The 57,671-nt window shown below is 47.8% G+C and carries 56 protein-coding genes and 1 tRNA gene (1 of these 57 running past the window's edge); 25 read left to right on the plus strand and 32 right to left on the minus strand.

Annotated elements, in window-relative coordinates; genetic code table 11:
* From QNJ26_13945 to QNJ26_13965, 5 genes are all read left to right on the plus strand, one after another.
* Positions 1 to 695: hypothetical protein (locus tag QNJ26_13945; GenBank protein MDJ0986639.1), on the plus strand; the 695-nt coding region annotated here is incomplete at its 5' end.
* Between the two features lie 119 nt (positions 696 to 814).
* Complete coding sequence (locus QNJ26_13950; protein MDJ0986640.1) at positions 815 to 1,618, plus strand: 4Fe-4S dicluster domain-containing protein; 804 nt, start codon at positions 815 to 817, stop codon at positions 1,616 to 1,618.
* 23 nt (positions 1,619 to 1,641) lie between these two features.
* Positions 1,642 to 1,845, plus strand: a complete 204-nt coding sequence (locus QNJ26_13955) for a cation transporter (protein ID MDJ0986641.1) — start codon at positions 1,642 to 1,644, stop codon at positions 1,843 to 1,845.
* Positions 1,846 to 1,888: 43 nt separating this feature from the next.
* Entirely contained in the window at positions 1,889 to 2,737 is an 849-nt protein-coding gene (locus QNJ26_13960) for a 3'(2'),5'-bisphosphate nucleotidase CysQ (protein MDJ0986642.1), read from the plus strand.
* Position 2,738: 1 nt separating this feature from the next.
* Positions 2,739 to 5,186 (plus strand): heavy metal translocating P-type ATPase, encoded by a 2,448-nt coding sequence (locus tag QNJ26_13965; protein MDJ0986643.1) that lies wholly within the window; start codon positions 2,739 to 2,741, stop codon positions 5,184 to 5,186.
* 644 nt (positions 5,187 to 5,830) lie between these two features.
* On the opposite strand, the gene QNJ26_13970 is transcribed toward QNJ26_13965, so the two are convergent.
* Positions 5,831 to 6,118, minus strand: a complete 288-nt coding sequence (locus QNJ26_13970; protein MDJ0986644.1) for a hypothetical protein — start codon at positions 6,116 to 6,118, stop codon at positions 5,831 to 5,833.
* A 636-nt stretch (positions 6,119 to 6,754) separates the two neighbouring features.
* Between QNJ26_13970 and QNJ26_13975 the strand changes: the two genes are divergently transcribed.
* Positions 6,755 to 7,048, plus strand: coding sequence for an antibiotic biosynthesis monooxygenase family protein (locus QNJ26_13975; protein ID MDJ0986645.1), 294 nt, complete (start codon positions 6,755 to 6,757; stop codon positions 7,046 to 7,048).
* Positions 7,049 to 7,093: 45 nt separating this feature from the next.
* Here the strand turns inward: QNJ26_13975 and QNJ26_13980 are convergent, their stop codons facing one another.
* Complete coding sequence (locus tag QNJ26_13980; protein MDJ0986646.1) at positions 7,094 to 9,172, minus strand: sigma 54-interacting transcriptional regulator; 2,079 nt, start codon at positions 9,170 to 9,172, stop codon at positions 7,094 to 7,096.
* A gap of 278 nt (positions 9,173 to 9,450) precedes the next feature.
* Between QNJ26_13980 and QNJ26_13985 the strand changes: the two genes are divergently transcribed.
* From QNJ26_13985 to QNJ26_14000, 4 genes are all read left to right on the plus strand, one after another.
* Positions 9,451 to 10,038 carry a hypothetical protein gene (locus QNJ26_13985; GenBank protein MDJ0986647.1) on the plus strand — a complete coding sequence of 196 codons (588 nt, stop codon included), beginning with the start codon at positions 9,451 to 9,453 and terminating at the stop codon, positions 10,036 to 10,038.
* Positions 10,039 to 10,160: 122 nt separating this feature from the next.
* A complete protein-coding gene (locus QNJ26_13990) occupies positions 10,161 to 11,093 on the plus strand; it encodes a universal stress protein (GenBank protein ID MDJ0986648.1) in 933 nt (310 codons plus the stop codon).
* 332 nt (positions 11,094 to 11,425) lie between these two features.
* On the plus strand, positions 11,426 to 11,785 hold the full coding sequence (locus QNJ26_13995) for a hypothetical protein (protein ID MDJ0986649.1): 360 nt from the start codon (positions 11,426 to 11,428) through the stop codon (positions 11,783 to 11,785).
* A gap of 27 nt (positions 11,786 to 11,812) precedes the next feature.
* Positions 11,813 to 13,111, plus strand: coding sequence for a CBS domain-containing protein (locus tag QNJ26_14000; protein MDJ0986650.1), 1,299 nt, complete (start codon positions 11,813 to 11,815; stop codon positions 13,109 to 13,111).
* A gap of 15 nt (positions 13,112 to 13,126) precedes the next feature.
* Here the strand turns inward: QNJ26_14000 and QNJ26_14005 are convergent, their stop codons facing one another.
* Complete coding sequence (locus QNJ26_14005) at positions 13,127 to 14,500, minus strand: integrin alpha (protein ID MDJ0986651.1); 1,374 nt, start codon at positions 14,498 to 14,500, stop codon at positions 13,127 to 13,129.
* A 265-nt stretch (positions 14,501 to 14,765) separates the two neighbouring features.
* Between QNJ26_14005 and QNJ26_14010 the strand changes: the two genes are divergently transcribed.
* The 9 genes from QNJ26_14010 to QNJ26_14050 all read left to right on the plus strand — a co-directional run bounded on the left by QNJ26_14010 (position 14,766) and on the right by QNJ26_14050 (position 22,012).
* The gene (locus QNJ26_14010) at positions 14,766 to 15,281 is read left to right on the plus strand and encodes a Na+/H+ antiporter subunit E (GenBank protein MDJ0986652.1); all 516 of its coding nucleotides are present in this window, start codon (positions 14,766 to 14,768) and stop codon (positions 15,279 to 15,281) included.
* Positions 15,282 to 15,306: 25 nt separating this feature from the next.
* Positions 15,307 to 15,567, plus strand: a complete 261-nt coding sequence (locus QNJ26_14015) for a monovalent cation/H+ antiporter complex subunit F (protein MDJ0986653.1) — start codon at positions 15,307 to 15,309, stop codon at positions 15,565 to 15,567.
* Positions 15,568 to 15,582: 15 nt separating this feature from the next.
* Positions 15,583 to 15,885 carry a monovalent cation/H(+) antiporter subunit G gene (gene mnhG / locus QNJ26_14020; protein MDJ0986654.1) on the plus strand — a complete coding sequence of 101 codons (303 nt, stop codon included), beginning with the start codon at positions 15,583 to 15,585 and terminating at the stop codon, positions 15,883 to 15,885.
* Positions 15,870 to 16,148, plus strand: a complete 279-nt coding sequence (locus tag QNJ26_14025) for a DUF4040 domain-containing protein (GenBank protein MDJ0986655.1) — start codon at positions 15,870 to 15,872, stop codon at positions 16,146 to 16,148. Before mnhG ends, QNJ26_14025 begins: the two co-directional genes overlap by 16 nt.
* Before the next feature lie 59 nt (positions 16,149 to 16,207).
* Complete coding sequence (locus tag QNJ26_14030) at positions 16,208 to 16,894, plus strand: MnhB domain-containing protein (GenBank protein MDJ0986656.1); 687 nt, start codon at positions 16,208 to 16,210, stop codon at positions 16,892 to 16,894.
* Positions 16,895 to 16,946: 52 nt separating this feature from the next.
* Positions 16,947 to 17,255 (plus strand): cation:proton antiporter subunit C, encoded by a 309-nt coding sequence (locus tag QNJ26_14035; GenBank protein ID MDJ0986657.1) that lies wholly within the window; start codon positions 16,947 to 16,949, stop codon positions 17,253 to 17,255.
* A 1-nt stretch (position 17,256) separates the two neighbouring features.
* Entirely contained in the window at positions 17,257 to 18,759 is a 1,503-nt protein-coding gene (locus QNJ26_14040) for a proton-conducting transporter membrane subunit (GenBank protein MDJ0986658.1), read from the plus strand.
* The gene (locus tag QNJ26_14045) at positions 18,756 to 20,255 is read left to right on the plus strand and encodes a proton-conducting transporter membrane subunit (protein MDJ0986659.1); all 1,500 of its coding nucleotides are present in this window, start codon (positions 18,756 to 18,758) and stop codon (positions 20,253 to 20,255) included. Before QNJ26_14040 ends, QNJ26_14045 begins: the two co-directional genes overlap by 4 nt.
* 119 nt (positions 20,256 to 20,374) lie before the next feature.
* On the plus strand, positions 20,375 to 22,012 hold the full coding sequence (locus QNJ26_14050) for a complex I subunit 5 family protein (GenBank protein MDJ0986660.1): 1,638 nt from the start codon (positions 20,375 to 20,377) through the stop codon (positions 22,010 to 22,012).
* Positions 22,013 to 22,130: 118 nt separating this feature from the next.
* Here the strand turns inward: QNJ26_14050 and QNJ26_14055 are convergent, their stop codons facing one another.
* Positions 22,131 to 22,796, minus strand: a complete 666-nt coding sequence (locus QNJ26_14055) for a tellurite resistance TerB family protein (GenBank protein ID MDJ0986661.1) — start codon at positions 22,794 to 22,796, stop codon at positions 22,131 to 22,133.
* Positions 22,797 to 23,084: 288 nt separating this feature from the next.
* Here QNJ26_14055 and QNJ26_14060 point away from each other — a divergent pair, with 288 nt between their 5' ends.
* Positions 23,085 to 25,808, plus strand: coding sequence for a cation-transporting P-type ATPase (locus QNJ26_14060; GenBank protein MDJ0986662.1), 2,724 nt, complete (start codon positions 23,085 to 23,087; stop codon positions 25,806 to 25,808).
* Between the two features lie 11 nt (positions 25,809 to 25,819).
* Positions 25,820 to 27,010: a PQQ-dependent sugar dehydrogenase gene (locus tag QNJ26_14065; GenBank protein ID MDJ0986663.1), complete on the plus strand. Its 1,191-nt coding sequence runs from the start codon at positions 25,820 to 25,822 to the stop codon at positions 27,008 to 27,010.
* Between the two features lie 134 nt (positions 27,011 to 27,144).
* Here the strand turns inward: QNJ26_14065 and QNJ26_14070 are convergent, their stop codons facing one another.
* The 17 genes from QNJ26_14070 to QNJ26_14150 form a co-directional block, all read right to left on the minus strand.
* The gene (locus QNJ26_14070) at positions 27,145 to 28,626 is read right to left on the minus strand and encodes a YdiU family protein (GenBank protein ID MDJ0986664.1); all 1,482 of its coding nucleotides are present in this window, start codon (positions 28,624 to 28,626) and stop codon (positions 27,145 to 27,147) included.
* A 384-nt stretch (positions 28,627 to 29,010) separates the two neighbouring features.
* On the minus strand, positions 29,011 to 30,000 hold the full coding sequence (locus QNJ26_14075; GenBank protein MDJ0986665.1) for a Brp/Blh family beta-carotene 15,15'-dioxygenase: 990 nt from the start codon (positions 29,998 to 30,000) through the stop codon (positions 29,011 to 29,013).
* Between the two features lie 8 nt (positions 30,001 to 30,008).
* The gene (locus QNJ26_14080) at positions 30,009 to 31,166 is read right to left on the minus strand and encodes a lycopene cyclase family protein (GenBank protein MDJ0986666.1); all 1,158 of its coding nucleotides are present in this window, start codon (positions 31,164 to 31,166) and stop codon (positions 30,009 to 30,011) included.
* A complete protein-coding gene (locus QNJ26_14085; protein MDJ0986667.1) occupies positions 31,166 to 32,119 on the minus strand; it encodes a phytoene/squalene synthase family protein in 954 nt (317 codons plus the stop codon). Before QNJ26_14085 ends, QNJ26_14080 begins: the two co-directional genes overlap by 1 nt.
* Before the next feature lie 17 nt (positions 32,120 to 32,136).
* Positions 32,137 to 33,663, minus strand: a complete 1,527-nt coding sequence (gene crtI / locus QNJ26_14090; GenBank protein MDJ0986668.1) for a phytoene desaturase family protein — start codon at positions 33,661 to 33,663, stop codon at positions 32,137 to 32,139.
* 119 nt (positions 33,664 to 33,782) lie between these two features.
* Positions 33,783 to 34,583 (minus strand): bacteriorhodopsin, encoded by an 801-nt coding sequence (locus QNJ26_14095; GenBank protein ID MDJ0986669.1) that lies wholly within the window; start codon positions 34,581 to 34,583, stop codon positions 33,783 to 33,785.
* 216 nt (positions 34,584 to 34,799) lie between these two features.
* On the minus strand, positions 34,800 to 35,618 hold the full coding sequence (locus QNJ26_14100) for a family 1 encapsulin nanocompartment shell protein (GenBank protein MDJ0986670.1): 819 nt from the start codon (positions 35,616 to 35,618) through the stop codon (positions 34,800 to 34,802).
* A 48-nt stretch (positions 35,619 to 35,666) separates the two neighbouring features.
* Positions 35,667 to 36,212: a hemerythrin domain-containing protein gene (locus tag QNJ26_14105; protein ID MDJ0986671.1), complete on the minus strand. Its 546-nt coding sequence runs from the start codon at positions 36,210 to 36,212 to the stop codon at positions 35,667 to 35,669.
* Positions 36,213 to 36,320: 108 nt separating this feature from the next.
* A complete protein-coding gene (locus tag QNJ26_14110; protein ID MDJ0986672.1) occupies positions 36,321 to 37,322 on the minus strand; it encodes an RNA polymerase factor sigma-32 in 1,002 nt (333 codons plus the stop codon).
* Positions 37,323 to 37,359: 37 nt separating this feature from the next.
* Positions 37,360 to 37,746 carry a response regulator transcription factor gene (locus tag QNJ26_14115; protein ID MDJ0986673.1) on the minus strand — a complete coding sequence of 129 codons (387 nt, stop codon included), beginning with the start codon at positions 37,744 to 37,746 and terminating at the stop codon, positions 37,360 to 37,362.
* A 224-nt stretch (positions 37,747 to 37,970) separates the two neighbouring features.
* The gene (locus QNJ26_14120) at positions 37,971 to 38,591 is read right to left on the minus strand and encodes a response regulator transcription factor (protein ID MDJ0986674.1); all 621 of its coding nucleotides are present in this window, start codon (positions 38,589 to 38,591) and stop codon (positions 37,971 to 37,973) included.
* Positions 38,592 to 38,615: 24 nt separating this feature from the next.
* Positions 38,616 to 40,982, minus strand: coding sequence for a PAS domain-containing protein (locus QNJ26_14125; GenBank protein ID MDJ0986675.1), 2,367 nt, complete (start codon positions 40,980 to 40,982; stop codon positions 38,616 to 38,618).
* 15 nt (positions 40,983 to 40,997) lie between these two features.
* Positions 40,998 to 42,131 (minus strand): HAMP domain-containing sensor histidine kinase, encoded by a 1,134-nt coding sequence (locus QNJ26_14130; protein ID MDJ0986676.1) that lies wholly within the window; start codon positions 42,129 to 42,131, stop codon positions 40,998 to 41,000.
* Position 42,132: 1 nt separating this feature from the next.
* Positions 42,133 to 42,768, minus strand: coding sequence for a cobalamin-dependent protein (locus tag QNJ26_14135; protein MDJ0986677.1), 636 nt, complete (start codon positions 42,766 to 42,768; stop codon positions 42,133 to 42,135).
* Positions 42,769 to 42,774: 6 nt separating this feature from the next.
* On the minus strand, positions 42,775 to 44,112 hold the full coding sequence (locus tag QNJ26_14140) for a biliverdin-producing heme oxygenase (GenBank protein ID MDJ0986678.1): 1,338 nt from the start codon (positions 44,110 to 44,112) through the stop codon (positions 42,775 to 42,777).
* Positions 44,113 to 44,454: 342 nt separating this feature from the next.
* Positions 44,455 to 44,526 (minus strand) — tRNA-Cys (locus tag QNJ26_14145).
* A 223-nt stretch (positions 44,527 to 44,749) separates the two neighbouring features.
* Entirely contained in the window at positions 44,750 to 45,373 is a 624-nt protein-coding gene (locus QNJ26_14150) for a YkvA family protein (protein ID MDJ0986679.1), read from the minus strand.
* A gap of 730 nt (positions 45,374 to 46,103) precedes the next feature.
* Between QNJ26_14150 and QNJ26_14155 the strand changes: the two genes are divergently transcribed.
* The 4 genes from QNJ26_14155 to QNJ26_14170 all read left to right on the plus strand — a co-directional run bounded on the left by QNJ26_14155 (position 46,104) and on the right by QNJ26_14170 (position 48,547).
* Positions 46,104 to 47,036, plus strand: a complete 933-nt coding sequence (locus QNJ26_14155; protein ID MDJ0986680.1) for a 4Fe-4S dicluster domain-containing protein — start codon at positions 46,104 to 46,106, stop codon at positions 47,034 to 47,036.
* Positions 47,036 to 47,518: a FeS-binding protein gene (locus tag QNJ26_14160; GenBank protein ID MDJ0986681.1), complete on the plus strand. Its 483-nt coding sequence runs from the start codon at positions 47,036 to 47,038 to the stop codon at positions 47,516 to 47,518. The genes QNJ26_14155 and QNJ26_14160 overlap by 1 nt, the downstream gene beginning before the upstream one ends.
* 149 nt (positions 47,519 to 47,667) lie before the next feature.
* Positions 47,668 to 48,285, plus strand: coding sequence for a sigma-70 family RNA polymerase sigma factor (locus QNJ26_14165; protein ID MDJ0986682.1), 618 nt, complete (start codon positions 47,668 to 47,670; stop codon positions 48,283 to 48,285).
* Positions 48,278 to 48,547: an anti-sigma factor gene (locus QNJ26_14170; protein ID MDJ0986683.1), complete on the plus strand. Its 270-nt coding sequence runs from the start codon at positions 48,278 to 48,280 to the stop codon at positions 48,545 to 48,547. Before QNJ26_14165 ends, QNJ26_14170 begins: the two co-directional genes overlap by 8 nt.
* A gap of 39 nt (positions 48,548 to 48,586) precedes the next feature.
* Here QNJ26_14170 and QNJ26_14175 read toward each other — a convergent pair whose 3' ends face one another.
* The 11 genes from QNJ26_14175 to QNJ26_14225 all read right to left on the minus strand — a co-directional run.
* On the minus strand, positions 48,587 to 49,126 hold the full coding sequence (locus QNJ26_14175) for a metal-dependent transcriptional regulator (protein ID MDJ0986684.1): 540 nt from the start codon (positions 49,124 to 49,126) through the stop codon (positions 48,587 to 48,589).
* 357 nt (positions 49,127 to 49,483) lie between these two features.
* Positions 49,484 to 51,706 (minus strand): ferrous iron transport protein B, encoded by a 2,223-nt coding sequence (gene feoB, locus QNJ26_14180; protein ID MDJ0986685.1) that lies wholly within the window; start codon positions 51,704 to 51,706, stop codon positions 49,484 to 49,486.
* Between the two features lie 3 nt (positions 51,707 to 51,709).
* On the minus strand, positions 51,710 to 51,940 hold the full coding sequence (locus QNJ26_14185; GenBank protein MDJ0986686.1) for a FeoA family protein: 231 nt from the start codon (positions 51,938 to 51,940) through the stop codon (positions 51,710 to 51,712).
* Between the two features lie 308 nt (positions 51,941 to 52,248).
* Entirely contained in the window at positions 52,249 to 52,656 is a 408-nt protein-coding gene (locus QNJ26_14190; protein MDJ0986687.1) for a hypothetical protein, read from the minus strand.
* A 339-nt stretch (positions 52,657 to 52,995) separates the two neighbouring features.
* Entirely contained in the window at positions 52,996 to 54,051 is a 1,056-nt protein-coding gene (locus QNJ26_14195) for an MBL fold metallo-hydrolase (protein MDJ0986688.1), read from the minus strand.
* Positions 54,052 to 54,190: 139 nt separating this feature from the next.
* On the minus strand, positions 54,191 to 55,009 hold the full coding sequence (locus QNJ26_14200) for an ion transporter (protein MDJ0986689.1): 819 nt from the start codon (positions 55,007 to 55,009) through the stop codon (positions 54,191 to 54,193).
* The gene (locus QNJ26_14205; GenBank protein MDJ0986690.1) at positions 55,006 to 55,932 is read right to left on the minus strand and encodes a TraB/GumN family protein; all 927 of its coding nucleotides are present in this window, start codon (positions 55,930 to 55,932) and stop codon (positions 55,006 to 55,008) included. Before QNJ26_14205 ends, QNJ26_14200 begins: the two co-directional genes overlap by 4 nt.
* Before the next feature lie 26 nt (positions 55,933 to 55,958).
* On the minus strand, positions 55,959 to 56,519 hold the full coding sequence (locus QNJ26_14210) for a DUF309 domain-containing protein (GenBank protein ID MDJ0986691.1): 561 nt from the start codon (positions 56,517 to 56,519) through the stop codon (positions 55,959 to 55,961).
* Entirely contained in the window at positions 56,510 to 57,004 is a 495-nt protein-coding gene (locus tag QNJ26_14215) for a GatB/YqeY domain-containing protein (protein ID MDJ0986692.1), read from the minus strand. Before QNJ26_14215 ends, QNJ26_14210 begins: the two co-directional genes overlap by 10 nt.
* A gap of 28 nt (positions 57,005 to 57,032) precedes the next feature.
* Positions 57,033 to 57,506 (minus strand): PaaI family thioesterase, encoded by a 474-nt coding sequence (locus tag QNJ26_14220; protein MDJ0986693.1) that lies wholly within the window; start codon positions 57,504 to 57,506, stop codon positions 57,033 to 57,035.
* A 142-nt stretch (positions 57,507 to 57,648) separates the two neighbouring features.
* A protein-coding gene (locus QNJ26_14225) for a dihydrofolate reductase (GenBank protein ID MDJ0986694.1) crosses the window boundary here: on the minus strand, positions 57,649 to 57,671 show its 3' end. 493 nt of this gene lie beyond the right edge of the window; 23 of the gene's 516 nt are visible here — the last part of the coding sequence; the start codon falls outside the window, past its right edge — the gene reads right to left on this strand; it ends in the stop codon at positions 57,649 to 57,651.

The raw sequence follows: 57,671 nt of genomic DNA on the forward strand, positions 1-57,671 counted from the left end.
TGAAACAACACAAACTGACCGGTCGTCAGCTTAAAAAAAAGATCAAAAAACTGCTGATGCAGGAAGACTTTGAAAGAGGATTGGCAGGGGTGGTCGCTATACCGGGCCGAAAAGCCGTCAACCCTCTTTTCTCTTTTTTGTGCAGCACAGATGATATCTTAAAGTGGCGGTCGGTAAGCGCCATGGGTGAGGTGGTCCACCGGCTGGCTGGATCCGACATCAAGTCTGCGCGGGTGATCATGCGGCGTTTAATGTGGCACCTCAACGATGAATCCGGCGGTATTGGCTGGGGGTGTCCGGAGGCCATGGGAGAGATCATGGCCCTCAATGAAAAATTGGCTGATGAATTCTGGTGTATACTCATATCCTATGCTCAACCCGAAGGAAACTTTCTTGAGCATCCAACCCTGCAACGAGGGCTTTTGTGGGGAATCGGCCGATTGGCGTATGCACGACCGCAGCTTTTAAGGGGCTCAGCAGATTATCTGCAACTATTTCTGCAAGCCGACGATCCCCATTTGCGGGGCCTGGCCGCCTGGGCAGCGGGTGCGTTGCGTCAAAAAGAATATACGGATCTGCTTGAAACGTTAGCAAGCGATAAGCAAAATTTAAGCATCTTTCTTGACCGACAACTCAGATCGTGCTCGGTGGCCGAACTGGCAAGGGCTGCGCTTCAAAATACACCTGCATCATAGCCCACCGTCTACTGCAAGCGCTCAGACCTGCTTGTAAACCCAAAAATCGATCATTATAATAGGAATTACGGTTAACTATTGTAGCGATTCATCGGCACATGACTTACGAGGAAACTTAGATGAAATGGACATCGGAGGCTGAAGAGGCCATAAAAAATGTTCCGTTCTTTGTTCGCAAACGGGTGCGGGCCCGTGTAGAGAAAGAGGCCGGAGCAGCCGGCAACCCAGTGGTCTCACTGGCTGATGTCAAGGCCACCCAGGCACGTTTCCTGGCCAACATGGGTTCGGAAATCAAAGGTTATCAGGTTGAGACCTGTTTTGGACCCGGTGGATGCCCCAACCGCGCGATTATTAGCGATCAGCTGGTTGCCCAAATTGAAGCTGATGTTCAGAAAGAAGATTTACTCGGTTTTTTAAAGCAACACGTCAAAGGCGATCTTAAATTTCATCATGAATTTCGCATCACACTGGCGGATTGCCCGAACGCATGCTCCCAGCCGCAAATAAAAGACATTGGTATCATTGGCGCCTGTGCACCCGTCGTCACAGACGAACCCTGCACAATGTGTGAAGCTTGCGTTGAAGCCTGCAAAGAAGATGCAATCCATCTTGATAGCGCTCAAGAAGGCCCGGTCATCGATAATGATGGATGCCTCAAGTGCGGCAAATGTATTCCGGCATGTCCAACCGGCACCCTCGCCGAAGGTCAAACAGGATTCCGGGTCCAGCTGGGCGGAAAGCTCGGACGGCATCCCCAGCTTGCCAAAGAGCTTCCCGGTGTTTACACTGAAGCTCAGGTGTTGCAGATTGTTAAAGATTGCATCCAGTTTTACAAAAAACACAGCAAAGGTGGGAAACGCTTTGCTCAAATTCTGCAGCCCGAAGATTTTGAGGCGCTTGTAAGACGTTATAGCGAGATCTAAGCATACAAGGGAGGTTTTTCGATATGGAGAAAAAAACGTTTTCAATTCCCAGTATTTCATGCGGGCATTGTGTCAATGCCATTAAAACTGAATTAAGCGAGCTGGAGGGTGTCACCAAAGTGGCAGGCGACATCGAGGGCAAAAGTGTGGCGGTTGAATGGGATGCCCCAACCACCGAAGAATCCATAAAAAATAAATTGTCTGAAATCAATTATCCGGCTGCTTAGCGGCCGCGTAGATTAAATCAGCTTAATTTTTCAGCGGAGGCATATGGAACTAGAATCGTATGTGGTAAAATCTATTCAGGCGGCCCTTGCAGCCGGCGATGCAATCAACAAAGTATACCATTCTGAGGATTTCAGGGTGGAATATAAATCCGACAGCTCTCCTTTGACCATTGCCGATCAAAAATCCCATGAGCACATCATGAATGTGCTAAAAGAATTTGATGATCCGATTCTCAGTGAGGAAGGCAAAGACATACCCTATGCGCAGCGCAAAGACTGGCAGCGTTTCTGGGTGGTGGATCCTTTGGATGGCACCAAAGAATTTATCAAGCGCAACGGGGAGTTTACGGTCAATATTGCCCTGGTTGAAAACAGCCGCCCTGTTCTGGGCACTATTTTTGTGCCGGATCGAGATACACTATATTTCGCAGCCCAGGGATTTGGCGCCTACAAGCTGACAGAAGGCCCTTTTAATGACCTGCAGCATGCCCCGGTAGAGTCAAATGCGCAGGCCCGCACTTTGTTTGAACAAATCGTTGCGCAGGCCACCTCACTGCCGATTGAACACGCCCGGCAAGCCGCACTGACCATCGTGGGCAGCCGCTCCCATAAAACGGCCGAACTGGAAGCCTATGTCGAGGAAAAACGCAAAGCCGTGGGTAAGGTAGAATTCATCTCTGCGGGCAGTTCGTTGAAAATCTGTCTGGTGGCAGAGGGTAAGGCGGATATATATCCGCGCTTGGGGCCCACCATGGAATGGGATACGGCCGCCGGACAGGCCATAGCTGAAGTGGCCGGTGCCAGCGTGTATGCATACGACAGCACAAAACCGCTGATTTATAATAAGGAAGATCTGCACAATCCCTGGTTTATCGTCCAAAGGGAAGCCTAATATGCCTGATAATACAGTAACGCTGCCGGTGGCGGGCATGACGTGCGCCAATTGCGCCATGAATATTGAGCGTGCGGTTAAAAAACTCGACGGCATCAACGATGCCCGGGTTAATTTTGCTGCCGAGCAAGCATCCGTCTCTTTTGATCCCACCCGGATACAGGTAAAAGATGTCATCGCCAAAATACAGGGCTCTGGATTCTCGGTTCCGACAAATACGGTCGAGATGGCAATTACCGGTATGACCTGTGCCAACTGCGCCGCCAACATTGAAAGAGCCTTAAACAAAAAGGTTTCAGGGGTGGTAAAGGCCAGCGCAAATTTTGCCAGCGAGCGCGCCACCATTGAATATGTCCCGGGTGTTGTCGATCTTCAACAAATGATCCGTGCCATCGAAGCGGCCGGTTTTGGTGTGATTACACCCGAAGACACCGCAGACGAAGAGGATGCCGAACAAATTGCGCGCCAGGCCGAAATCCGGGATCAGACGCGCAAATTTATCGTCGGTGTGGTCTTTGCCATGCCCCTGTTTGTTTTGAGCATGGCCCGGGATTTTGGCCTTATCGGGGCCTGGAGCCATGCAGCCTGGGTCAACTGGTTTTTCTGGGCCCTGGCCACGCCGGTTCAATTTTATACCGGCTGGGATTACTATATCAACGGAATTAAAAGTCTTAAAAATAAAAGCGCCAATATGGATGTGCTGGTCGCCATGGGCTCTTCGGTGGCCTATTTTTATTCGCTGGCGCTGCTCTTTTTTCCGGTCCTGGGTCAACACGTCTATTTTGAAACCTCGGCTGTCATCATTACCCTGATCAAACTCGGCAAGATGCTGGAGTCCAGAACCAAGGGACGCACCGGCGGAGCCATTCGCAAACTGATCGGCCTGAGGCCGAAAACCGCCACGATTCTTGAAAATGATGCTGAAAAAGAAATTCCCATCGCCCGGGTGCAACTGGAGGATACAGTGCTGGTGCGGCCAGGCGAGCGCATTCCGGTGGATGGTATCGTTATCGATGGGGCCTCATCGGTGGACGAATCCATGCTGAGCGGCGAGCCGCTGCCGGTGGACAAGCGTCAAGGCGACAAAATCGTCGGCGGCACCATTAATGGTGAGGGCCTGTTAAAATTCAGGGCAGCGGCTGTGGGCAAAGATACGGTTTTGGCCCAGATCATCCGACTGGTTCAAGAAGCCCAGGGGAGCAAAGCACCCATTCAGGCTTTGGCAGACAAGGTGGCCGCCATCTTTGTCCCGGCCATCATCGGACTGGCGCTGGTTGTGTTCATCGTCTGGTGGGCTATTTCCGGAGAATTTGTACCTGCCATGATCCGCCTGGTGGCCGTGCTGGTCATCGCCTGCCCGTGTGCATTGGGGCTGGCCACCCCGACCGCTATCATGGCCGGCACCGGCAAAGCCGCCGAAAGGGGAATTCTGTTTAAAAACAGCGAAGCGCTTGAGACGGCCACCAAGCTCGATGGCGTTGTGCTGGATAAAACCGGCACCATCACCATCGGCAAACCTGCCGTAATCGACATCATTCCAATCGAGCCAGAATGTCAGACGGCTGAAGCGCTATTGAAAATAGGGGCGTCGGTTGAAAAGGGCTCGGAACACCCGCTTGGCAAAGCAATTGTCCAGCATGCGGAATCGCAAGGGCTGACGCTTGCTGCACCTCAGGAGTTTAAAGCTCACGGTGGACGGGGGGTTGAGGCCAACATAAATGGCTATGCTGTGGTGGTTGGAAAGCCCGAGTGGTTTAATGAATTGAAAATTTCCATTGGACCGGTCTCTGAACAAATCCAGCAGCTGCAATTCCAGGGCAAAACCGTGATGGTGGTGGCAAAAAAAGATCGGCTTTGCGGCCTGATTACCGTATCCGACGAACTCAAGAGCGATTCTAAAGAGGCGATTCGCGAAATGCAGGATCAAGGCCTCAAGGTGGTTATGCTCACCGGAGATAATCTTGCCACAGCTCAAACCATTGGCAACCAGGTCCACATTGATGATATCATTGCCGAAGTAAAGCCAGATGAAAAATCATCCAAAGTCAAACACTTGCAGGAAAATGGCAAACGGATCGGTATGGTGGGCGACGGCATCAACGACGCCCCGGCGCTGGCCCAGGCCGATGTCGGCCTGGCCATCGGCACCGGCACCGATGTGGCCATTGAAACCGCTGATGTCATTCTTTCCAGCGGCAGTCTAAAAGGGGTATCCAGGGCCATTCGCTTAAGCCGCGCCACCATGAAAACCATCAAACAAAATCTCTTCTGGGCCTTCGGCTACAATGTCATTTTAATTCCGGTGGCCGCCGGAATCCTCTATCCTTTTGAATCCCTACCGAACATGCTTCGCCAGCTGCACCCCATTCTGGCCGCGCTGGCCATGGCCTTCAGCAGTGTTTCGGTGGTGACCAATAGTCTCCGCCTGTATAAAACCCAAATCAAATAGTTAGTGCTATCCATAAATGGTTATTTTTCCCAATCTATGTGTCATAATCAGATGATAATCCTCGACATACTTCAAGTATGCCTCCGGTATATAATCTGATTCTTCCTTGACCTTGGAAAAAATCCTTCATTCCTAAATAGCACTAAATATTTTTAAAAGAATATCTTTGGTTAAATTATTCAGCTTTTAATTCGAAATTTTTTAGGCCTTAACTTTCTTATCGGATAAAACGTGTACGCTCCGCTTTTGAATTGAATTGCGCCTTTTGAACACCTTAATTTTCATAAAAATAGGCGTGAAATCCCGCACATTGTTGCGGGAGCCCTCAAACAAAATCTGAGGTTTCAAACAATTTAAATATTGAATAAAACACGGCGGATAAGTCTTACCTCCGCGTCCCCTCAGAGACAATTGCGAAGGGCGCCGAAGATACCGATCGCCGATTAAAAGGCACTCATCGGCTCCCCAAAAAAAATATGCCCGATGCTTTCCGAGATCAAAGCTGCATACTCATAACTCGAAAAGATCGGGCATAGGTTTTTTAGGCCGTTTGATGGCAGAGTCATACAAAATTGAAGATAATCGCTCGCACTTCAATAGTGAATCTTATTTTATCTAAATTAAGCTGACGTTTCAAACGATGTTTAATTAGAATCATATGTCGAGAAGATCGTATCCCAATCTTTGTCCTGACTTAACTCTTTTAGGATTTTGCTTGCTTCCTGATCATTACCATCCATACAGAGCTGATGAACCTCTTTGAGTTTTGAAGTCCACTTTTCTTTGGATTCACCTGTCATGTTGTATAGTGAATTTACCTTTTTTATACCTCTGTAATATTTGTAATCACATTTATAATCTCCATGACCTCCTGCGTAAGCAGAGACTGCTAAGAACGACATTGCTACAGCTAAAAGTATGTATTTTTTCATGATGTACCTCCTTTTTGGTATATCGTTTGTCAGTCGTTACTTTATTGCGCCAGTAAAGCGACTAGATGCCATATATCATTACAATTTATAATTTTGAATTCACATACACCGAACAGCTGTTTTATTTTTGATACCTTAATCATGAAACACATGTTGTAAAGCAAACTTTAGAATTTCTAATACAATTTTAAGACAGTAAGTAGCATATAACGCTTTCAATTCTGCCGAATAAGATTCAAAGAGTTCGTTTGGTGAACTTGGCTTGGACATCAGGCAACGACAAATCGATGCATTTCGGATACTTACATTTCTTAGAGTACGTGATGATTAATTGAATTTAGCTAAAAATCTATTATTATACTAAATTGTTAACGCCAAAAAACAGATAGTCAAAATCAAAGTTTTTAAAGCATATTGGCGATCTGGGCAGTGTTACAAAAGTTATAGAACAATGTGACACCACTCTTTGTGTAATTCCCGGGTTTGACAAAATGTTATGATTATCATTATATTGAACCCGAATCTTTTGCCATGTTAATGGGGAACAAAAATGGGTATTTGATTCGATGCTTATTGTTTCGCGTCGTAAATCGTATCTCCTACAAATACGAATCTATTCAGCAAAGGAGGTCTTCAATGGGTGTATTGATAATTATTAAACGTGTCTTTCGAATGGATCAAACCAGGCAGCTTGTGCCACTTCTTCAAGAACTGCGAGCCAAGGCAGAAAAGCAGCCAGGCTTCATTTCACGGATAACCTATTCAAAATTGAATGATCCCGGAGAATTAATCGTGATTATGGAATGGGAAACAGTTGATGCCTGGTCAAAATGGATGGATAGTGAAGATGCCAAAGAACTACAGTGGAAAATAGATTCAATTGTAGGAGAGAAAACCTTTTTCGAGGTGTATAAGCCGGAGGATTACTAAGAAATCTATACTCACCCATTTTATCCTATTTTACCGCCGGTGTCGTTAACTGCCTGAAAGGATATATTCTTTTTTTATTCCTAATTTTTTCATCCGTGATTCCAAAGTCGTCGGCTTTATATCCAGAATAGCGGCAGCACCATCTTCTCCTCTAACTTTGCCGTTACAATGTTTTAAGACCTGCAGGATATGTCGGCTTTCGAGTTCTTTCAAAGTTTTAATGTGGGATGGCTTAAACGCTTCTGTATCAATCGATTGTGAACTCTTATCACCAATCGGAACGCTAAGGATTTGCCCTTCAGATAAAATGACAGCCCTTTCGATGACATGCTCAAGCTCGCGCACATTGCCTGGCCACTGGTACGTCAACATTTCATTAAGGCTCTCATCCGTGAGCGTCTCGATATATTTATGCAGCTTTTTTGAAGACTTTTCTATAAAATGTGCCGCTAACAATGGAATGTCTTCCTTCCTTTCGTGCAACGGCGGTAGATAAATGGGGAATACATTCAGCCGGTAAAATAGGTCTGATCGGAACTCTCCTTTTGATACCATCTTGAGCAGGTCACGATTCGTAGCCGCAACAATGCGAATATCGACTCTAAGTGTGTTTTTCCCACCAATGCGCTCGATTTCCTTTTCCTGAAGAACCCTTAAAATTTTAGCCTGGAGCTCTACTGGCAGCTCACCAATTTCATCAAGAAAAATAGTGCTCTCATTGGCAAGTTCGAACTTACCGATTCTTCTTTCGGTAGCTCCTGTAAAGCTGCCCTTTTCATGCCCAAACAGTTCCGACTCGATCAATTGAGGGGATAAGGCAGCGCAGTTTACTTTGAGAAGCGTGCGGTCTTTTTGCGGTGATAGCTTATGAATTGCTCGGGCAATGAGTTCTTTGCCAGTACCCGTTTCTCCCTGAATTAATACGGTGCTCTTGGTAGGGGCAACTTGGCTGACTTTCTGAAGGACCTCTCGTAAAGCGGAGCTAGTGCCAACGATTTCCTCAAAATTGTGTTCTGATTTGATTTCCTCTTCAAGATATATTTTTTCTTGTTTCAGTTGTTTAAAGGCCAGTAGGTTGTCAAGCGCTAAAGAAATTTGAGCGACACAATGTTCCAAGATACTTAGGTGTTTGGCTGTATATGCATTATCTTTTGTTGATGAAAAAATGATATGCGCTGACTTGTCCATACTCAAGTTAAAGGGAAGGCGCAGAACTGATTTTATACGGTATGCTTTTTGCGCATAGGCATATATTGGGAATCTGTTGCAAAGCTCATTGAATTTATCTGCAGTAAAGATACCCGGCAATTTATCTAAAGAATTCTTATTTTTCTCTAAAATCCGCAACTCTTGGGCAGCTTCTTTCGAGATCTGATCATTAATCGACCGGAAGCTTCCTTGCTCTTCTTTTTCAATTGCAAGCCAATCCGTCAAAAGTCCCGATCCGCTCCAAATCCGTAATGTAACCATTTCAAATGGGATATGATCGTTTAATAGGTTCGCCAGAGTAAAACCAAGCTCCTCTTTTGTGGTTGAGTTTAATAAGGCATTATTAATGGATAACTGGAAAGATATATCCTGTTCTCGCTCCTCGAGCTCTTCTTTTATAAAGATATTATGGATTGCCCCGGCGAGCTGATTGGCAATGCTCAGAAAAAAAGATTGTTGGTTCGCCTGAAATGCCTTTATTTTCTTGAATTGAAAAATCAAAAAACCAATCTCACGACCGGCTGTGAGCAATTTAAGATTGTATGCGTATTTAATTCCGTTTTGTTGCATAAGTTGGATACCGGGATCATTTGGAAATTTTTCAACCAAATTTTTGGGCTGCCACTCATAAAAATCTGTTTGCTGTATAAATAGTTCTACGGGTGAGCCTTTAATAGACTGAATATTATTCTCAATTGTTCTAAACAACGGATCGTAAGAACGCTCCGTTGAATCAATTTCTAAATAATGCATATAGTCCCTGCCTTGATTCTTAAAGACAATCACTGCAGCAGAATCAAAGCCAACCAGCCTTTGAAGCTCATTCATTGTGACTTTGTTCAGCCCATTTCTATTGCTTATTGCAGCAATGGCGGCACTTATCTCCAAAAGCGATTTTAGCTGCTCCTTTTCCATGATTAATCAATTCCTTTTCAAAAGATGTAGAATAGAACATGGCCATTAAATTGAAAATTTCAAGAATAAACTACGAAATATCGGGCTGTTGTTCGTATTAATACGATATTTAATAGTTAAACTGTTTATAAAATTCCACCAAAATATGAAAAAATTATGATGAAAATATATAATTTTTAAATAATTACAGTAAACTATATATTTTCTGATGTGATTTTTTCCATACTGGCATAGATTATGTATTTAATCTTTGTAAACTCTTTTTCAACGGAAAAATGATGAAGATTTTAGATAAAATTGTAAATTTAAAAAATAAACCCAATAACCTTTTAGCAGCTATAGATTCCGTAAACGGTCGGATGACTTTGGCTGAAGGTCCCGTCTTTTCTGATGGTATTTTTGAGCTGAACTTACCAGATATTGTTGTAGGATATAGCTACTTATCCTCGTTCAAAAATATCTGTAAAGACATCGATATTCAGCCAGAATCGCTAAAAATTGCAGTTGTTGATGCTTTTTGGTTACTAAATTCTAAAAAAACGCTTATCGGTTATATTTTTCAAGGTTCTTCGCAGACATCGATTAACAGACGGTTGGGGGAAAAAATGATTTCAAGATGGTATGCAAATCAAAGCAGCCAAATACGCGGTAACGCAATTTGTGGTCCCAATGGAGTGGCCGTCAATTTCAATTTGAATCTAAAAAAAGGCTGGAATGAAGTTATTCGGCATTTCCAATCTGATGCGACGGTAAGTATTCATACATGCCAAAACAGCGAATCAATGTTTTGGTTTATGTCTGAGGATAAAGAGGCACAAATAATACCATCGCTTAATGGATTCATGAATCCATACGAAACATTTTAGAGTATCAAAAAGCAATAAGGAGCAAAATTCAGCGTGAGATTCTGTTCATTCGATCGCAAGAAGACAACTCTAAGCTAAACGTGCCAACTACGCGTTAGGAGGGATTGAAAGGAGACCCTATCATGAGCAAAAAATTTTTAATTGCCGTAGATGATTCAATACATTCAAAAAACGCAATAAAGTATGCATCTAACATTTTTGCCTCAGTCAAAGAGGCGAATTTTACCCTTTTCCATGTTCAGCCGATGATATCGGAATATTTGCTTGATGAAGCCAAAAATGATTTGGCAGCTGAGGCTGAATTAAAAAGAATGATCAAAAAAAACACAGAGGCCGGTGAGAGCCTGCTCCAAAAATATAGGGAGGAAATGATCCGATTGGGTGTTTCCGGACAGCATATTGACAGCATAACCCTCCCCAGAACGCTGGGGTTGGCCAAAGACATCCTGAAATACAGCTCCGGCGATGTTTATGATGCGATTATTATGGGTCGCAGGGGGCTGTCCGGTTTGCAAGAAATTATTCTTGGCAGTGTCTCAGCGAACGTCGTCGAGCATTCAAAATCGACTCCCGTTTGGCTGATTGACGGAGAGGTTGTTTCACAAAAAATAATGTTTGCAGTGGATGGCTCTGAAAATTCATTGAAGGCATTAGACCACCTTGCACTTATGATGGGTGAAAATCCGGATGCAAGGCTAATGTTTTTTCACGTTCAGCCAAAAATTAGGGATTACTGCCCAATTGACTTCGAAACAACCGAAACGGACCAGCTCGAAGATATGATTGTGCAAGGCGATAAAAGATGCATCGACCAGTTTTTTGCCCATGCGCATAAGAAACTCAAGGACGCCGGTTTTAATGACAACCAAATCGAGGTAAAAGTATCCGATACGCTATTAAATCCCGGCAAAGCCATTATAGAAGAAGCCAAACAGGGTGATTACGGCACGGTTGTCATCGGGCGGCGCGGCATCAACAAAACCTTTTTTACCGGAAGTGTATCCCGTTACGTTATCAACCAGATGTCAGACAAAGCGTTGTGGATTGTTCCGTAGCTTTAATCAACGGGTTGAATGAGCCTGCAGATAATATTCAGATTCATCGATCTTTTCATAACGGAGGATATTATAATGAGAACAATATGCACAATTTCTTACATTATCCTTGCGATTGTATTCGCAACGGTTAGCCTGTTTTTACCTTATGCAATATTGGTACTTGCAGCAGCCATAGCACTTGGATTTCCATGCAAAATTTTTCGACGATCCAATAACAAAGAATGTCGTCTCGGATTTTGCTAACGGATGCCTTATCATTAGGAAATCCTGATTATCGCTTATACGTTAATAGGCAAGGACCCAAATATAACTCTTTGGAGGTATCTTAAATGAAAACAATAGGATCATATTTCGCATATTACATTGCAATTGTCGGCTCTATTTTCTTTCTCGTTGCAGATGCTCGAGCTGCGCTGATGAGCCCCGGAGAAATCGATTTATACCGCCAATTGGGCCTGCGGCTCGAAGAAAAAGTCGGCAATCAAGATGCTTTACAGCTGCATTGTGTCGTAGAAGACCCTCAGTTTCTCAAAAAACTGGGGATGACCAGTGTAGAAAGGGGTGACAAAGTGCGTCTCACTCAAGAAGATGTAGACACATGGGTTGTTGAAAACGAGACCAACGGCAGTGCTGTTTCCGTTGAAGCCACGATCAGAGAAATTTATGACCACTACAAACCGAAACTGTAAATTTATTCAAAATTTGTAGTAAATCGCATGCAGATAATAACCACGCATAAGGGTGCGGACTTCGATGCCGTAGCCTCCGTATTGGCTGCAAACCTTTTGTTTCCAGAAGCAGTCGCGGTGCTTCCCCGAAGCCTGAACCCGAATGTTAAAGACTTTTTATCGATCCACAAGGATGTCATTGATATTCAAGCACCTGATGAAGTTTCATCTGAAAAGGTGGAGCGTTTGATTATCGTTGATACCAATAGATGGGACCGCCTTGATCGCTTGAAGAATTTTAAGGAAAATGAAAATCTTGATATTTTCCTTTGGGACCACCATTTAAACGAAGGCGACATTGAGGCAACCTGGAGATGCGTGGAAGCGGTCGGGGCTACCATTACTCTGTTGGTTCGCGTTTTAAAGGAACGAAAAATGGAATTAACGCCCATTCAGGCCACGCTTTTTTTGGCCGGGCTTTATGAAGATACGGGCAATTTGACATTTCCTTCCACCACGGCAGAAGATGCCCTTGCTGCAGCTTACCTACTGGCTCAAGGAGCTGATCTTAACGTTCTGAGCACATTCCTGCGACCGGCATACGGTGAGCATCACAGAAATATTTTGACCCGCATGCTGCGGTCTGCGAAGAAGAAAAACATAGGCGCTTTTAAAATCAGCTTTAACAAACAGGATATAAATGGACATGTGAATAATCTGGCCGTCGTGGTAGGGATGTACAGGGAAATTTTAAATGTTGACGTCGTTTTTGGAATCTTTGTGGATCTGAAGCGAGGTAACACTATGGTCATTGGCCGCAGCGGCGCAGATGGATTTGATGTCGGAATGATCATGCGTGCGATGGGCGGCGGCGGTCATCCTTCTGCGGGTTCCGCTTTAATCAAATCCATTGATCCTGATGTTGTGGAGCACAGAATCATTGAGCTGATTCGCGGCAATAAACCTTCCGCTATACAGATAAGCGATCTGATGTCATATCCCGTTGTAACCGTATCGCCCAAAACCAAAATGAAGCAGGTTTACTCTATTTTGAATGAAAAAGGGCACATGGGACTTCCCGTGCTGGATGAAGGTAGACTGGTTGGCATTATCTCTAAAAGGGATTTTTGGAAAGCAAAAAAAACCTCCGCATTGAATGCCCCGGTAAAGGCATTCATGACCCCAAATGTTCTTTCAATAGAACCCCGAACAAGTCCGATGCAGGCGGCTCGCTTGATGATAGATCATGATATCGGCCGCCTTCCGGTAGTGGATAACGGCAGCGTCATCGGCATCATAACCAGATCCGATACCATGCGCTATCTTTACGACTTGCAGCCTGAGTGAGCAGATATGGCAAATTTACTTGGCACGCAGCACCGGCACTCCTGTTAGAAAAAGCACCCAGACTGAACCTCTATTTCCTCCACCATCGTCGTCACCGACAGCGCCTACAACCATATCTGTAACTTTGTCGCCATCGAGATCTCTGATGGAAGCCATCGAGAAACCAAAAAGAGCACCGCTCCGCAGGTTACCAGTGAAGTTTCCCTGGCTTTTACTAATTTTTTGATAGGACTTGATTGTGCCATTACGATTTAAAAATAACACCCACACTGCCCCGGTCTTAGCCCCCCCATCGCCATCAGAGGGTGCTCCCACAGCTAGATCCATTACATTATCACCATCCAAATCTTGTAAAGCGGCAACTGACGTGCCGAATTTGTCGCCATCGGCTAATCCTCCGGTAAAATTCCCCTGGGTATCACTGATTTTCTGATAAGTCCTGACTGTGCCGTCGCGGTTCAAAAACAGTATCCAGACCGCTCCACGACCAGGTCCGCCATCATCGTCACCAACGGCACCGACCGCCAGATCGCTAATGCCGTCACCGTTTAAATCGCCCAATGCGGTTACTGAAAATCCGAACTCGTCATTATCGTCAAGAGTGGCGGTAAAATTTCCCTGGGTATCACTGATCTTCTGATAAGTCCTGACCGTGCCGTCGCGGTTTAAAAACAGCACCCAGACGGCCCCACGACCAGGTCCGCCATCATCGTCACCAACGGCACCGACCGCCAGATCGCTAATCCCGTCACCGTCTAAATCGCCCAATTCAGTCACAGAATAGCCAAACTCATCGTCATCCTCAAGGCCGGCGGTAAAGTTCCCCTGGGTATCGCTAATCTTCTGATAGGCCTTGACTTTGCCGTCGCGGTTTAAAAATAAGATAAATACAGCCCCACGCAGAATTCCCCCGTCATTGTCGAAAGCTGCCCCGGCTGCAAGATCTGAAATTCCATCGTCGTTCATATCGCCTATAGACGATATTGAAATTCCGAATTTATCGCCATCATCTAATGCCCCGGCAAAATTACCCTCAGTGTGACTTATCTTTTGTTGACCTTTTACTTTGCCCTCACGGTCCAAAAACAGCACCCATACAGAGCCGCGGCTTGTGCCACCGTCATCGTCAAACGGAACCCCAACTGCAATATCAGGAACACCGTCGCCGTTCAAATCGTTAAAGGAAGTAACGGATCGACCGAACAGCTCTCGATTTTCAAGTTTTCCCTGGAAATTGCCTTCGGTGCTGCTAATTTTTTGGTTTGAGGGGTGTATTTTTCCATACTGGGCATAGGTGAAGCCTGTGCCTATTAATAGGATGCTTACAGCAACGGTTAAGTGGGTAATCGCCCTCGAGATCATGATCTTTTTTCTCCTAAAGTTGTCCATCTTAATAGGTTTTCACTTCTTTCAGAAACCGACCATATGACTGCCAGGATTTTTATGTGGATGAAAAATCGATTATCTGATACATGAAACGACTGAGCTGCCTGAAGGGTTCTCAGGCTAAATGGTCAAATCGATTATCTTTCCAGATAACAACCGAAATACTGATATGTTGTTAAAGTTCCAGCGTCCATCCAAGTTAACTCAAGCATCTTAAACCATATGATGGAACTTAGACAGTGATTCTAAGGACAAATTATTCAAAATTATGCCGGCCAAAAAGCAACTCGCAGCTATAAAAGTAGCACTCTTATCAAAAGAAGCAATATTTCGCATTATATTATTTGCAATTATCTGGTGGATTCTGTCGGCTGGTAGATCCGATTCTTGGGTGGTCGGTGTGCCAACGGTGATCATTTCTGTTTTTGTCAGTATGGCCTTGACAAATCAATCCCGTAACAGCTGGCGTATTTTGAACATCATACAATTTGTTGCTTTTTTTGCAAAAGCTTCAGTTCGTGGCGGTTTCGATGTCGCCAGACGTGTCTTTCATCCTCGGTTGCCATTGAATCCCGATTTGGTCGATTACCCATTAACGCTCAAAAAACAGTCTGCACGCATCCTCATGGCGAATATCATCAGCCTTCTTCCGGGGACGCTGAGTGTCGAATTGCAGGACAAACAAATCAAAGTTCATGTTCTTGATAACGATCAGGACGTAAGAGCCGAGCTGCAAGCCGTTGAATCGGCCGTCGGAGCGCTGCTGGGCAGTGATTCGGATTAGCTAACCATCCCGGAGGAGGCCCTAATTGGATCAGATCTACTTAACTATTGCAGCATTCATATTGATCACGCTTGTCATTGGTCTTTTGCGTGTTTTTTGGGGACCGACCCGCGCGGATCGAATACTTTCTGCTCAGCTTATGGGCACCACCGGAGTGGCAATCATTCTGTTACTCTCACAAGCGATGCAAATGTCAAGCCTTGTTGATGTGGCGTTGATATTTGCATTGCTGTCGGCGGTAACCGCAACAGTATTTATATCGCGGTTTTGGCAGAATTCCAAATAATACCGGGAGCATAAAATGAATATTAGGGAAATCGTGGGATTGGTTATGATGTTGCTGGGGGTACCCTTTTTTTTAGCCGGTACGATCGGCCTTTTAAGGCTTCCTGATGTGTTTACACGGTCGCATGCGCTAACAAAGGCAGATAATCTTGGCCTTGGACTCATCGTTATGGGTCTAATTGTCCAGGCAGAGGTCTGGACCAGTGCATTAAAATTGTTTTTGACATGGATTTTGGTTCTCATTTCAAGTGCCGGTGTTTGTCATATAGTTGCCAATACTGCTGTTAGGAGAGGAATTAAAATTTGGAAGAAACCATAAATGCCACTTTACCGATATTTGATTTGCTGCTTGCCCTGACGCTTGTAGGTCTGGCATGGACAGCTTTGACAGCTAAAGATCTTTTTAAGGCGATTGTGCTATTCATTTCATTTGGAATGCTCATGGCCGTTGCCTGGTTGCGGCTACAGGCAGTCGATATCGCCTTGGCAGAGGCTGCTATCGGTGCCGGTTTAACCGGCGCAATTTTTATCATGGCTCTTAAACGAATGTCCAAAAATCAGCCGCCTAAAAAAAAACCTTAAAAAAGCCAGTCTGACAAGAGCATGCAAAGCATCCAACGTTTTGGATCACCTCCAGTCCTATGATTCATAAGATTCATCATTCTTCGGCTCGATTTACTTTTGCAAACGGAATTTTATCCGTTCTGATAATCGTGCTGTCTGCATTTTTGATATGGGCCTTAAAATCCTTGCCTGCCGTCTCACCAAGTTTACGGCAACAAGTTCTTGGCAAAATTGAATACAGTGGCGTTATAAATCCGGTCACAGCCGTGCTACTGAACTTTCGGGCATATGATACGTTGCTCGAAATAGGGGTATTGCTTTTGGTCGTAGTCGGCGCGTGGTCGTTTAGCAAGGCACCATCGAATGACCCGAAACAAAAATTTAGCCCCGTATTGTTCGCCATGGTTCGAGTTCTTGTTCCTTTAATGATTCTTATAGCCGGGTATATGCTATGGGTTGGCGGGCATGCACCTGGCGGCGCGTTTCAGGCCGGTGCCATTTTGGGGGCTGCGGGTGTGTTTTGGTTAGTAACCCGTCCTTCCACTGACATGCCAAAAGCCTCTTGGGTGTTTAGATTATTGCTTATCGCGGGATTTTCGGTGTTTTTGATCATTGCCTTTATGGTCATGTTGGCTGAAAATAATTTCATACAGTACCCCTTGGATTGGGCGGGCAGTTTGATTTTATGTATTGAGGCTGCTGCAGCGCTTTCTATCGGAGCGACTCTGGCAGCGCTATTTCTGGGAGGACGTCTGCGAAACTGATTCGATATTCAAAGCCCTTACAGAGACCCAAAATTAACGAAGGCGGGACAGAATGAATACGGTTACCCTTTATTGTATCGTCGGTATCATTTTATTCGCCATGGCGCTTTATGCATTAATCGTTTATGACCATCTCCTGCGCAAAATCCTGGCATTAAATATCATGGGCAGCGGCATATTTCTTATGCTCGTGGCGGTGGCACACCGACCACCGAATACCCCGTCCGATCCAGTGCCCCATGCAATGGTTTTGACAGGGATCGTGGTCGCGGTGAGCGCCACTGCCTTGGCATTGACGCTGGCCTGTCGAATTTCCGAGTTAGACGAACACATTCAACAACCCCAAAGCAAAACCGAATAATATGTCTTTTTTTGATACCATACCGTGGATGATATGGATTGTAACGTTGCCCTTAGCCGCAGCAATTTTGACATTTCTATTTCCACGGATTGCGGCCGGTTTGAGTTTGCTCCTGGGTTTTACGATGTCGATTCCAGCGATTGGGCTGTGTATGCAGGTTGTTCGAATGGGCTCTCAACGGTATGCGATTGGTGGCTGGGGTGCTCCGCTCGGAATCGAGCTTTATGCGGACGGACTTGCCACCGCTATGATTGCCCTGACAGCACTTGTGGCGCTGAGCACAACCGTATATGCGAGGTCGTATTTTTCACATACGCAACCGATTCAAGACCAGCCCGAACGCCCGAGCACGGATTATTTTTGGCCGTTATGGATGTTTTTATGGGCAGCATTGAACGCACTTTTTCTATCCGGCGATATTTTCAATTTATACGTTACCCTGGAACTCACCAGTCTTTCTGCAGTTGCCCTCGTGGCCCTGGCCGGTGGTGCTGCGCTCAAAGCAGCCATGCGATATCTGCTCGTAAGCCTACTGGGATCTTTGATCTATTTATTGGGAGTCGTTTATTTATACGCATTTACAGGCACACTCAGTTTGAGTGCCCTCGGAAGTCGCATTGACGGTTCATTGGCTTGCTTGACCGCTTTAGCCCTGATGGCCGGCGGTTTGATTATGAAAACCGCTCTATTTCCCATGCATTTTTGGCTCCCTCCCGCCCATGCCAGTGCGCCGGCTCCGGTCAGTGCAGCGCTATCCGGGCTGGTTGTTAAGGCTTCTTTTTATCTTTTGCTGCGGCTCTGGTTTGATGTTTTCATGACGGCGGTCACGGTACCCATTTCCGATATCCTCGGCCTGATGGGCGCTGCAGCTGTTTTTTGGGGTTCAATCAATGCGCTTAGAGCTAAACGCCTAAAGCTTTTAGTCGCCTATTCAACTGTGGCGCAGTTAGGTTATTTATTTCTGGTCTTTCCACTGGTTGGGACACTTAAAGATGGCGTAACAGCCTGGCTTGGGTGTATCTATTTTATTCTTGCGCATGCCTGTGCCAAGGCAGCGGCATTTTTTTCGGCAGGTGCTATCCGATACGCCTTGGGTCACGATAATATCGATGATATGGTTGGTATCGTTCGCTGCCTGCCGGTACCCGTTTTCGCTTTTGCAATCGCGGGTATCAGCCTAATTGGTTTGCCACCCAGCGGTGGTTTCATCGCCAAGTGGCTTTTGATCAACGCAGCCCTGGTTCACGGCCAGTGGTGGTGGGTGGTTTTAATTTTAGCCGGCGGGCTGTTTTCCGCCGCCTATATATTCAGGGTTTTCTCCAAAACATTTGCGTATAAAACGGAATTCGTTGACGCTCACCCCATATCGTTAAGCTTTCAATACCCGGCCCTCGGGTTAGCGCTTTTGACACTCGTGTTGGGGATCATCGCGCCCTACCCGTTGACGTTGCTGCTTATCGATTCCCCGCTGAGCGGCCCGGTTCTTCAAATGGTCTTGCCATGAGTTTTGATGCTTTTTTGCCCCTAATCATTATTCTAAGCTCACTGATTCCCGGTATCATCATTTTCATGTTGCCGGAAGCCCGCCACGGTTGGCGTACGCTTTTAAACATGCTCGGCGCCTCGATCAAAATGCTGCTGATCGGTGTCATGATCTGGGGTATTTTTAATGGTCATGTTTACGAAACGCGTCTGCCATTATTGCCGGGTTTGGATTTGGTGTTACATGCCGATAAAATGTCAGTGCTCATCGCAGCTTTGTCCGCTATTTTATGGTTTGTGACCACCATTTACGCGATTGGTTACCTGGAAGATTCACCACAGCCCCGCAGCCGGTTTTTTGGGTTTTTCAGCTTGTGTGTGAGTTCAACTATGGGTATTGCATTGGCCGGCAATTTGATGACCTTCTTGCTGTTTTATGAAATGTTGACGATTTCCACCTATCCGCTGGTTGTTCATCGCGGAACAAATAAAAGCATGCGGGCCGGCCAAATTTACCTAGCCTATACCCTTAGCGGTGGGACGGTGCTGCTGCTCGCCATCGCCTGGCTAAAATCTCTGGTCGGCCCCCTGGATTTTACGGCAGGGGGCATGCTGGCAGGTTTTGCACAGCAGTATCATCATGAATTCAAAATCATTTTTTTTCTATTAATTGCCGGTTTGGGGGTAAAAGCGGCACTGGTTCCGCTACACGGCTGGCTGCCAATGGCAATGATCGCCCCGGCACCCGTAAGTGCTTTACTTCACGCCGTAGCCGTCGTTAAAGCCGGGGCCTTTGGTATTGTAAGGGTTGTGTATGATGTTTACGGTGTTGAGCTGGCACAGCAATTGGGACTGCTAAATCCGTTGGCCTATCTGGCTTCTTTTACCATCATATACGGCTCAGTAAAGGCCCTATACCAGGATGAATTAAAAAAGCGATTGGCCTATTCCACGGTGAGCCAGGTTTCCTATATTGCTCTGGGGGCCGGCCTTTTTGGTCCAATTGCGACCATTGGCGGAGTGGTTCATCTGGTTCATCAAGGATTAATGAAAATCACTCTTTTTTTCTGCGCAGGAAATTTGGCCGAAACTCTGGGCATCCATCACGTTGGCGAAATAAACGGCGCGGGACGCCGGATGCCCTGGACGATGGCCGCATTTACCATCGGTGCCATGGGAATGATCGGCATACCGCCGATGGCCGGTTTTATCAGCAAGTGGTATCTGGGAACAGGGGCTTTGGCCGCCGGCCAAGATTGGGTTATCCTCGTGCTGCTATCCAGCAGCATACTGAACGCCGGCTATTTTTTGCCGATCATTTACAGGGCCTGGTTCAAAGAGCCCCCTGACACCTGGCCCGCCGAGCATGTTTTCGGCAGGTTTGAAACTCATTGGTTGCTTTTTATACCACCTTTGATTACCGCATTTTTGGCGCTGATGGTCGGTTTGCTGGCGGATGCACCATTTAGTCCCTTGGAGTGGACACGCCTGATTGCAGCAGCAGAGTACAGTCCATAATCGCTATGAATTCAACATTATCTTTCTCAAATCAGCTTTTGATCATCTTGACAGCGGTGTTGCCCCTTATTTTAGGCCTCTGTTATGCCGTTCGAGGGTGGCGGACCGCTTTTTTTAGATTGGCACCATGGTCGGCTTTGCCGGCTCTGGCTGTAAGTGTAACAGGCCCGTTCGGCGGGCATGCCGAGTTGACCTGGTTTCTACTTGAAATACAATTGGGCTTGGATGCCGTTGCACGCACATTTTTATTTTTCACGGCGCTGTTGTGGTTTTTATCCGGGATCTACGGTCAGCGGTATTTGGCCACCGATCCTCGTCGATCACGCTTTTTTTTCTTTTATTTGCTGGCGATGAGCGGCAATTTCGGCCTGATTATCGCCCAGGATATGATCACTTTTTATGTGTTTTTTGCGATAATGAGTTTTTCTTCCTACGGTCTGGTGGTCCATAATCAGGACAAGGATGCCCTTCGAGCTGGAAAAATCTATATCATTTTGGTTATCGTCGGTGAAATTTTACTGTTCACAGCATTGGCGCTGATTTTTCGGACAACCGGCTCATTAAGCCTGAATGCGATAACATCGATACCGTTAAACCATCTGGTCATTTTGCTTGTGCTGGTTGGATTTGGCATCAAGGCCGGCGCCTTACCGTTGCATGTTTGGCTACCGTTAGCGCATCCGGCGGCCCCGACACCGGCCAGTGCGGTCTTGAGCGGTGCCATGATCAAAGCGGGCTTGCTCGGATGGCTGCGATTTCTTCCGTGGGGACAGCCTGCAGCGGCAATCTGGGGCTCACCCTGCATTGTTGCCGGCATGCTGGCTGCCTTTTTCGGGGTGATCGTGGGCCTGAATCAAAAAAATCCCAAAACACTTCTGGCTTATTCCAGCATCAGTCAAATGGGCCTGATGACAGCCGGTATCGGAATAGGGCTTTTATTACCCGATGCTGCACCTTTGGTGATCGCAGCAGTTTCGGTCTATGCCGTCCACCACGGTTTTGCCAAAGGTGCGCTTTTCCTCAGTGTCGGTTTCACATCGGGCACAGTAAAAAATTATTGGATGCGTGTTTTCTTGGCGGGAGGAACCGGCCTGGCAGCTTTAGCGCTGGCCGGGGCACCTTTTACCAGCGGCATGATTGCGAAAACAGCATTAAAATCTACCGTTAATCTGTTGGGGGGCCCCGGGTCTGAATGGCTTAATTTTTTGCTGCCGTTTGCTGCTGTGGGAACATCGCTATTGATGATTTGTTTCTTGCGTTTGATACGACCCGATCAATCCAAAGACGATCATCTGTCAGCGGGGTTGTGGCTGCCGTGGATGTTTGTGGTCATGCTTGTCGTCATCGCAGTATGGTATTTGGCTGAGGCCAGGCTGGCTGTTAGCAAAGCACTCAGCCCCACAACGCTGTGGGTTGCAACCTGGCCGGTAGGTCTCAGTGTCGGCCTCTACAGCATTTTTTATTTTTTTAGGCGCAAAAGCGATCGCAAAATAGAGCACATCATACCGGCCGGCGATATATTGGCAATGTTTAACCGCATACCGTTAGATCGTATTTCCAATTGGCTCCAAAAATTGCTGCAAATCCCGGGGGTTATAAAGGCGCATATCAACGATATCACCCAGCGTTTTTCAAAACGATTCATACGACAGGATTTATTGGATCAACTCGAGCAAAGGCTGGTCCGCTGGCCGATGGCAGGTATTCTGTTTGCTGGTCTTATATGTGCTTTTTTATTCATGTTGGCCGTTGGCTGACTTTACCGGCGACATACGCCTGGGATTTTCTAAAGCGGTATCCGGCGTAAGCAAGCGCCAAGATCAAGGCCGAATTTCGTTAGCGCGCTCTGCAATACCATCCTGCGAATTTCATGGCTTAATGACCGCTTTGAGCCTCAACCTGGCGGCGCAGTTCTATGGCCAACTCCGGCGGAATATTCAAACGCGCAGCCAGCATATTCAAGTAGGATTCCTCGGCGGCGGTATCCACATCGATAGCCAGCAAGGAGGCGATATAGATTTCAGCCGCCACTTCGGGGCTGGTAGCACTTGCGACGATCTCATCCATGTCCACCGGCCGCCCCATTTCCGCCACCAGCAAGCCCCGACTTTCGGGATCCAGACCCAACGACTCGATCCGCTGAAAAATGGCCTGGCTTTCCTGAGCATCGAGCCGCCCGTCTGATCTTGCCGCTGCAATCATGGCGCGAACCAGGGTCAATCCCAGTGACGCTTGACCGGCCGAGTCATCTTTGGCCGGTAAGAACGCCGATCCCTCGGGAGCCGGGGCAAGCTCAGTATCAACAGGTTGAGGTGCAACGTTATCAGCAGTGCCTTGGCCGGAGCTGTACCGCTGGTATGCGGCATAGGCGAGCGCTCCGACGGCAGCAATTCCACCCATTTTGAGGGCTTTTTTGCCCATTTTGCGGCCCGATTTGTTGGTTAATAGATTGCCGGCCAGTCCGCCGGCCAATCCACCGGCAAAACCGCCAGCCGCACCGCTTCCAAGCAGCTGACCTAACAACTTGTTCATATCGGCCATGATCTTCGCTTCCTTTTTTTTATTTTTTTGTTGAATTGGTAAATTGAGTTCTAATAATAACTAAGTTGGAACCAAAAAAATATATCGGCGCCGAAAAATGTCAAGTATCCAGTTTTTAATTCGGCAAACACTATGGAGAACTTGCCAAAAGCAGGCGCTTGCCATGGGCAAATGGCAGAACCGGACACTCAGAAACAAGGTGTCCAGTGGCCATCTTATAATGCATATGGGCTCAACTTTATCTCAACGAAAAATACCAGCTACAACTGATGACAAGGAGTTTTTTGAATGGAGACACTTTTTAGCCGACACTGGCATGCAACAGACCCCAAAAATGCCGCTCGTTTTCTTGACAGCAATCTGGAATTCGGTCTTGACCAGTTTGAAACACGTCGCCGCCAGGCGCATTTCGGCCCCAACATCCTCACACCGAAAAAGAAGCAAAATCCACTGCTGCTGTTCATGCAGCAATTTCACCAGCCCCTGGTTTACATCCTCATTGCCGCTGCTGTGGTGACCATTTTTCTGCAGGAATGGGTTGAGTCCTCTTTTATAGCCGGCGTCATTCTGATCAACGCCATCATCGGCTTTCTGCAGGAGTCAAAAGCCGTGGCGGCTATTGAAGCTCTGGCGCAGTCCATGAAGACCGAAGCTACGGTCATTCGATCCGGCCGGCAGGAGAGAGTGGATGCGGCGGTCCTTGTTCCTGGCGACATTGTTCTGCTGCAAAGCGGCGAGAAAGTGCCGTCCGACATGCGCCTTTTCGATGTTCATACATTGCGTGTGGACGAATCTGCCTTGACCGGCGAATCTGTTCCGGTTGACAAAGTGCATGATTCTTTGGACCGCAGCCTGCCATTGGCGGATCGCATCAACATGGCCTATGCCTCAACACTGGTGACCTATGGCCGAGCGACGGGTATCGTGACGGCCACCGGAGACAAAACCGAAGTGGGTCGCATTTCGAAGCTGATTTCGACCGCAACCGAACTGCAGACGCCGCTGACGCGCAAAATCACCCAGTTCAGCCGCTACCTGCTGGTCGTCATTTTACTGCTGGCAGGCTTGACTTTCTTTGTGGGGTTGTGGCGCGGTGAACCGCTGGTTGACATGTTTCTGGCTGCCGTTGCCCTTGCAGTAGGCGCGATCCCTGAGGGTATGCCGGCGGCCATAACCATCATGTTGGCCATGGGGGTGTCTCGTATGGCCAAACGTCAGGCCATCATCCGAAAGCTTCCAGCAGTCGAAACACTCGGTAGTACGACAGTCATCTGTTCCGACAAAACCGGTACCCTGACCCAGAATGAAATGACGGTGCAGGAGATCTTCACGGCAGCGGGCAGTTATTCTGTGGACGGGTCCGGCTACAACCCTGATGGAGAAATCAAACCCATTGGAGGGGACGCCTCCGCCCTTGATTCCGAGTCCTTCCGCGAATGCCTGATTTGTGGTGTATTGTGTAATGATAGTATGTATTCGGAAAATGAAGGGCAATGGAGAATAGACGGCGATCCCACTGAAGGAGCCCTGATTGTCGCGGCAGTCAAGGCCGGTATCGATCTCGAGCTGCTTCGCAAAAACCTCCCTCGCGATGACGAAATTCCATTTGATTCCGGTCGACAGTACATGGCCACCTTAAATTCGAACCCGAATACTGGCGAACGCTGCATCTACATGAAAGGCGCCCTCGAGACGATGTTGCACCGCTGCACATCAACACTGAACAAAAATGGCGAACTGATCGGGTTGAATCACGCCGATATATCTCAGGCGGCAACAGATCTCGCCGCTAAAGGCCTGAGGGTACTGACTTTCGCCAAATCCAAACCGCTCAGTGACGATCAGGGAATCGAACGGGCGGAAAAAGTGAATGATCTTATTTTTCTCGGGTTCCAGGCAATGATGGATCCGCCGCGGGAAAGCACGTACAAGGCGGTGGAGAGATGCCGGCGAGCGGGCATTGAAGTGAAAATGATCACTGGTGACCATGCCTTGACCGCTGAAGCCATTGCAAATCAAATCCAAATGTACGACCCCTCCGAAGACGGACAGCAGCCTGTTGTCCAAGGTGCTGAGATGGCTGAGATGAACGACGAGCGCCTCACCGAAGTTGCAAATAGCGCATTTGTGTTTGCACGAGTGACGCCGGAGCAGAAGCTGCGGCTGGTGGAGGCCTTGCAGGAAGAATCACATGTTGTTGCCATGACGGGCGACGGGGTCAACGACGCACCGGCGCTCCGCAAGGCCGATATCGGCGTTGCCATGGGGCATCAAGGCACTGAGGTTGCCAAGGAAGCAGCGGATATGGTGCTGTTGGATGATAATTTTGCCACTATTGTTGCCGCCGTCGAGGAAGGCAGAAGCGTGTTTGACAATCTAATTAAATTTATAGTCTGGACGCTGCCGACAAATCTCGGTGAAGGTTTGGTCATACTTGCAGCTGTTTTCGCGGGTGTGACACTGCCGATCCTGCCGATACAGATTCTGTGGATAAATATGAGCACCGCCGTGCTGCTCGGATTAATGCTGGCATTTGAGCCGCGGGAATCGGATATCATGCAGCGTACGCCGCGCGATCCCAAGCTGCCTATTTTGACCGGGGAATTGGTTTTCCGCATTTTTTTTGTGGGGTTTTTGATGTTGATAGGTGGTTTTGGTTTGTTCGAATTGGCGGAATTGCGCGGAATGGATATTGATCGGGCACGCACGATTGCGGTAAACGTGTTTATATTTACCGAAATTTTTTATCTGTTCAACAGCCGCTCTTTAAATTATTCTGTATTGCGCATCGGATTATTTACGAACCCCTGGGCGTTCGCCGGTGTAGCGGTTATGGTGATTTTGCAGATGCTTTTCACTTATTTGCCCCAAGCTAATTTTATATTCAAGAGTGCTCCCATTGGGTTGGCGGATTGGGCTAAAATACTGGGCTTCGCCTTGCTGGTCTTTTTTCTGGTGGAAATTGAAAAGGCGCTTCGTCAGCGCAGGAAGCAAAAAAAATCAAAACCGTAGAGGGGTCCATTATGAAACCGCGTTTGAGTTTTGCAATACTCTTTTTTTCTCTGGTAATGTGCACCGATCTGCTTCTGGCGAAATCCTACATCACCCAAAGTGATGTCCCGGCCGAGAGGGGTTTTCGTGCCGTAGCGCTTCTACAGGGGCTGGAGCATCCTTGGGGCATGGCCTGGCTGCCCAACGGTGATATAATCGTTACCGAGCGACCGGGAAGGCTGCGACGGGTGCAGGATGGCCGGCTTGCTTCTGGTTCGATTGCCGGAGTTCCGGAGGTTTTTGATTCCGGGCAGGGCGGACTGCTTGATGTCAGTCTGCACCCCCGATTTGAAAAAAACCGCCGAATCTACTTCACTTATGCGCATGGCAATAAAATTGCCAATCGCACCCGCGTGGCAGCTGCTGTTTTAAACGGTAACCAGCTTAAAAACTGGCAGGTGATTTTTGAAGTGGCGACCAACAAATTCGGCGGCCAGCATTTCGGCTCACGCCTGCTATGGCTGCAAGACGAAACCTTGCTTGTTTCCATCGGCGACGGGGGGAATCCGCCGGTCAGACTGGACGGCGATTGGATTCGCAAGCAAGCGCAAAACCGCCAGAGCCATTTGGGAAAGATCCTGCGTTTGAAAGATGACGGCTCTGTTCCGCCGGACAATCCTTTTACCAACTCTGCCGATGCCCAACCAGCGATCTTCAGCTATGGCCACCGCAATATTCAGGGAATGGCATACGATCCTCTGCGTTCGATGGTTTGGGCGTCAGAGCACGGCGCTTTGGGAGGCGATGAGCTCAATCTCGTCCAGGCGGGCAAAAATTACGGTTGGCCAACAGTAACCTTCAGTCGTGAATATTTTGACGGGTCCAAAATATCGCCGCACACATCCAAACCCGGCATGGTCGATCCTGTGGCGGTGTGGATGACGGCCATTGCACCTTCCGGAATGGTGGTTTACACCGGCAAGCAGTTTGAAAAATGGAGGGGAGACCTGTTTGTGGGCGGTCTGAAATCCCAGGACATTCGGCGCATCGACCTGAATGAGGCCGGCCAGGTTGTCGGCCAGTCTGCCCTGCGTATCGGCCAGCGGGTAAGGGATGTCCGCCAGGGGCCCGACGAGCTGCTGTATGTGCTGACTGACGAATCCAACGGCAGTCTTATACGCCTTGAGCCGGTTAGCGATCAAGAGTCGCCCCGCTCCCCTTAAAATTAGCTATGCGTCTGATAGTTCGGCACAAACCACATTAAATGGTCAACAGTAATTGTATGGCTTTAAAGTAAAGGACCCCCCTGAAGACAACCGGCAGGATGGTCTGTAACGGGTGGCAAATGTCGATGGCCTCACGTCCCGCAAAAGGTTCGATAGGGCTGTGCCGAAGGCGGCGGTGGCAGGTGATAGTCGACCTTTTCCGGCAAATCCTGATAGGGTTGGGACAGAATACCCAGCAGTTTTTCCATGACCGTAAAATCGGCCCGCTCCACAGCCGCCTCCAATGCCTCTTCCACACGGTGGTTGCGGGGAATGACCGCCGGGTTGTGGGTGTGCATGAGCCGGCAGGCTGCCTCCCAGGAATCGGGTTGCCGTTTTAGCCGGGCCTGCCAGCGCGCGAACCACTGCTTAAAATCCGGGGCCCGGAAAACAGAGGCTTCCGGCAAGGAACCCGATGATAGGTCGCGAAAGGTGTTGGTAAAATCCGCCCCTTGTCGATGCATGCAATCAAGCAGGTCCTCCACCAGGGCGCCGTCGTCCGCTTCCTGATTCAACAGTCCCAGTTTGGCCCGCATGCCCGCCAGCCAGTAATGACGGAAAATGTCTGAAAATCCATAGATTTTCTCGTTTGCCATCGATGCGGCCTCTTGCGGATCCTTGTTAATTAACGGCAACAGCGTTTCAGCAAACCGGGCAAGGTTCCACTGGGCGATCTGCGGCTGCTGACCGTAAGCGTATCGACCGCTGTGATCGATGGAACTGAAAACGGTATTCGGATCGCAGGCGTCCATGAACGCGCAGGGACCGTAATCGAGGGTTTCACCGCAAAGGGCCATGTTATCCGTGTTCATGACGCCGTGGATGAAGCCAACCAGCTGCCAGCGAGCTACCAGGGATGCCTGCCGCTCCATGACGGCCCCAAGCAAAGCAAGATAAGGATTGCCGTTCGTGGTCAGATCAGGAAAGTGGCGACGGATTGTGTAATCGGCCAGCGTACGGATTTCGTTGGGCTTGCCCCTCGCCACCGCATACTCGAAAGTGCCCACGCGGATATGACTAGCCGCCGTGCGGGTGAGAATTGCCCCCTGCAGGGCAGTTTCACGCAACACCGGTTCACCTGTGGTCACCACCGCGAGGCTGCGGGTTGTCGGTATGCCCAGTGCGTGCAGGGCCTCACTGATGATGTATTCCCGAAGCATCGGCCCCAAGGCAGCCCGCCCGTCTCCCTGCCGCGAAAACGGGGTCTTGCCAGACCCTTTGTACTGGATGTCGAAGCGCGCACCTTTCGGCGTCACTTGCTCGCCCAACAATATTGCCCGCCCATCGCCAAGCATGGTGAAAAAGCCGAATTGATGCCCGGCATAAGCCTGAGCGAGAGGCTCGGCCCCCTCGGGAATTTTGTTGCCCGAGAAAACGGCGGAGCCCTCGTCGCCCATTAGGACATCAGGATTCAGCCCTAAACACTGCGCCAGCGCCACGTTGAAAATCACGAGTTTCGGTGTGCGCACCGGGACTGGATTCAACCGGACATAAAAAGCCTCCGGCAACATCGTGTAGCTGTTGTCGAATTTCCACCCGGCGTCAGGGCGGTCTTGTCTGCTACTGTGCGTCATTCAATTCTTCTGCCAGTTAAATGAGTTTTATAAAGTAAAAACATTATGCCGGGATACCCGGTGGTCAAGAGAGAGCGTGCAATAAAACGTCCATTGATCTTTTCATTTTTCCTGACTTCAGCAAAATCGCTTAACGCTTCGATCGTACTGTTAAATAACTCCGCCATAAGAACCAATGCCGTTGCAATCAGATAAAAAATGAAATCGAGCCATTAGCGCAGAGCAAAACATGCAATCAAAATAACAATCGAACCGTGCCTCCGAATCCCAGCCCCAAAAGAAGGAGATATTGCTGGAACTGGTTGCAATCATAATAGCGCTAACCACATCGCCTTAATGTCAGTACGTCGGTCACTGAACTACAAGCTGCAAGCTATAAAAATACTAGTGCGGCAATTCCATTTTCATTTTGGCGGGCACCTTACACTGAATCGGGATGGCACCCGCGTGCTCCGCCAGTGAAACGACCAGCGCGTGCGGGTAGGTCATGCAGGCGATGCCGATAAAGATGACACGGACCAGTTCGGGCATGTCGAAGCTGACACCGCTGAGCAACAAATAGGCCGATCCGCCCAGCGCCAGAGTCGCCGCGGTGACGGGCAGCGCCATTCGCATCATACCGGCGACGGCAGACAAGGCAGAGCCCGATGCGGTATTGCCCGACAGCCGGAGCATGTGGCGAATAGAATGCAAAAAACTAAAGTAGACGCCGAAGGCCAGCAGGGCCGGAAGGATGCAAAAAAGTGCTGCCAGTGCCGCCAGCTCGATGGCTGGCAGCAAAAAAAGCAGCTCTTTGCGGCGAATGAATTGGAACCCGGCCCAGGTTATGCATACAAGCAGGCAGACAACAAAAACGGGCATGATTGCGACCAGCATTGAAACCACGCTTCGGGCGCCCGGCTCCGAAATCAGATATGAAAACAGCTGCAAAATCTCCTGCCGGTTAAATACGGCTGGCAATGTCAGCACAAGCCCGCCACGGGCGAGAATCTCAGCGATGCGGACCAACAGCGGGGTTGAGTGTGTTGCTAAGCTGTCGCCCGCCCCGAAATGGTAGAGCGTCAGGGCAAGAAATGCAACAAAGCTGGCAGTTGGATGGATCCACCACGCTACCAGCACAATTGCCATAGTGAGCACATAAGCCGTCAAGAAGTAAAGCGCCCAGGCTTTTCCGATTCGCGGTTGCAGAAATTGTTTAGCCAGGGCGTAATCAAGCGCCCCGTGCGGAATCCCCACAAAGGGCAACAAAACGATGAGCAGCTTGATGTGCAGTTCGGTCGAACCGGGTCCAAAAAGTACGCTTCCGATAATGGCAACCACGCCAATGCAGCTAAATGCAAATGCGTGGCGAGCCAACCAACTGCGAGATGTCATCCGAGCGATCACGACGCTGTGCCTCCAGCAAGGCTAACCCGTCCTGCCTGGCGTATAAAAGGGCGCTTCGGCATTGCTGCAATTACCCGAAAAATATCGATAACCGATGCCTTATCGGATAAGAACCGCACCAGCCGGTCAGCCGGCACGCGCTGGAAAAGGTGAAAAAATACCTCCGGTGCTTCTGATGGATGCGCCGCTAAAAATGAAAGAAAAATCCTGTCCATGTAGGTAGACAGCCATGGACGTGGCTTTGGCAGCCGCTGATGCCGACCAGCAGCGATATCCCCGGCAACTGCCCGGCTCCACTTTTGAATGGGAAGAAAGCCGTATCCTGTGCTTCCTTTTACCATCCCTGCCGCTGTGCCGATAGGTATCAAACGCGTCGGCATTTTCGGCGGCGAGAGTTCCGCTGTCATGGGAATAACGCCTTGCTCCTGAAATAGAACCTCATAGTTGTTCAGGTCAAAGCGATCACTCAAATAATCTCTGATCAATTTAATATATACGTCGGTTTCAAGCGGCAAATGAGAAATCACGGTGGGTTCGACAAGCGCTTCGCTCTCAGAAAAAGGCAGCACGTAGACAAAGGTTATGCCGTGGCGCTGTGTAACGTCGAAGTCCATGAGTGTGACGGTCCTGCTGTCGAATACCGGTCTGTGAGCTCGTATTCTTTGACCGGTGTAATGCTGTAGAAGACAACCCAATTTTGATAGTTGATGACCATCATTTCTGCCGTCAAACATGATCCGCGCTCTGAAGGTACCCCTGTTTGTCGAAATGCAAACATCACTCTTATTTTCAACGATATCCGTTACGGCCGTTTGAAGGAAAAGATCGGTCGATGGGGACCGGTTGATGGTATCCAAAGCAGCTTCATAGAAGGCATCAGCGGGCAGACACTGATAGGGAAATTGCGAAGATGCCTGCATCAGCTCACGTCGGCCGAACCGGACCTTCCATTGGCGCCACTCATGGCCGACAGCGTGCGAAAACCGGTGCGTTGCAGTCTTCCAGAAACACCAGACGCGATCAAAATGGTACGAGCGGCGGGGTTCGAGCACAGCAATGCGCCGATCGCCAGATAATGCGTGAACCAGCTCGACCGCCAGCGACAGACCGGAGCAGCCCGCACCGACAATGGCGACATCATAAACCCTTTCCATCAATAACCTCTATGGGTTCCAGGCAGCCCTTTGAGCGCCCGGTGCAATTTCATATCATGATGCGGCTGACGACCGGCGTTCCAGTAAAACGGGTTAAACAGCACGCTGCCGACAGCGCAAAGAGTTCGCCATATTTTCTCCGAATCTCTGACAAAAGCCCTGCTGCCCCAAATAGTTTCTGACCGAATACGCAGGCCAATGGCTTCGTAAAGACGCGCTGCAGTAATTACCGCTAAACGTGCGCGAAACGGGATAAATCGCATTCCTTTATCAGCGCTTCGATAATACTGTGCAGCACGGTCAAGAAGCTGTTCTCTGGCATTGGTGATTCGCCGTCTGATATCGGGCCTGCCGTTTAAAATGTGGTGCGGCTCGACATCTATTCCCAGCATTTCATGCGGCAGATAAATACGGTCGTTGCGGGCATCATCGACGACATCTCTTGCAATGTTGGTCAATTGCATCGCTATGCCCAGGTCGACGGCGAACGGCAGGGCAACCGGATCCTTGACCCTCATGACGCCACACATCATTAAGCCCACTGTTGAAGCCACACCGTATGCATAGCGAATCAAATCGTCCCATGATTCTACTCTAACTTTGCCGGTGTCGGATTTGATGGCGTCGACGAGTATATGCGGAAGCCGGGAGTCGATTCCAATTTGTTGCGCCAAATCTATGAAAGCCTGCACATCCGGCTGGCAACTGAAGGCGGCGTTTAGATCGGAGCGGATGTTACCTAATTTGTGCCCGGCAACATATGCTGTTTGATGGTCAGCGATATCATCTACGTATCGGCAGAATGCATATAAAACGGCGACGTCAGCCGCTGTTTGGCGAGAAAACAGACTAGCAGCCCAGGTAAAGCTTTTGGCATGACGCGCCATTGTCTTTTGGGCGCTGCCCTGATGATTGATTCTGCTATAGGGTGCTGCACATGAGTGGATTTCCATTGATGATACCTTTCTGTTTAATCTGACACATAACGGATATGCCGATGATCAATCACGTTCTGTAATACCTTGGCCGAACTGAGCACACCGGGCAGGCCGGCGCCGGGGTGGGTGCCGGCGCCGACAAAATATAAGCCCTTTAGCCGCTTGTTTTTGTTATGGAACCGAAACCAGGCCGACTGGGTGAATTTGGGCGCAATGGAAAAGCCGCTTCCCCACAGGGAGAGATAATTTCGCTCAAAGTCAAGCGGAGTCATGTAAAATGAGTGGACGATGTGGCGCTTCAGACCGGGAAGCAAATGCGATTCCAGAGTATCCAAAATGCGGTCTCGATACCTGTCACCCACGCGCCGCCAATCTATTCCGCTTTTAAGATTCGGCACCGGAGAAAGAACATAGAAACTGTCGCATCCCTCCGGCGCCATGGTCCTGTCCGTTGCGGTGGGACGGTGAAGATAAAGGCTGAGATCATCTGCCAGGCGCTTGTGGTCAAAAACATCCTTGAGTAGCCCTTTGAACCGTGGCCCCAGCCAGATGGTATGATGCGCTATCTCATCGTACCGGCGGGAAGTCCCAAAATAAAGCACGAACAAGCCCATTGAGTAAGTCATGTGTTTGATGCGTTGATCAATTACGGGACTATCGTGGTCTTCCGGCATCATACGCGTGTAGACGTATGGAGGATCAGCATTCATGACGACAATGTCGGATCGCAACTGCTCGTTATTTTCGATGATGACCCCGCCCGCACGTTGATTTTTATTCACAATTCGCTCAACAGTTGTGCCGAGCCGCAAATGGATACCTTGGCGGCGCATCAAGTCGCCAAGCGCATCAATCAAAAAGCCCATCCCTCCCATGCAGTAATGTATGCCCCACCGCCTCTCAAGATAGTGGATCAAGGTGTATATCGAAGTTGTGTCAAACGGATTGCCGCCGACCAATAGAGGGTGAATACTGAATATCTGGCGCAGGTAAGGGTCCCGGATATAGCGCGACACCATCCCGTATACGCTCCTGTAGCTTTGAAGACGCATAAGTTTCGGCACCTGGGCGACCATGTCAGAAAGGCGATGGAAGGGTCTATCGGCCAGTTGATCGAAACCGACGTCGAAAATCTTGCGAGACATATCAAGCAATCGCAGGTACCCTTTACGGTCACCCGGATTAAATCGCTCGATTTCTCTCAATGTGTCCTCTACCGTTCCACCGTAGTTGAATTCCCTTCGATCTGAAAAAACGATACGATACCACGGATCAAGCGGCCTTAGATCGACATAATTATAAAGGTTTTCGTTATAAAGTGAGAACAGCTCCTCGAACAAAAACGGAGCCGTTATCACAGTGGGGCCGGCATCGTATGTGAAGCCGTCCTTTTTGAAAACCTGCGCACGCCCTCCCAGGCGCTTCATCCGATCAATGAGGGTAACGCGATACCCCAACGCCCTGAGCCTCAAAGCCGAGGCCATTCCGCCGAATCCGGCCCCGACAACGACAGCATGAAGCGCATCGTCAGTGTCACAATGGACCATTGTCAAAGTCATGCTCGCAGCCTTCCACATGGCTGGACAACAGATGAGATGAATCGTATTTTCAATTTGTCACCTGGTTGACCCCAGTTTTATTTAACAGCCTCATCGGCTACACGTACACTGCTCATTAATCAAGCAATCGCAAAACCTTGCTGTTCGCTCAGCATTGAAGCCGTTACCGTTAGCATAATGCCGTAGATGACCTTGGAAGCGATATCTGCAATGGTATAAATAACCTGCTGGCTCACAATAGTAATCTCATAGGAAACACCGGCCTGCATTAAGATCGGTGCCGCATAAGCTATCGGGTATAGCCACCAGGCAATGTAAAAAAGCGGGAGAATCGCGCCGAATACCTTGCGCGGGGAGTCTTCCATACGGGCCTTTCCGTCATTGATCACCCGGGTGATGAGGACCAACACATAAATAAAGAACAGCGTTGAGACAATTCCCCAAAAAGCCCACCAGAAAATATTCTCGTTAAGCCGGCCAGGCTCGTAAAATTGGCCGATGTAACCGAGTATGATCATCATACAGCCTGAAAATGAAAACCGGGTGATGTATTTGGCGCGTTCGGTCCCGACGATCTCAGCAACAAACAGTATCTGGATCAACAACATGGGCACATCAATCAGCCAATTCAGGTACCGGTAGCCGTTGGTGAACAGATCCGCTCCGGGCTTCAGCGCATAGGCCTGCCCATTGAAGGCGTACGCAGCCGTCCAGCTTTCTTTCTGTATGAACAGAAGTAAAAATGCCGATACCATGACAACAACCGATATGACCGATGACATCCGGTACTTTGGCAGGCAATTGTTTTTGGTGAGGATAAAAAATAGCAAGGCGGCTGCCATCGCAGCGTACCCAAGTGTCAGAATGTGATTGACTATTTCAAACCCTTCGACAGACACTGTAAAAACTTCAGCATTCATAAACGCCTCCAATCTGACTTTATTTTAAGCTTATTTTGTATTCAAATCGATTTACTATATTCTTAAAAATCGCAGAACATCCGCATCAATTAGTGACTTGATCATTTTCAAATTTTTGTGTCAGAATCATATTGTTGCCGTCCCAATCGATGCAGCTGCAGACATCCGGCTTATTTTTGGTTCACAGGTTCGGGCTGCGGGTTTAATAAAACGTGCTTATTTGCCAGACTGGTAGTGGATGACAGCAGCAGGCTCAAGAATCCGGAATGTAAAGGACTCGGTGTAGTACAGTTTTACCGTATCGGTTGTGTGCGACTCATATCCCACTGCGAGATCTTGGCCTAAAATAAGCTCCAGGTCACCGCCGCGCTGTGACAACATGAAAGCCTCGTTTGCATATTTGCCGGTCAGATAGGGACTCAAAACCACCTGACCGTTGAGGATATTTTCAGCCTGCATTTTAACAGGGTAGCCTTGCAGCGTGGCCGACATGACCTTCCATAGCTTCGGTCCCACGACAAAAGAATAAGGCCCCTCAATAGAGCGCCCGGCGAAAACGGTGATGCCCTCGGCAACGGCTTCCAGCAATTGCGCAGGTTTTGAGTTCAGCGTCAGGCATTCACCCTCAGCACACAATGCCAATCCTTTGATATTGGCCTCCGGCAAGCCATGGTATACGACTTGTTCTTCAAACAGAGCAATTTTCCGGGCAGCATCTTCTAAATTGTCAAGGTTTACATCTTTGGCACCCCGAACCACGCTGTCCAATTCCCTGATGTCCAGCTCAAATGGAATCCGGGTTTCAACAAGATGATGCACCTTATGAATGCCACATGAAACACCCCCCTTGGGCTGCTTTTTGGGAAATTCAAGACGCCCCTCAGGGACACCGGGAAAATCGGTTCCCATCGGCCCGGAAACATCAACCACCTGCCGGGCAGAAAGCATCGCTTTTAGGCTGCTGATCGCCTGTTCATCGATTTCGATCCAGGCTTCAGCGGGAATCGGCGCCAGTTCTCTTTTTAAAATATCCATTAGATCTCCTTTCACTGAATGCGATAATGATTTGCAACGATACACCCATTACGTTTTTAGACCGCCGATGCCCAGCCCCATAGCGGTGATGGTGGCATCGCCGATTACTTTGGCCTTAGGCCCTTTTTCGGACTTGGCAGCGCGATTGGCGATCGCGCCGGGGACCTCAGGAACTTTGATGTTTAAAGCGTTATCCTTGGCTTCGACAAAAAGTTTGCCGAGTGTTTCAAGATCTTCAGGCGGGATCACACCCTGGGACATTGGAAATATATCAGCCTCCTCTTCATCCAAATGATGCGTTGTATATTCACCCAGCCCTTCGATTTTAACTGGAAAATGTTCGTGTTCATTTGGAAATCCTTCTGCATCCTTGATAATGAGTTCTATAATATGATGTTCGTTGACCGCCTCCAGTGCATCGTGCTCAGCCTCAGGGAAGGTTTGCAAAATGTCATAAAAATATTTTTCTTCCAGGGTATGGTGAACGACCAAGTGGCGCATAAATTCGTCAAAAACTTTGGGGTCATTCATAGACTGTTTAAAGAGCTGACGCAAAACACCGTGGTGAGAGACCAAATTGTCGATGATGCTCATAGATCCTCCATGGATTAAAATGTTTGTAAGTTTGTAAGATCGATGCCGGGGAGTCTTCCCAACCTTAAAGACCTTTTTGTAAGCCATCTTCTCTGCGAAACGACTCCGCTATGAATTCCCGAAAACGCCTTCAGCGTGTGCGGCATAATCGGGCAGTGTGCGCCTGAATGAATCCTTCATATTTGAGATGATGTTCTTTTGAATTTGACGAACACGTTCTCTTGATATTCCATACTGTTTGCCGATCTCTGCTAACGTCTTGGGATTTTCAGTAAAAATGCGCATATCAAAAATATCAAGCTCACGCTGGTTCATTTCTTTTCGGAATTCTGCAATTCTTTGATGAAGTATGACATTAAATTCCTTTTTGGATATTTTTTCTTCAATGGATTCAGCGGGCGCTTTCATGAATTCGATTCTGGTGGTATCCGAATCATCTGTTATAGGCGCATCGAGAGATACATCCCACGCGCTGAGGCGCTGGTCCATTTCGACAACTTCCTTTTTTGGCACTCCCAACCGCTTTGAAATAAGCTCTGGCTTCGGCTCAAATCCCATATCCCGCAATTTCTGTTTTTCTTTTTTGAGTCTGAAAAATAGTTTTCTTTGCGCCTGTGTGGTTCCAATTTTTACCAGGCGAGAGTTGTCCATTAAATACTTGACGATATACGCTTTAATCCAGAATGAGGCGTAATATGAAAATTTGACATTTTTGTCCGGATCGAATTTTTCAACCGCTTTTATCAGCCCGATATTGCCCTCCTGGATGAGGTCCATCAGATTTTGCATCCAGAGTCTCTTATAATCCAGGGCGATCTTCACGACGAGCCTTAAATTGGAAGTCACCAACACATGCGTTGCCCGGCGATCAGCATTCTTACGTAGTCTTAGAGCCAGCTCTCGCTCTTGATCCCGCGTCAAAAGCTGGTATTTGCTGATATTCGCCAGATAGCTCCGGAGTGTATTGGGGTGGTCAGATACATTCGTCCGCTGATTCGGTTTTTTCGTCGAATTTGCAGAATCAACTGCCTCTTTTGTGTCTATTTTCGTTGGCTTAGCCTTGTTTGGATTTGCCCGACTTTGTCTGGATTTTCGCGCTGGATTTCTCATTTTCGACATCCTGCCCCCCTCTCTTAACAATGAACCCTTACTTTAAGGTATTGTACGTTTCCCCGCTCAACACTTTATCAATAGCTTGGATTATTTCCTTTGCTGCCGACCGCTTGAGAATGTATCCTGAAGCGCCAGATGACATGCATTGTTGCATATACTCCGGTTCTTCGTATGTGCTTAACACAATGATTTTTAGGCCCGGATCGTATTTATTCACCAGAGAAACAACATCAGGCGCCTGGGTAACGATAAAGGACTGATCAAGCAAGACAAGGTCCGGATCTATTTTTGGCAGCATCTCTGTAAGCGACTTCTCATCACATACCATAACGATTGAATTGAACTTGGTTTTCAATAATCCTCTGATACTGTCCAGTGTCGCCATATGCCTGTCTGCCAATAAAACAGTTCTTTTTTTCATTGAATTGCCTTAATTTTCTGAAGAAAATCGCACATGAGCTAATATGATTGATGGTTAGAAGGGACGCCTCAGGTCAATGCCGCAATATGAATATTAAGACAACTGACTATAGCGGTTATCGCGCAGACGTTGAGTGAAATCAATTCGGAGAATTACAGATTTTGAGAAAAGAATTTACTGACATATGCTGGCAAAAAATACGTATTAATCAGTAAAAATACGTATCAGAGGGTTGTGAGATTATTCTTGATGGCAAACTTAATCAGATCGGCTGTGGTTTTGAGATTTAATTCTTGCATCATATTGTACTTATGCGTTTCAACTGTTCGGGGAGAAATGGAAAGCATATTGGCGATTTCTTTGGCAGAATATCCTTCGACGACAAGGTGCAAAATCTCTTTTTGTCTGTCGGTAAGTTTACTGACCATTAAGTTTTCACCGGGGCGGGATTTTTTATAAGTTTGCATTAACTCCCCGGCGATAATCGGCGTTACATATATCTTGCCTTGCAAGGCCTCTTTAATTGCCGTTACGAGTTCACGAGATGCTGAATTCTTCAAGACATAACCGGATGCGCCGGCATCAAAGGCACTAGCAGCATAGACCACATCCGGATGCATGGTGAGGAAGATGACTTTACACTGTTCATCCATTTTTTTAATCTGACGCACAGCTTCGATGCCATTAAGCAGCGGCATAGAGATATCGACCACAATGAGGTCGGGATGTAGTTTTAGAGCCTCTGCCACCAGAGCCCTTCCATCCTCAACGGTTCCAACAATTTCAAACTCCGGCTCAAGAAGATTTTTCAACCCCTCAAGAACGATCTGATGATCATCTGCCAACAAAATACGCGTCTTGCGCATGGTTTACCTCGTCATATTCATCTGATTTAAATGTGAAAGCGTTTTCAATTTTATGGTCGTTCCTTTGCCGGGGCCGGATTCAACAGAAAAATCGGCGTCGATCATGCTAGCCCGCTCTGCCATGCTGGCCAGCCCGATTCCTGCCATTTCAACAGTCGAATTGTGTTCAAACCCGATACCATTGTCTTTCAGCAATAAACAGATAGAATCATTTTTTTTGTAAAGCCGAACCTGGATATGTTTTGCCCTGGCATGTTTGCCGATGTTTTTTAATCCCTCCTGCAGGATGCGATATATGCAAATGGCTGTCTCTTTGGGAACATCTTCAATTGTCGTATCCAGATCCAGAGTCGGTGATATGCCATAAATTCGAAAAAAATTATTGCTTTCGATCTCAACCGCTTTAACCAATCCTAAATCGTATAAAATAGAGGGATGAAGTTGGCGTGAAATCATATGAATATCAGATGAAAGCTCCCCAAGATGTTTTCCAATTTTTTGCAGTTTTTCCTTTAAAAACCTGGATAAAGACGGGTGTTTCATCTCCAGTTCGTCCACCTCGATATTCAAAATAGCCAGCCTTTGGGTAATATCGTCGTGCAGTTCACGGGCAAGAAGTGCCCGCTCCGTTTCTTGGGCGTTCAGCAGTTTTCGAGTGAGCAATCTGGCTTCTTTTTGGCTTTCAATTAAAGATTCCTCTGACTGTTTTCTTCTTGTTATATCACGATTACTGGCGCGGAAACCTAAAAATTGGTTTCGCCCATCGCGTACCCCCTGGCAGGCATGTTCGATCCAGCGTATCTCACCCTTCTTTGTGCGGATACGAAATTGAATCTCTCCTCGTTCCGGCTTTTCAATTGCCTCCTGGCGGTGATCAAACCAGATATTTTTGTCTTCCGGCACAATGATCTGATCTAAGAGCTTGGGATTGTCAATAAATTCTTCAGCCCTGTAACCGGTGATGCGCTCGCATGAAGGTGAAATGTAAATGAAATTTCCATCAGGGCCTCGCCAGTATTCCCAGTCATATGTATAATCGGCGACTGTGCGATAGTCGAGCTCTGCTTGGCGTAGTTGTATCTCAGCTTTTTTTCGTGCGGAAATGTCTGTGTGGGCAATGACAACCCCCCCTTTTTCTCCTTTAAACGGGATGACATTCATCAAGAACCAACGTTGCATTAATGGAGAGTGACAAGGATACTCCAATGCAAAGTGATCTTGCGAACCTTCCAGTACCGCCTCTATGCCGCTTAAGGCCTTTTGCGCGCTCTCGTCCGAATCTTCAGAGGCACGGCGGCAGGCCTCCAAATAATTTACCCCTTCACCGACAAGTTTTTGTGAGGGCACATCATTTTTACGCGCAAATTCAAACCAGCTGCTATTGGCTGAAAGGATTTGCCCGGCCTTGCCTAAAACGACAATATGGTCTGTCATCGACATGAGGATCGCACGATTAAAATCTTTGCTTTGGGCCAATATTTTCTCTGAGATCTTTTGATCCGTAATATCTTGATCTGTGCCTAAAATGCGCAACGGATTTCCATGAGTATCGCGTTCAAAGCGGTAACGTGCCAGAATGTTACGAACTTCATCGTCTTTCCTCACGATCCTATATTCAAAAGAGTGCCATTCGCTGTCAGAAGCCCAGCCGTCTCTGAATTCTCGATCGTAAACAGCTCTATCATCAGGGTGAACACATTCCAGGCGAAGATCGTGACTCGGCTTCACGTTCTTTGGCAGATCGTGGATGGCGTATTCATTTTCTGACCACCACTCCTCACCGGTTTTCATATCTTGCACCCGGTATCCAAAGTTGCCGATCCGTTCAGCTTCGTTGAGCCGATCCAGCGTTTCACGCAAAATCGATTCTTTCCGTTGGCGTTCTTCTATTTCAATTTGCAACTGCTCATTAACTTTTGCAAGTTCGTCGGTACGTTCTCTCACACGTATTTCAAGCGCATCATGGGCTTCTTGCAATTCTTTTTCGGCGAGTCTGATGCGATCCATCGCTTGGATCCTGGCCAAAAGCTCCTTACTTGAAACAGGTCTGGCAATGAAGCCATCTGCCCCCAGGTTGAGGCCTTCAACCTGATCATTGGAAGACGTCTTCATACCAGAAAGCAAAACGACAAAAATCCCCTGCAGATCGGGATCTGCCTTAATCTGCGAGCAGAGCTGGCGACCATCTCCGTCGGGAAGGACCACATCCAGAAGCAGTAGATCCGGATGGTCCGCACGGAGTTCTGCTATGCACTCCTTTGCCGATGATGCTTCATGAACCTCGTAGCCCGCGGATTTCAGGACCCGTGTCGTGGCAAAGCGAATATCTGCATCGTCGTCGACCAGAAGAATTTTGGATTTTTTAATCATGTCGGTCCTTAGCCATTAAATTGCCTGATATCCTTTTTGTGTGGGTATTTTGAAGTAAACCGTTGTGCCCTCACCCACTCTGCTGTCTATCCATATTTCTCCCCCGTGCGCCTCGATTATTTTTCGAGTAATCAGCATACCAAGTCCCGTGCTTTTTTCCCCCGCAGTCTTTTTAGTGCTCGTTTTTTCAAAAGGTTTGAAAAGTTTGTCCATTTCCTCCGGTGCCATTCCAGGGCCTTTATCTTTAACTGAAAAAGTTATAAATTGCTGATCACACGAAAGGGAAATCGATACATGGCTGTTGGGAGCTGTGTGTTCAATAGCATTAGAGACCAGGTTGGTCATGGCCTGTTCTATTTTGGACGCATCCAGGACTGAACGCGGCAAGCTTTCGTCGGAATTGACCTGCAAGTCAATCCCTTTTTTATCCGCCTGAAGTGTATTGAGTCGCAGGCTATTTACCAAGACCTCATGGATGAGTGCCGGCTGCAAGTCCAGCTCGAATCTGCCGGCCTCGATGGCGCTTACGTCCAAAAAATCATCCACCAGAGATTTCATAAAAACACAGGATGCGTTAATTGTATTTAAAAAACCGATTTGATCCGCGTCCAGCAGTTTCTTGGCCTCTTCGATGAGAAATTCGGAATAGGAAATGATCAGATTGATGGGTTTGCGTAGGTCGTGAGCCGCCATTCCCAAAAAGCGGTTTTTTTCTTGATTAAGCCTTTTTAGTTGAGCATTTGTTTTATGGAGCTCACGCATAAGATTGTTCAGCTCCTGGTTTAGGGACACCAGTTCTTTCCGCATATTTTCAAGTTCTTCGGTGTCCAGCCGCCCGAACATCACGATTTGGTTTAAGACCTTTTTAAATGAGAAATAAAAGCTTTGCGGCAGGCCGGATGCAGTGCTGATATTGAACAGATATTCTTTGGAAGGCTCGTTTATCAATGCGGGCAAATGAAACGTATCGTTAAAGTCAACCATCAAGCCCTGGATATTTTCACCGATTAAACGACGACCTGCTATGGTTTTAGCGTATTGGTTGGCCTCGACGATCTTGCCACCACTAGAAAGGAGAAAAAACAAAACCGGGGCCCTGTTTTTGAAATAGGTATTGGTTTCAAAAGAGATATGTTGATCCCATTCCATATCACATACCGCTAATCATATTTTCAAGATCATCCAGTGATTGAATATATTCGGTGCCGGCGTATTGTTTGATGGTATCAATGCCCCCCCATCTGAAAGCCTGTCCGCCAATCAGCAAATTCAAGTTTGGAAAATCTGAGCGAAAGACTTCGATACCCCGCTTCAAATGATCCAGGTTTGATAATATGCTTAGTGAAAATCCAACGACATCCGGTCGAGTTTCATGGATAAACCGGACCGTTTCTTCAATCGGTGAATTGGCACCAAGAAAATACCCATCCCACCCATTCAGCTCAAAGATGTCAGCGACCATTTTTCCACCGATCTGATGGAATTCATTAGCAGCGCAAGCGATCACCACTTTTCTACCGATACGTTCACTAGCAAATATGGACGGATAAGCCAGGTTAAGAAGGCTTTCGGTGATGGAAGTCGATAGATGCTCGGTGGCAACGGTTATTCGATTGTTTTCCCATAACTCGCCGACTCGATACATACTGCGCTGAAAAAGGTCGGTATAAAGCTTTTTAAGATTTATTTTTTCGCCCAGCAGTTTTTGGACGATGTCATGGCATTTTGACCGATCGCCGTCAAGCAAGGAGGCGAGGTAGGCTTCATACAATTTTTCTGCGATCATTTTTATTTACTCTGAATCTCCGGTTGGTGGTTTACGGTTTGGATTTGAAGCAATCGCCATTGTTTTGCTAATAATATTTTTGGCACCGGAAATCCACTTGTCTGGAAAAAGAGCGTCGTCCGTCAGCCACCCCTTGATCGCTGCGACGGCACCATTTATCCCGTTTTTCTCATCAGTAACCGAGGCTACCAGCAATTTGCCGGTATTTTTAAATTGTTTTGCAAACTCGGCTCCCGCCAATTGGTCAAATTCACCGGATAGTGATTCAAATTCCTTTTCAGACACTAACTCAGTCCTATCGCGCCTCAGAATCTCTGCTGCTGACAGCAGCTTGTCATAGGATGCCGTATTTTCAGGAATTGCAAGCGTTAGCTCTTCATGTAAATATTTAAGCGTCTGCTCCAGCATTATTTGAGGCATTCCCCTGTTGGCAAGCACTCTGCCAATCCACTCGATCTGGCTTTGCAAACTTTTCTGATCTAACCGTGTCAACGTCACCAGCCAGCATGAATCACTGTCGGAAAATCGTTTGCCGCGTTCTCCAAAGCGATGTTCATAATATGGGAACTCCGTCCAACTTCGCGTACTTGCTTTGAGAGCAGCTTGAATTTCCCGTTCATCATCGGGAATGGGGTAATTGCCCGCCTCAGGATTAATCCGTGCCACATGCAAGGATTTCTCGGTATTATCCAAGGGGTATAAAAGTTTGTACAATTCCTCCAGACCGGCGAAAGCCTCATAGGCTGCTTCAACGATCCGGTCGTGTAATGCTGGATTGTCCAGTACTTCGTTCATTTTATCTGAGAATTGTTTCCAATGGGTTGACACGTCATCCCTGTAACTCGAATAGTAACGACAGCCATTTATTTCATCTAAGTGAAAGGTCTCTGAAATATCCGGTCGATGCATGTTGTTGCCCAGTGTCGATCCTTCATACACATACAAATAGCCAAGCAACGTAATGGGATTGTCAACCCGCCTCAGGCGGATTTTTTCAGTTATTGCTGTTGCAGCTTCAATGCAAGAAGTATGGGTCAATTCAATTCGCGGCTCGAAAAATTTAAGATCTTCCTGCAAAAATCTGAGTTTCTTAAGGCCATCGTTCCATATGGATAATACGCGTTTGTCTTTTGAAATTGCAATCTCATTTTCGAATACACTATGAATAACGGCCAAGGCCTGGAGCTGGTTCACATAGCTTTCCAGGGGAAGTTTATGGTCTATCAGGGCTTTAAAATAAGGCAGGGACTCAAGTTTGGCATGATATTCTTGAGTCTCCACTTTGAGTTTTGCCATTACTTTGATCGAGCGATCTTTTTGAGTTTGGATATCGTTGGCACTCAATTTATTATTCCCTTTTCTTTTCGGGTCGAATCATGAAAATGGAGATGGACATCATTAGAGTGACCATGGTTATAATTAATTGAGATTATTTCAGATAACATCTGGATACATGATGCCTGACAGCGAGTCAAATGGTATTCATCATTTTGATCAACTCAGCTATCATCAAGGCACCTTTATGTGACGGTAAAGCCCGACTGCTTCTTGAATCATGCAGAGTAAGCAATCCGGGTTAGCCTCACGCTAAGGATAATGAGTCAAAATCGAAGGTTTAGGGGTGTATGGGAAAACTTTATGGTTGGCACCAAAGATGTACAGTGTGGCTGATGGAGAGATTTCTGAAGGCGGCACCCGGAGTCGAACCAGGGGATAAAGGATTTGCAATCCTCTGCCTTACCACTTGGCTATGCCGCCATATTTACAAAGAGTTTTACCTTAACACAGTACTTAGCATAAATGAAGAGTTATGATTCAGGCTCAAGGAATTGATATCATCATTTCCATGGCCCTTCGATTAACGAATCAACAATAGGATCAAAGACGATATTCCCTGCGAAGAGGCCTGGCTTGTTAGGCTTAAATTTAAACTGAGAGAATCTTAAAGTAGTTTGAGCCATAGAGTCTGAAATATTCGAAGCTAAAAGTTTCCGGAGGCTATGGACATTATCTGGGTTTCCGTGTTGATGACGTTTTCCTGATGTGCCCATTGGTTCCAGTTGTTGCGGAATTGAAGTGTCTGAATCTGCTCTATCTGTATCTGCGAAAGCACGGTTTGGATGACACCCTCGACTTCATTGTTGAGCTGGGCGCCCAGCGGTTCGCCGATAAGCACTCGGATGGTGGGTGAGTGACGATCCAAAGAAGTGTCTATTAACGGAAACCCCCGCTCGGCCGCAACGATTTCAGAAATGCGGGCGATAAACCGGCAGGCAAGGTAGGCGTCGTCCAGCAAACCATACAGTCCCTTGTCGTCCGGTATGTAATCCTTGGGGTTAAGGAAGTACGCCGCAGCAGTCCGAATAATAGGCGATGTAAACCGCTGTATCCCAGCCGCAGCAGCTGCCATGTCACACTCGATCAGCAAATTAGCGACGGCCCTTACGTAACCTTCAGCCAGTTCCGTCATGGCGGCTTTGTCATTGGGTCCAAGGGTTATCGCATTATCATCTGCAAACTGTTCGAGCCTGGCCTGTAGGGCATTGTAAGCGGTCGAACTGGAAAGCAGCGTATCAATGTGCTCGATAATGGCTTGGGCAGTCATAGTGCAATCCTATTTTTAATTTTTTTGGTACATAAAAGAAGTAAATATTTTAGACGATATGTTGGTACAATGATTAACCATGCATGTTTAGGAGGTCAAGAAGAGGTAAAATATTAGCTTCAAGATAAAGCGTTTTAAATTGGCGCCCAAGCATTAAATCCGGAAGACCCGTTTTTCTTTTAAAAATTATCATGTGGCATACCATTTGGGGATATTGCGGATGTTTACTTGACCGGAATAGAATTTTGATTCGCTTCCGTAAAATTTCGTTATGGTTTATTGTTACTTTATGTTTAAATAGTAAGGAAATTTTAATTTAAATGTTTATAAATTAATTCAATCCATCAAGGCTAAATGAACTCAACTCCTGACGGTCAATCAGCCGAATCCGGCGCCCCAAAAAGAGCACCTGTTGTTTCTTTTAGCAGCCTTACTGGTTATCATCATTTATAGCAACACCCTGACCGGCCCGTTTATTTTTGACGACCGGCCGCACAAGGATTTTGGCTTTTGGCGTACTTTGTTGTACGTCACAAGCCATAAATCCGCGGAGAACAAAGCTCATCGAGAAAATAGCCGCTCAGAAAGCAAAAATATTGTAACCGAATACCATCTGTTGGTTCTTTAGGGGCAACATTTCAAATAGTAGAGGAACCCAAGACGATATTGATGTGAAAGGAACTTAGCATTGGGGCAAAACATTTCCAGAAGAACTTTCCTAAGAGGCGGCATGGCAACGGCAGCCGGTCTGGCAGCCGACAGCATTCCGGGTGCCGCTGCAGCTTCACGACCCGAAGAAAAAACACAACTGGCCACCTTGCTGGACATTAGCAAATGCATCGGCTGCGGTGCGTGTGTGGAAGCCTGTAACGAAACCAATGCCCATAAATATCCGATTCCCCAGAAGCCCTTTCCCAAAATGGTTCCTTCCCGGGCCAAGGTATCGGATTGGTCCGACAAAAGAGATGTTACCGAGCGGCTGACGCCTTACAACTGGCTTTTTATTCAGCAGGCCAGCGTCGATATCAATGGTGAAGAAACCGAATTGACGATTCCGCGCCGCTGCATGCACTGCATAAACCCGCCCTGTGTTAAACTGTGCCCCTGGGGTGCAGCCAAACAGCTCGAAAACGGAATTTCCAGAATAGACCCGGAGATCTGCCTGGGCGGCTCCAAATGCAATGCGGTCTGCCCCTGGGATATTCCGCAGCGCCAAACCGGAGTAGGATTGTATCTGGACATTCTGCCCAACTTTGCCGGAAACGGTGTGATGTTTAAATGCGACCGCTGCTATGATCAGGTTGAGGCCGGCCAACTGCCTGCCTGTATTGATGCCTGCCCGGAGGATGTCCAAACCATCGGACCGCGCGATGAGATCATAAAACAAGCCCATCAACTGGCCAAAGAGATGAATGGTTATATCTACGGTGAAACCGAAAACGGCGGCACCAACACCCTTTACGTTTCGCCGGTTCCCTTCGGGGCCCTGGACGATGCCATTGAAAAAGGAAAAGGCAAACCACACCTGGCGCCCGTTTCCGATCGGATGGCGGATGCCAATAACCTGGCCGCTGCCATGGTGATCGCCCCGTTGGCCGGAATCGCGGCCGCCGCCAGGAAGATTTACAACTATACAAGAAAAACCCAAGAGGAGCGTGCCTGATGAAAACAACCGCCGCCTCGCTCGCTCAATCAAACAGCCAAAATCGATCGCTGCAGCTCTTATATGCCCTGACCGTTTTTTTGATGGCGTTAACCGGATTCGGTCAGATGCCGATTTACAAGCGCTACTACCTGTCCGATATTCCCGGATTTGGCTGGCTGGCCAATTTTTGGACCACCCGCTATGTGCATTATATAGGGGCTGCCATGCTGCTGGCGATTGTCGCTTATATGATCGTTGAGTACGTCATCTTAATTCGAGCGCAACGCAAAATATCCTTCAGTGGTTATCTGCGCGGGGCATTGCTGCTGGGTATCTTGCTGACCGGAATATGTTTTGTGATTAAAAATTTTGCCGTGTTCGTCTTTTCTCCCGAATTTATCATTGCTTTAAACCTAAGCCATCTGGGTTTTGTCATGGCATTTTTGCTGGCCAACCTGTATTGTCTGGTTTTTAAAAAACAGTGGACAAATGCCCGCTAAGACCTTATTAATTACGAGGAGTAAGGCTATGAAAGAAATTTTGATTATGCTGGCCATTGTAGGGATCTGGTATCTCCTGCAGGCCTATATCCTGCCTAAAATGGGCATTTCGACCTGACTGAAGGATTCTTGTCAGGTGACAAGCAATCATGACAGCACCCAAGAAAGCGAACCGCAAACCGATAAAAGATAAAGATTTTGAGCTTATTCGTGCCATCAATTCAGGCCAATTCGACCGATTTCCGGATCTTGTCAAGCGCTACGAACAAAAGCTTTACAATTTCAGCCTCAGAATGTGCCGGGATGCAGCTGATGCTGAAGATACGGTTCAGGAAACCTTTCTGAATGTTTTCAGATATTTGAAAGATTTCCGCTACGAAACGAAGTTCAAAAACTGGCTTTACCGCGTGGCTGCCAGTACGTGCATCAAGAAAAGACGAAGATCAAAGTTTGCACCCCAGCGGGAACTATCCCTGGATGAGTTTTATCCCCAGAGCGAAGCCGAAATTCCCGGCCAGGTTCCCGATTGGGCCCAAATGCCCCTGGATAAAGTGCTGAGCAATGAGCTTTTGGACAAGATTAACGAAGCCATTGTCACGCTGCCGGAAAAGTACCGACTCGTGATCGTATTGCGAGACATTGAAGGATTCAGTACCGCTGAAACCGCCCAGATTTTGAACTTATCCGATGCAAATGTGAAAGTCAGACTGCACCGGGCGCGTTTATTTTTGAGAGATAGGTTGAAAGGGTATTTTGAAAATGAATAAAGATGAGCACGATCATAAACACTGCCTGGAGCTGTTTGAAAAGCTTTCCGAGTATCTGGATCATGAACTGGATGAAGTGACCTGCCAAGACATCGAAAAACACATCAAAGAATGCGTGCCGTGCTTTGTATGCCTGCAGACCCTTAAACGGACCATTGACCTGTGCAAACAGACCGAAAATAGATCGGTCCCAGAAGAATTCTCAAAAAGGCTGAAAGACGTCATTCAAAATATGCCCAACCCCGGCCCGACAGCCAAATAAAGCCTACCGATAAATGGCCCCATTGAGCGCAAAGACCTATCAAGACTGACGGTTCTGCAAAGAAGCCATTTGCCGCTCTCTTTTTTTCAGATCCTCAAGACACACCGCGATGTAGTCGCCGCATAGCTTGGCCGTATCGCCGTTTTCGCAATGGCGCTGGAATCCCTTGATCCATTCTTTGCCGCCCCGGGGACAGATTTCCATAAATTCGACAAAGCGAATCAGCCGATCGATAATGTTTTTAGAAACGGCGTGCTCGACCCTGCAGGACGCTTCCTCGGCCTCATCTGGATCAATTAACAGGATTTTGACAAAAAATTCTTTGAGCGCAGCATGCCGTCTTACTATTTCGGCCGCCCGTTTTTTGCCTTTGGCGGTCAGGGTAATAATATCGTAAGGCGCATAATTGACCAGGCCTTTTTCGGAAAGCGAACGCAAAGCTCCAGTGACAGAAGATTTGTTGACCGCCATCCGGTCCGCGATATCTTTGGCTCTGGCGGCCTGTTTTTCCGCCGAAATGTGGAAGATGGCCTCCAGATAATCTTCCATATTGGCACTGAGCGTTTTTAAACGGCGCATTTGATGGTTCCTTTAAGGGTGTCTGAGATTGAATCCAATCGCCAACAACCAGCTGGTCGGGCTAATTGATATTTTTTTTTACCACGAAGGTCACGAAGTTTTTTAAGGTTTTTCATAAGACATCTTTCTTTGTGTTCTTCGTGCTCTTCGTGGTTAATTTAGCGTCTCGATTTCACCTCGAAATTTAAGGCGGCTGAACATTATCCGGGTTTTCTTCACACGTTGCGGCTGTGTCTGACGGGCAGCTTGAGCACCCGCAACTGCACGGGTCTTCCTGTTTAAAATTCTTCAAGAACTTTCGGATTAAAAACGCCGCGGCAATCGCAACGATGATGATAACAATAATGGTTTGCATGCTTAATTCACCATAATCCCCAGGGCGGATCCGATTTGAAAGATGAGTACCGCTAATAGAAATGCCAGCACTGTATTAAAAAGCATGGCAAACGCTCCCCACTTCCAGGAGCCAGCTTCCCTTGAAATGCAGACCACTGAAACAAAACAGGGCGAATAAAACATGGTAAACACAATCAGGCCGATGGCCATCAGCGGCGACCAGCCGGGCTTCCTGGCCAGCGTATCTGATAACGATCCGCTCTGCTCCGGATCCACCTCACCCAGTGAATAAGCGGTACCCAGAGTTGACACCACCACTTCTTTGGCGGCAAATCCGCCGACCAGGGCGATATTGGTGCGCCAGTCAAAACCGGCCCATTTCGAAACAACTTCCAGCGCAGTCCCGATGCGGCCGGCAATTGAGCCGCGCAAGCCAGCTTCGGCTTCAAGGGCATCGATGCTTTGCAGCCTTTGTTTAAGGTCGCGCGCGGCCGGCGAAAGTTCAGTGTTATCGTCGGTTGCATCCAGTTCATTGGCTGCCGCAGGCAACGCCTTGCGTATTTCTATCTGGCGTTGCTTTTCAAATTCAGCAAGCTTGGTCTCTGGCAATCCGGGAAAAGTCATCATCGCCCACAGCACAATCGACAATCCTAAAATGACGGTGCCGGCCTTTTTGATATATTGCCAGGTGCGTTCCCAGGTATGAATAGCCAGGCCTTTAAAGGTCGGCATACGGTAGGGCGGCAGCTCCATTACAAATGGTGTCGGCGCGCCTTTGATGACGGTGACGCGCAGCAGCTTGGCAACCAGCAGCGCCCCTCCCCAGGCGCCAAGGGTAATCAAAAACATAATAAGTGCCTCATATTTTGCAAAAAAGGCAGCAATCAGCAGGGCAAATATGGGTAATTTGGCACCACAGTTCATAAATGGCACCGTCAACAAGGTCGCCAAACGTTCGCGCGGCGACTTGAGTGTACGGGTCGCCATCACTCCCGGTACCGCACAGCCCCCGGCAATCCCGCCGGATACGATAAAGGCCATCACTGAGCTGCCGTGCAGGCCAAAAATGCGAAATATGCGATCCAGCATGAAAGCCACCCGGGCCAGGTAACCGGAGTCCTCCAGGATGGCAATACCGAAGAACATAAACATGATTAGGGGCACAAAACCCAGAACGCCACCGACACCATCAATGATACCCGATACAATCAATGATTGCAGCAATCCCTCGGGTAAAACAGCCGTCGCCGTTGACCCCAACCAGCCGAAAAAACTTTCCATCAATCCCACCGGCACCTCACTGTAGGTAAACGTAAAATGATAAAGCCCGGCAATGACCGCCAGCATGATCAGGGGGCCCACAAAGCGATTGGTCAATACCTTGTCGATTCGGTCCGAACTGTAAAGCCGGTTACGGTCGTATTTGTGGTGGATCACTCCCTGCTTAAGTATTGATTTGATATATCCGTAGCGCTGGTCGGCAATCATGGCTTCAGGATAAGTGTCGAGGGTATTCTGCAAATGGCGGGAAACCTTACGCACCCGCTCTTCCAGCCGGCTGGAAAGATCGGCATCGGCCTTTCGGCCAAGGGTCAGGATTTGTTCATCACTTTCCATGTATTTTAAGGCAATCCAGCGGGCTTGATAGGTGTCGGTCAAAAAGTGTTTGTCGGCAATTTCTTTTTCCATTTCAGACAGCACCGGATCGATATCCGCGCCATAGGAAATTTTCAAGGGATAGAATTCATTGTTTTCACCGATGATCCGGGCGGCGCTGGCCATGAGCTCTTTTTTGCCCCGGCCGGTGCGTGCCACAGTCGGAACCACAGGTATACCCAACAGAGATGAAAGTTTTTCGGCATTCACCTTGATGCCGCGCTTTTTGGCCACATCGATCATGTTAAGGGCAATGCAGATCGGGATACCCATTTCCAAAAACTGGATGGCCAGGTACAGATTGCGCTCCAGGTTGGAGGCATCCACGATATTGATGACCACTTCCGGTTTCTGGTTGACCAAAAAATCGCGCGCCACCACTTCTTCAAGTGAGTAGGCAGTCAGCGAGTACGTGCCGGGAAGATCCACAATGTGCAACCTGAACCCGTCGCGCACATAGGTGCCTTCTTTCTTTTCAACCGTCACGCCCGGATAATTTCCAACGTGCTGTCGTGATCCGGTCAACTCATTAAATAGTGTTGTCTTGCCGGCGTTCGGATTACCGGCCAGAGCTACCGTTGGTGCCATATATTACTCAACCTCCACTTCGATGTAGTCGGCTTCATTATTGCGCAGCGTCAGCGTTGTCCCCATGACCCTTAAGGCCACAGGGTCATTCAAGGGTGCGCGACCCTGAATTTTAATCTCTGTCCCCGGCACCAGCCCCATGTCGCGGATGCGTCGGCCAAGCTCACCAGCCACTTTAATGCTGGCAATGGTGCCAGCTTGATTATCGCTCATGTTGCGCATATTGATTCGCATGTTGCGTCCGTCTCCCCTGATTTCTGCGGTTAAGCGCGAAATTGAAAAAGTTAGGTATACCAAACTTTATACGGAGTCAAGAAAAAAATTAGGAATAATGAATTATTTGAAGTTGGCAATGGAATAGTCCTGTGTAAATTGACATTCATTAAATCCGGAAATTGAACCGCCTAACGACAACTCGCGGCAGGAAGGGCAGGCATCCGAAAATCACGGCTGGGTAAGCCCGTGATGGAAGGTTGATGGTGATCGGGCAGATCAGAATCATCACTAATTGAGCGGTAGGCAAGCCGATTTATCGGCTGTCATCAACTGTCACCTGAATTAAATTCTATAAATAAATTCGCGTCTTCACCGTCGATTTCGGGTCTGTTTTTCATCCAGTTGAGTATGCGGCAGCCGTCGGTAGCGCCGTTGGGGGCTGAGCAGCTGATGTAAGGCATAATCGGATCCCCGGCAACGGATTTGTAGTAGAGCATTTTTGCGCGTGCGCTGGGAAATTCCGCCATCTCCAGAAGATGGACGATATATATCGTGCAGTCACCTTCAAACAAATCACTTTTCTCGCGCGAATCCGTGATGCGCTTTTTAAAAGATTCAATCGCCGCCTGGCTGTCTTCAGCCTCAACAATCAGGTTAAATTCTCCGTGTCTTCGTTCCGATTCCAGTTCGGCCTGCTGATTGGTCATATGCAGAAATTTACCAATGTAAAGCATCTTTTACCCTTTCTGTGTGCCAATCGGTTGCATTTAAAATGGGGTACCTTAAACCCGCAATCACTTCTCTCTGACCGCTAGGCATCTTAGACCTTCCAGATCGTTTTGTCCAGAGCCATGCCAATTTTAGATCTTAGCTCTGGGTATAAATTATATTTCAAAGTTAATTCAAGGCTTAGTTCAAACGTACTGCTTTTAAATGGCTATGTTTATTTTCAGGAGTAGTAAATATAAGGGATACAACTTGCAGATTGTTGGCCTGTTTTTTGCCTCTTAAAAAAACAGGTCGCAAAAAATATTCTCTGCGATCTCTGCGTCTTTGCGGTGAATGATAAATCATCATTCGAGGATGATGGTTTGGCCGTGCTGCAGCACTGCAAAATCTTCTTGCGGAATCTGGTTTTGTTTTAGAGCGCTGGCCAGCCGTTTGGGGGGCTCATCCAGTGGCTCATCGGTTAAAATAAAGGTGCCCCAGTGTATGGCTACTGATTTTTTGGAACGAAGATCTTTGTGGATTTGAACCGACTCTTCAGGGTTGACGTGGTGTTTTTTCATAAACCAGCGCGGCTCATACGCGCCGATGGGTATGGCTGCCAGATCGAAGGGGCCCAGTTTTTCTCCAATTTCCCTGAAATGAGGTGCATACCCGGTATCCCCCACAAAAATAAATTGAAAGTTCTTGGCTTTGATGACCCAACCGGACCACAGCGTTTTATTTCTGGAAAAAACGCTGCGCTTGCTCCAGTGCTGTACCGGCACTGCAATGATCTCGAGATCGCCGTCCGGTTGCCGGTCCCACCAGTCCATCTCAACCACCTGATCGATACCGCGGATGGCAACCCAGCTCTTTAACCGCAGGGGTACATAAAAACGGGTTTTTTCACCTCCGGGTCTTTGGCGCAATTTTTTGATGGATTGCTCATCCAGGGAATCATAGTGGTCATGGGAGATCAAAACGATATCGATCGGCGGCAAATCTTCGAGTGCCAACCCCAACGGAGCCGCTCTTTTCGGGCCGGCCCACTGCACCGGTGAGGTTCGCTCTGAAAAATGAGGATCCGTTAAGATATTATAACCTGCCACCTGCAACAACACGGTGGCATGTCCGATCCAGGTCACGGTGATCTTCTCTCGATTCTGTCTCAGGAAATCAGGATCGTTTTCAGCCAAGGGGAAATCGTAGCTTTCCGGGCCCGGGATATCCATTTTGGCACGTTCGCGCCGCCATTTGATGAAATCCCCAAAGCTGTTTTCCTCATAGGCATGGACATTTCTAAAGCCGTTGGCCGTATGATGGGGTTTGTCGGGCGGAGGCGCTTGAGCCGCACAGTTCAATGCCGTCATGCACAAAATAGCCATCATCAGATATCGATAAACGCAATTTGAATTCAACATGAAAATATCGTTAGCATCCCAGCGACTTTGTTTTTCATCACAGAGAACACAGAGATTGCATTCATTTGGATTGAAATGATCACCTGTTTTAGCTTTCTCTGTGTGCTCTGTGCGCTCTGTGGTTAGAGTTCACAATTTCTCATAATTTACTGCCGCAATACTTGCAATATTTGGCGTCTTTATCATGTCCTTCAGCACTGCACTCCGGACACGCCTGGGTGGAGATCTGGCGTTTGAATGCTTGCGCCAATTCTACCGTCACAATGCCGGTCGGAACGGCAATAATACCATATCCTATAATCATGATCAGTGACGAAAGCAACTGGCCCAAAATGGTCTGGGGTGATATGTCACCGTAGCCGACGGTGGTCAGCGTTACGATGGCCCAGTAAATACTTTTGGGTATGCTGGTAAAACCGTGTTGCGGATCTTCTACCAGGTAAATAAATGCGCCAAAAATGGTCACCAGCGTCAATACGGCAATCAGAAAGACAATAACTTTGCGCAGACTGGCACGCAATGCCTGTGTGAGCATCCGGGCCTCACCCAGATATTGCACCAGTTTAAGAATTCGAAATATTCTCAAAACCCGCAAAATGCGGATGACCAGTAGATACTGGGCACCCGGAACAAAGATACTCAGATAGGTGGGCAGAATCGCCATAAGATCAACAACACCATAGAAGCTGGTGGCATAGGCTCCCGGGCGCCCCACGCTCATCAGTCGCAGGATATATTCGATGGTAAACAGAATCGTAAAAATCCATTCACCGACCAGTAAAATCGGACCGTAGGATTTTTGAACAACGCTGACACTGTCAAGCATCACCAAAAGAACACTGGCCAGGATAGCCACAATCAACAAGACATCGAACCATTTCCCGGCCGGTGTGTCGGCTTCAAAAATGACTTCATGCACTTTCAGCCGCCAGGGACTCCGCGCGTTTGTTGGGCTCATTTTTGTTTGACCTCATACCCCTTTTTTCTTAATAAATCGACAACACTTTCGGGGCCGACCAGATGGCCGGCACCCACCACAAAAAGAACATTTTTATTTTTGCCCATAGCGTGTTCGACTTCTTTCACCCATTTTAGATTGCGCTGTATCAGCAGGCGATCATTCAAATCCGGATAATTCTTAAAGCTTTTGTGCAAAAGCTTATGCAGCTCGTCGGCATTGCCGGTTTTCCAATTTTTCACCAGATCACCAGCCAGTTCACTGACCAATTCCAAGTCCTTTAACGTCTGGTTTAAAAAATCTTTTTGATTCGTGTCTGTCATGTTGCCTAGCAAATTTATTTGATACTCCGGGTCTTCCAAAAAGCCGATTTCCTTACCGCCATTTTTAGCCTTGTTAAAAAAATAAACATCAATCCCGTATAAGGGATTGTAACCCAGGCGCTGCAATTCCACGGTGGTTAATGTAAGGGCCACAAACCAGGGTTTGAATCGTGCAAATGCCTCCGGGGGTAGGCCGAGCTCACTCAATTTTTTCTTGAGCTGTTGACGGGTATTGCCGGCAAGATTTTGAAACAGGTTCTGCCCTTCCGGATACATCCCCAGCGCCAGCATTTTGCCCTGCATGGACGGATCCTGCATGGCGCCGATATCGGTTTCAAATACAATCCGCTGGCTGTTGGCAAAAGCGCTTTCGATGGCGGCAGCCAGCGGATAGCTATCCTGTTTGAGGACATGCAAAGATCCCAGCAGATAAACATTGTTCGACTGGGTTTGAATCGACCAGAGACAATTTTTTGTGGTCTGCTGGGTGGTGACGGTTTTTGCCGGCAGCTCTGAGATGTTCGCCGAAAAAGTTGTTAAAAAGAGAAAGGCAAACAAAGCAAAACGAAACGCGTATTTTATCAGAAGTCGCTGTCGCATGAAGGTTCCTTTCTAAGAAGGATGTTTTAAGCATCAAAAGAAGTCATTTCCAGTAGGGGCGGATCCGGTTGGCCGGATTTTAATTTATCCAGAAGCGCTTGTGTGTTGGCAATAAACGACAGACAATGACGGTATTGCTGCAAAAGAGCATGGGCTTTCATGGCCAGACTTTCGGCCGCCTGCTGGTGATCTTGCTCCAGGTGGACATACACACCGGCGGCTTTGATCAAACCTTTTAAGGCCTGCCGTTTGTCGCCGGATTCAGCCTTCCAGATGGCTTCCAGATGATCATGGAACTCAAAGAAAAGGCCCTGGTTCCAGATCAGCAGGGCCTGCTGCAAGGGGTCATTAATAGCGTCGCGGCGGATGGTATCAAAAACCCGCTGATAGCTGAGAAGGCGCGCATCAATGTAAGCCGTATAGACGGATGCCAGGTTTTGCTCGCGCCATCGACGCGCGGCGTTCGTAACCGCATCTAATTTCATGACATCCAGCGTCTCAACAAAGGCATCGGACAACGAGTTGCGGATATCTCTTGCCGTTCGATCTGTAAACGGATCAAACTTTCCGTGTGCTTTTACTCCCATTGTTTCAGAATCTCATTGACCATCTTACCATCCGCCTGCTTGCCAAAATGCTTCATAATGGTGCCCATCGCCTGCATTTTGTTTTTGTATTCGGAAAAATCAATGTTCTCCTTGATCCAGGCAATGACCTCTTCACGGTCGGCCATACGGGGCAAATACTGCTTAAGAATTGCCAGATATTCGGAAGAATCTTCGTCTTTGGCTTCCAGGACCAGTCGCTCCGACTTGGCCAATCCCAGAATGATACCGATGATGTCATCGTCGGTAATTTCTTCACCGCTTTTAAGGCGGGTGGATTCTTTACCGCTTTCCAGGGTAATCGGAACCGTCAGTTTTGGAAATTCAGCCATAATTTGACGGATGGCGCTGCGCGCGGCCACGTTTTTTTGCAGCATGGACTGCTTCAGGTCTGCTTTTAGCTTTTCCAGCAAAGGCGTGTCCATTTCCGGATTCCATCCGTAGGTCTCATTTGGTCTGTTGCTCATGGCGCTCTCCTTTACTGTCGTTAAAATTCTAGGCATCAATAAATTTGGGGGGCAACGGTGGATCGGCGGTAATGGCCTTGCCGGGCAAAATGATCACCGTCGAGGTCCCGTGCGCCAGGACCTTGCCCTCCTGATCGACAACCTGAGCCTCTGCATAACCCAGCGTCCGGCCGACTTTGATCTGACGTCCACGGGCAATTAACTTGCCGGATACCGCCGGTGCAAGATAGTTTAATTTCAGATCTACAGTGGTAAGTCCCGTATCGGGATCCTCTATTCCATAATAGAGGGACCAAAAGGCGGCGGCATCGATGATCGAAGCAAACACACCGCCATGGACCACACCGAAGGGTTGTAAATGCTTTTTTGCCAGCTCGATTTCAAGGATCGCGTAACCAATGCCGACGTCCGTTAGCTTCATTGAAAGCAATTCAAAGTAAGGGCAGATGTTAGCGATATTGTTAAGGCGCTTTATGTATTCAGGGTTGGGTTTTCTCATCATTTATTAAGACCGGAGAAATTGGGGGACTCTGTGGGTATCGTTTATGTTAGAATTGGGAACAATTTGGCAGCTTCTTTTTTTTTATTTATCAAAAAGGTTCAATGTTCACAAGCAAAACCTATTCGCGCAGCAGCTTGCCGGGTTAGCCATCAGCAACTGTGGCAT

The sequence above is a fragment of the Desulfobacterales bacterium genome (assembly GCA_030066985.1).
Classification (GTDB): domain Bacteria; phylum Desulfobacterota; class Desulfobacteria; order Desulfobacterales; family JAHEIW01; genus JAHEIW01.

Excerpts from the sequence above, each read along its gene's own strand:
- QNJ26_13950 (MDJ0986640.1), top strand. The coding sequence starts at position 815 with ATGAAATGGACATCGGAGGCTGAAGAGGCCATAAAAAATGTTCCGTTC.
- QNJ26_14215 (MDJ0986692.1), bottom strand. The coding sequence starts at position 57,004 with ATGAGCAACAGACCAAATGAGACCTACGGATGGAATCCGGAAATGGAC.
- QNJ26_13985 (MDJ0986647.1), top strand. The coding sequence starts at position 9,451 with ATGAAGATTTTAGATAAAATTGTAAATTTAAAAAATAAACCCAATAAC.
- QNJ26_14100 (MDJ0986670.1), bottom strand. The coding sequence starts at position 35,618 with ATGGATATTTTAAAAAGAGAACTGGCGCCGATTCCCGCTGAAGCCTGG.
- QNJ26_14105 (MDJ0986671.1), bottom strand. The coding sequence starts at position 36,212 with ATGAGCATCATCGACAATTTGGTCTCTCACCACGGTGTTTTGCGTCAG.
- mnhG (MDJ0986654.1), top strand. The coding sequence starts at position 15,583 with ATGAATATTAGGGAAATCGTGGGATTGGTTATGATGTTGCTGGGGGTA.
- QNJ26_14045 (MDJ0986659.1), top strand. The coding sequence starts at position 18,756 with ATGAGTTTTGATGCTTTTTTGCCCCTAATCATTATTCTAAGCTCACTG.
- QNJ26_14005 (MDJ0986651.1), bottom strand. The coding sequence starts at position 14,500 with ATGGACAACTTTAGGAGAAAAAAGATCATGATCTCGAGGGCGATTACC.
- QNJ26_13965 (MDJ0986643.1), top strand. The coding sequence starts at position 2,739 with ATGCCTGATAATACAGTAACGCTGCCGGTGGCGGGCATGACGTGCGCC.
- QNJ26_14185 (MDJ0986686.1), bottom strand. The coding sequence starts at position 51,940 with ATGCGAATCAATATGCGCAACATGAGCGATAATCAAGCTGGCACCATT.
- crtI (MDJ0986668.1), bottom strand. The coding sequence starts at position 33,663 with ATGACTTTGACAATGGTCCATTGTGACACTGACGATGCGCTTCATGCT.
- QNJ26_14115 (MDJ0986673.1), bottom strand. The coding sequence starts at position 37,746 with ATGAAAAAAAGAACTGTTTTATTGGCAGACAGGCATATGGCGACACTG.
- QNJ26_14220 (MDJ0986693.1), bottom strand. The coding sequence starts at position 57,506 with ATGATGAGAAAACCCAACCCTGAATACATAAAGCGCCTTAACAATATC.
- QNJ26_14125 (MDJ0986675.1), bottom strand. The coding sequence starts at position 40,982 with ATGATTAAAAAATCCAAAATTCTTCTGGTCGACGACGATGCAGATATT.
- QNJ26_14155 (MDJ0986680.1), top strand. The coding sequence starts at position 46,104 with ATGGCAACGGCAGCCGGTCTGGCAGCCGACAGCATTCCGGGTGCCGCT.
- QNJ26_13995 (MDJ0986649.1), top strand. The coding sequence starts at position 11,426 with ATGAAAACAATAGGATCATATTTCGCATATTACATTGCAATTGTCGGC.
- QNJ26_13970 (MDJ0986644.1), bottom strand. The coding sequence starts at position 6,118 with ATGAAAAAATACATACTTTTAGCTGTAGCAATGTCGTTCTTAGCAGTC.
- QNJ26_14210 (MDJ0986691.1), bottom strand. The coding sequence starts at position 56,519 with ATGGGAGTAAAAGCACACGGAAAGTTTGATCCGTTTACAGATCGAACG.
- QNJ26_13960 (MDJ0986642.1), top strand. The coding sequence starts at position 1,889 with ATGGAACTAGAATCGTATGTGGTAAAATCTATTCAGGCGGCCCTTGCA.
- QNJ26_14205 (MDJ0986690.1), bottom strand. The coding sequence starts at position 55,932 with ATGCGACAGCGACTTCTGATAAAATACGCGTTTCGTTTTGCTTTGTTT.
- QNJ26_13980 (MDJ0986646.1), bottom strand. The coding sequence starts at position 9,172 with ATGGAAAAGGAGCAGCTAAAATCGCTTTTGGAGATAAGTGCCGCCATT.
- QNJ26_14075 (MDJ0986665.1), bottom strand. The coding sequence starts at position 30,000 with ATGACATCTCGCAGTTGGTTGGCTCGCCACGCATTTGCATTTAGCTGC.
- QNJ26_14195 (MDJ0986688.1), bottom strand. The coding sequence starts at position 54,051 with ATGTTGAATTCAAATTGCGTTTATCGATATCTGATGATGGCTATTTTG.
- QNJ26_13990 (MDJ0986648.1), top strand. The coding sequence starts at position 10,161 with ATGAGCAAAAAATTTTTAATTGCCGTAGATGATTCAATACATTCAAAA.
- QNJ26_14010 (MDJ0986652.1), top strand. The coding sequence starts at position 14,766 with ATGCCGGCCAAAAAGCAACTCGCAGCTATAAAAGTAGCACTCTTATCA.
- QNJ26_14130 (MDJ0986676.1), bottom strand. The coding sequence starts at position 42,131 with ATGGAATGGGATCAACATATCTCTTTTGAAACCAATACCTATTTCAAA.
- QNJ26_14170 (MDJ0986683.1), top strand. The coding sequence starts at position 48,278 with ATGAATAAAGATGAGCACGATCATAAACACTGCCTGGAGCTGTTTGAA.
- QNJ26_14065 (MDJ0986663.1), top strand. The coding sequence starts at position 25,820 with ATGAAACCGCGTTTGAGTTTTGCAATACTCTTTTTTTCTCTGGTAATG.
- QNJ26_14200 (MDJ0986689.1), bottom strand. The coding sequence starts at position 55,009 with ATGAGCCCAACAAACGCGCGGAGTCCCTGGCGGCTGAAAGTGCATGAA.
- QNJ26_14080 (MDJ0986666.1), bottom strand. The coding sequence starts at position 31,166 with ATGGAAAGGGTTTATGATGTCGCCATTGTCGGTGCGGGCTGCTCCGGT.
- QNJ26_14030 (MDJ0986656.1), top strand. The coding sequence starts at position 16,208 with ATGATTCATAAGATTCATCATTCTTCGGCTCGATTTACTTTTGCAAAC.
- QNJ26_14055 (MDJ0986661.1), bottom strand. The coding sequence starts at position 22,796 with ATGGCCGATATGAACAAGTTGTTAGGTCAGCTGCTTGGAAGCGGTGCG.
- QNJ26_14175 (MDJ0986684.1), bottom strand. The coding sequence starts at position 49,126 with ATGCGCCGTTTAAAAACGCTCAGTGCCAATATGGAAGATTATCTGGAG.
- QNJ26_13975 (MDJ0986645.1), top strand. The coding sequence starts at position 6,755 with ATGGGTGTATTGATAATTATTAAACGTGTCTTTCGAATGGATCAAACC.
- QNJ26_14190 (MDJ0986687.1), bottom strand. The coding sequence starts at position 52,656 with ATGCTTTACATTGGTAAATTTCTGCATATGACCAATCAGCAGGCCGAA.
- QNJ26_14035 (MDJ0986657.1), top strand. The coding sequence starts at position 16,947 with ATGAATACGGTTACCCTTTATTGTATCGTCGGTATCATTTTATTCGCC.
- QNJ26_14000 (MDJ0986650.1), top strand. The coding sequence starts at position 11,813 with ATGCAGATAATAACCACGCATAAGGGTGCGGACTTCGATGCCGTAGCC.
- QNJ26_13955 (MDJ0986641.1), top strand. The coding sequence starts at position 1,642 with ATGGAGAAAAAAACGTTTTCAATTCCCAGTATTTCATGCGGGCATTGT.
- QNJ26_14070 (MDJ0986664.1), bottom strand. The coding sequence starts at position 28,626 with ATGACGCACAGTAGCAGACAAGACCGCCCTGACGCCGGGTGGAAATTC.
- QNJ26_14040 (MDJ0986658.1), top strand. The coding sequence starts at position 17,257 with ATGTCTTTTTTTGATACCATACCGTGGATGATATGGATTGTAACGTTG.
- QNJ26_14060 (MDJ0986662.1), top strand. The coding sequence starts at position 23,085 with ATGGAGACACTTTTTAGCCGACACTGGCATGCAACAGACCCCAAAAAT.
- QNJ26_14085 (MDJ0986667.1), bottom strand. The coding sequence starts at position 32,119 with ATGGAAATCCACTCATGTGCAGCACCCTATAGCAGAATCAATCATCAG.
- feoB (MDJ0986685.1), bottom strand. The coding sequence starts at position 51,706 with ATGGCACCAACGGTAGCTCTGGCCGGTAATCCGAACGCCGGCAAGACA.
- QNJ26_14165 (MDJ0986682.1), top strand. The coding sequence starts at position 47,668 with ATGACAGCACCCAAGAAAGCGAACCGCAAACCGATAAAAGATAAAGAT.
- QNJ26_14095 (MDJ0986669.1), bottom strand. The coding sequence starts at position 34,583 with ATGAATGCTGAAGTTTTTACAGTGTCTGTCGAAGGGTTTGAAATAGTC.
- QNJ26_14160 (MDJ0986681.1), top strand. The coding sequence starts at position 47,036 with ATGAAAACAACCGCCGCCTCGCTCGCTCAATCAAACAGCCAAAATCGA.
- QNJ26_14150 (MDJ0986679.1), bottom strand. The coding sequence starts at position 45,373 with ATGACTGCCCAAGCCATTATCGAGCACATTGATACGCTGCTTTCCAGT.
- QNJ26_14110 (MDJ0986672.1), bottom strand. The coding sequence starts at position 37,322 with ATGAGAAATCCAGCGCGAAAATCCAGACAAAGTCGGGCAAATCCAAAC.
- QNJ26_14135 (MDJ0986677.1), bottom strand. The coding sequence starts at position 42,768 with ATGATCGCAGAAAAATTGTATGAAGCCTACCTCGCCTCCTTGCTTGAC.